This is a genomic window from Streptomyces sp. NPDC127084 (assembly GCF_042724175.1).
In the GTDB taxonomy this organism is placed as follows: Bacteria; Actinomycetota; Actinomycetes; order Streptomycetales; family Streptomycetaceae; genus Streptomyces.
Genome location: NZ_JBHXFA010000016.1, coordinates 26,762 through 68,926, shown reverse-complemented (window position 1 = coordinate 68,926; position 42,165 = coordinate 26,762). Strand labels below are relative to the sequence as shown.

Below are 42,165 nucleotides of genomic sequence, written 5' to 3'. Positions count from 1 at the left end.
GACCTCGTAGTGGGCCTACTCGGTTGATTCGGCAACGCCGCGAGTCGCCGTGCCGGGCGTCGCGACGGGGCGAACGTTGCCTGACGCGGCACTAGCTCCGGTCCACGGCCTGCTCCGCCAGCGGAGTGAGCGGAGGCGCCTGGGCGGGGACCCCGGGCGCCTCCTGGCGTTCCAGGCCGAAACTGGTGAACGCGGTGCGGCGCGGCAGCGGGTAGTGCTCCTTCCCGGTCAGGGAGTTGAGGATGGTCGCACTGCGCCAGGCGGCCAGGCCCAGGTCGGGCGCGCCGACACCGTGGGTGTGGCGCTCCGCGTTCTGTACGTACACCGAGCCGGACACACCGGGGTCCAGCACCAACCTGAACTGCGCGTCCACCAGAGGTCGTTCGGATCGGTCCCGGCGCATATGGGCGTCGAGTCCGACGAGCAGCCGGTCGAGCGGGCGCTCGCGGTAGCCGGTGGCCAGGATCACGGCGTCGGTGGTGAGCCGGGAGCGGGTGCCCTGCTGGAGGTGTTCGAGGTGCAGCTCGACCTTGGTGGTGGCGACCCGCCCCGCCGTGCGCACCCGCACCCCGGGGGTGAGGACCGCGTCGGGCCAGCCGCCGTGCAGGGTGCGGCGGTAGAGCTCGTCGTGGATGGCGGCGATGGTCTCGGCGTCGATGCCCTTGTGGAGCTGCCACTGCCCTGGGACGAGCCGGTCGCGTACGGCTTCGGGCAGGGCGTGGAAGTAGCGGGTGTAGTCCGGTGTGAAGTGTTCGAGGCCGAGCTTCGAGTACTCCATCGGTGCGAACGCCTCGGTGCGGGACAGCCAGTGGAGCTTCTCGGCCCCGGTGGGGCGGGCGCGCAGCAGATCGAGGAAGATCTCCGCGCCCGACTGGCCGGAGCCGATCACGGTGACATGCCCGGCGGCCAGCAGCTGTGCGCGGTGCGCGAGATAGTCGGCGGAGTGCACCACCCGGACACCGGGGGCGTCGGCGAGCGGCCTCAGCGGCACCGGGATGTGCGGCTCGGTACCGATACCGATGGCGATGTTCCTGGCGTACGCCCGCCCGAGGGCGTCGTCAGTGTCGGCGGCACCGCCGGTCCTGGTGAAGTCCACCTCGAACAGGGCACGTTCTGCGTTCCAGCTGACGGAGTCCACCCGGTGGCCGAAGTGCAGTCCGGGCAGCAGCTCGCTCACCCAGCGGCAGTAGGAGTCGTACTCGGCGCGGTGGATGTGGAACTTCTCGGCGAAGTAGAACGGGTAGAGCCGCTCGCGGGCCTTGAGATAGCTGAGGAAGGACCAGGGGCTTGCCGGGTCGGCGAGGGTCACCAGATCAGCGAGGAAGGGGACCTGGAGGGTTGCGCCGTCGATGAGCAGCCCGGGGTGCCAGTGGAAGGCGGGACGCTGCTCGTAGAACGCGAACCCGAAGCCGCCCGGCCCTTCTCCCTCCCGCTGCCGCAGCCCGTGGGCGAGTGCGGCGAGGGAGAGGCCGAACGGCCCGATGCCGATGCCCACCAGGTCCCGGGGCTGGTGGGGGTCGTGGGCGACGGGGGCCGACGTGCCGGTCATCAGGTGGTGCTGCCTTCCACGAGTGCGATCAGGGCGGCGAGGTCGCCGGGCGTGGTGTGCGGGTTGAGCAGGGTGGCCTTGAGCCAGAGGCTGCCGCCGGCACGGGCTCTGCCCAGCACGGCGCGGCCCTCGTGGAGCAGGGTGCGGCGCAGGGCGGCCACGGTGTCGTCGCTCGCGCCGCGCGGGCGGAAGAGCACCGTGGACAGCACGGGTCCGGAGTGGAGTTCCAGCGCCGGGTGCTTGTCCACGAGGCCGGCGAACTCCTGGGCGGCGGCCATGGTGCGGTCGATGAGCTCGGCGACCCCGGTGCGGCCGAGTGCGCGCAAGGTGACGGCGATCTTGAGGATGTCAGGGCGCCGGGTGGTGCGCAGGGAGCGGCCGAGCAGGTCGGGGATGCCTGCTTCGGTGTCGTCGTCGGGGTTCAGATAGTCGGCGGTGTGCGCGAGCGGTGCGAGCAGGGCGCCGTCCGGGACGGCGAGCAGTCCGGCCGCGACCGGCTGCCAACCGAGTTTGTGCAGGTCCACCGTGACGGAGCGGGCGCGTTCAAGGCCCTGCAGCAGCTCGCGGTGGCGGGCGCTGAAGAGCAGCGCCCGCCGTACGCGGCGTCGACGTGGAGCTCGGCGCCGTACCGTGCGCAGAGGTCGGCGATGGCGGGCAGCGGGTCGATCTGTCCGGTGTCGGTGGTGCCAGCGGTGGCGACGACGAGCGTGGGGCCGCGCCGGGCGCCGAGTACGCCGTCGAGTGCGGTGAGGTCGGTGGTGCCTCCGGCGGTGGCTACGGCGACCGGCTCGGGGAGGCCGAGCAGCCAGGCGGCGCGGCGGACCGAATGGTGGGTGTGGCTGCCGCAGACGACCTGTACGGTGCCGTGCCGTTCGCGGGCCAGCAGCAGGGCCAGCTGGTTGGCTTCGGTGCCGCCGGTGGTCACGAGCGCGTCGGGAGCCGTGGCTCCGGGGTACACCTCGGCGGCAAGGGCCCGGGTGACCTCGGCCTCCAGCTCGGACGCGGCGGGCGCCTGGTCCCAGGAGTCCAGCGAGGGGTTGAGCGCGGAGGCGGCGAGGTCGGCGGCGACGGCGAGCGCGAGCGGCGCGGTGTGCAGATGGGCGGCGCACCGGGGGTCCGCGGGGTCGGCCGCGCCCCGCGCGAGGGCGCCGACGAGGGTACGGAGTGCCTCCTCGGCGCCGCTGCCTTGTTCGGGTACGACGGGCCTGACCGTGTCCCGTACCCCCCTGCCCACCGCGTCCGGCCCTCCGCGCGGAAACGGCCCGCCCCGCCGGTCCGCTCCCTCCTTCAGCGCGTCGAGTACGACGGCAAGGAGGGGTCGCAGGGCGTCACGCCCGGCGACCCCTCCGGCGAGGGGCGGTGTGCTCATCAGAGGGTCCTCCGGTGCGCGGTGGGACGGCTGCACCAGGGTGGACTGATCGCCCCCGCGCGGTTCCGGGTTCCGGGGTATCTAACCCGAACGGGTTACGGCTCGTGTCCGCACGCGGACCGTGGCCCACGGGGCACCGGCAAGCCCGGATGACCCGGCCCGGCATGGGGCTCCCCCCGGACGAGTCCGCGGGGAGCTTGAGGACGGACACTCCGGACGCCGCCACGGGGTGCGGCGCACCGGAAACTCACGCACCCTGCGGACGCGACGCGCGGTACACCGGACCATCGCCATCCGGCAAGGGACAGCACGGGCCGGCGGTACACGCGAGCCCCGTCACCCCTGCTGCGAGCGGACCCGGTGCGCGCGGCGCGAGTCGTCGAGCTGGTCCACCAGCTTGCGGCGCAGGGCCGGGGGGATCTCCGCGTCGCGCAGGCACTCCTCCCCGACCCGCAGGTGCTCCGCGTCGACCGCGTGCACCGGGAACGCGTGGTGGCCCGCGGACTGGGCCATGGCCGGGCCGCGGCGGGTGGCGAGGGCGACGGCCGCGGGGTAGTAGCGCGGCACGTAGTCCCGTACCAGCTCCGCTTGTTCGGGCTGCCAGAAGCCCTGGGCGGTCGCGTTGAACAGGTAGTTGGAGAGGCCGTCGGTCTCGAAGAGCCGGGACCAGGCGGCTTCCTTTGCCTCCGGCGTGGGCAGCGCGGCGCGGCAGCGCGCGGCGCCTTCCTGTCCGGTGGCGCTGGGGTCTCGGTCGAGCTCCGCCGCGATCTCCGGCTCGCCGATCGCACCGAGTACGGCGAGCCTGGCGAGGATACGCCAGCGCAGTTCCGGGTCGAGTTCGGGTCCGCCGGGCACGCTTCCCCCGTCGAGCCAGTCGTGCAGGCCGTTGGGGTGGGCGGCGGCGGCGATGAAGTGGCGTACGGCGGTGAGCCGCAGACCGGGGTTCCTGCCGTCCTCGGTGCGGCGGATCAGGTCCCGGGTGAGGTCGGTGATGAGGGCGAGACCCGCCGGGCGCTGCTCGGGGGTGAGCAGGCGGTCGGTGATGTGGGTGGCGGCGAAGGACAGTACGCCCTGGACGACGGCGAGGTCGGCCTCCTCGGGGAGATGGGCGCGGGCGGTCTCCAGGTATGCGACGGGTTCGAGCTGACCGTCGCGGACCATGTCCCGCAGGGCGTTCCACACGACGGCGCGGGTGAGCGGGTCGGGTATGGCGGAGAGGCCGCGCAGCGCGGCTTCCTCGGACGCGCTGTCGAAACGGATCTTGGCGTAGCTGAGGTCGCCGTCGTTGAGGACGACGAGGGCGGGGCGGCGGCCCGGGTGTATCGCGGGCTCGCTGCCCGGCGGCAGCGGTATGTCGATCTCGAAGTGCTCACGCAGCACGAGTCGGCCGGATTCGACGGGGTCGCGGTCGTAGGCGCCGACAGCGATACGGTGCGGGCGGCTGCCGTCCTGGGTGACGGCGAGCTGCCAGCCGCCGTCGGTCTCCGTGATCTCGGCGGTGAGCGTGTCGACGCCGGTGGTGCGCAGCCAGGCATCGGCCCAGGCGTGCACATCGCGGTCGGTGACGGCGGCGAGCGAGTCGAGGAAGTCGGCGAGGGTGGCGTTGCCGAAGCGGTGCCGGGTGAAGTGGCGGTTGATACCGGCGAGGAAGTCCTTCTCCCCGATCCAGGTCACGAGCTGGCGCAGGGCGGACGCGCCCTTGGCGTAGGAGATGCCGTCGAAGTTGACGAGCGCCGACGCGCAGTCGGGCACGGCGTCGGGATCGGGCGCGACCGGGTGGGTGGACGGGCGCTGGTCGGCGTCGTACCCCCAGGCCTTGCGTGCGATGCCGAAGGAGTTCCAGGTGTCCGTGAAGCGGGTGGCCTCGGTCAGGATCTGGTAGCCCATGTACTCGGCGAAGGACTCGTTCAGCCAGATGTCGTCCCACCAGCGCATGGTGACCAGGTCGCCGAACCACATGTGCGCCATCTCGTGGGCGATGGTCACGGCACGGGACTGCCGCTCGGTGTCGGTGACGGCGGAGCGGAACACGTACTCGTCGCGGAAGGTGACCAGGCCCGGGTTCTCCATCGCGCCCGCGTTGAACTCGGGGACGAAGGCCTGGTCGTACGAATCGAAGGGGTAGGGCTCTTCGAACCTCTCGTGGTACCGGTCGTAGCAGGCCCGGGTGATGTCGAGGATCTCGTCCGCGTCGGCGTCGAGGTACGGGGCGAGGGACCGGCGGCAGTGGATGCCGAAGGGCAGCCCCGCGTGCTCGGTGCGTACGGAGTGCCAGGGCCCGGCGGCGACGGCGACGAGATAGCTGGAGATCAGCGGGGTGGGCGCGGCGGTCCAGCGCCCTCCGCCCTGGTGGGTGGTGATCCCGTTGGCGAGGACCTTCCAGCCCTTGGGCGCGGTGACGGCGAGCTCGAAGACCGCCTTGAGGTCGGGCTGGTCGAACGCGGCGAAGACCCGCTGTGCGTCGTCCATGAACAGCTGGGTGTACGTGTAGGTCTCGCCGTCGGTCGGGTCGGTGAAGCGGTGCATGCCCTCACCGGTGCGCGAGTAGGTCATCGCGGCGTCCAGGCACAGTTCGTGCTCACCGGCCGTGAGCCCCTTCAGCGGGAACCGGTTCCCGTCCAGGGCTTCCGGGTCGAGGGGCAGGCCGTCGAGGGTGACGGAGCGCAGGGTGGCGGGCTTGAGCTCGATGAAGCTGTCCCCGTCGGCCCGGGCCGTGAACCGGATCGCGGTTCGCGAGTCGAAGTTCTGGTCACCGGCGGTGAGGTCGAGTTCGATCGAGTACCGGTGGACATCGATGAGCTCGGCTCGGGTCTGCGCTTCGTCGCGCGTCAGTACGGACATGGGGGACATGCTGCCTGATGGGGTCGACCGAGGGCACGGGGGATTCGCTCTCAGCGTGGGCGGGTTTCACTGCGGCCATGACCGTTCGCGCCTGATCGCCGCCTCATGGACCGCGTCTGGCCCGGGGCGGGCGCCCCGAGCCGTGTCCCGCGTCACGCCGGGGCGGGCGCCCCGCCGGCGATCCGGGCGAAGGTCTCGGTGACACGTTCGCGGTCCGCCCCGTCGGCCAGCAGCGCGTGCAGCAGCAGTCGTGCCTTGGGGGCGTCGAGATGGCCTGCCGAGAGCAGCCCGCGGGACAGCACGTCGATCTCCGAGCCCGGACCCGTGTAGGTCCTGCTGAGGAGTGCGCCCGAGCCGGTACGGGAGGCCAGCACGACCGGCATCCGGACGGCCAGCCGTTCCAGCGGCTCGACCAGCCAGGCCGGGACGTGGCCCGCGCCGAAGGCGGCCACCACCAGCCCGTCGAAGCGCTCGTCCACGCTGTCGAGCAGCTCACCGCCGTCACCGAGCGCCAGCGTGAGCAGGCAGACCCTGACCTGGCGCCGCAGCGCCAGCGGCGCGTCCGCCACCAGCGGGTACGACGCGGGCCGCAGCAGGATCCGGGGGCTTCCCTCCACGAGGATGCCCAGCGGGCCCGCGCCCGGGGAGGCGAAGGTGGCGATGGACGTGGTGTGGGCCTTGCGTACATGGCGTGCGGAGTGGATCTCGTCGGCGCACACCACGAGCACCCCGAGGGCGCGGCAGCCGGGGTCGGCGGCGACCGCGATCGCACCGGCGAGGTTCGCCGGGCCGTCGGCGCCCGGCAGGTCGGGGCGGCGCATCGCGCCGGTGACGACGACGGGCGCCGATGTGGTGGTGCACAGCAGATCGAGGAGGAACGCGGTCTCCTCGATGGTGTCGGTGCCCTGGACCACGACGGCCCCGGACCCGGCTTCGGTGACGGTCCCGATCTCCTCGGCAAGCGCCGCGATGTCGCCGAACGAGAGCGAGGAGCCCGGCAGTCGGCGGAAGTCCCTCAGCTCGACCGCGTCGGTCGCGGGAACGCCGGCCGCCGCGAGCACCTCGGCACCGGTCATCCGGGGTGCGCCGCCGGCGCGGGCGGAGATGGTGCCGCCGAGGGTGAAGACGACTACGGAGCCCGTCATGGCCGTACCTGTTCCTTGTCGGCGATGGTCTCGTGGTGCCGGATGACCTCGGCGATGATGAAGTTCAGCAGCTTCTCGGCGAACCCCGGGTCGAGCTTGGCGCTTTGGGCGAGTTCGCGGAGCCGGGCGATCTGGCGGGCCTCGCGGGCCGGGTCGGCGGGCGGGAGGTGGTGGCGCGCCTTGAGATGGCCGACCTGCTGGGTGCACTTGAAGCGCTCCGCGAGCATATGGACGACCGCCGCGTCGATGTTGTCGATGCTCTCCCGCAACCGGATCAGCTCGGCTTGGACGGACTCGTCGATGCCGCTGGGCTCGCTTGTGCTCATGGGGAAGGAGCTTACGTCGGCCGGTGGGTCGTGCGGGGCGGGGAAGGCGACCGCCTGGTACACCTCCCCCGCCCCCGTCCCGTACCCCGACGGGGAGTCAACGGGTCACGCTGTCAGGAGTCGCGGAGTCACAGCGTCGCCGCCGCGTTCTTGATGGCGGTGGCGAAGGTGGACACCTCGGTGTAGACGCCGGGGTAGCCGGCTCGGGCGCAGCCGTATCCCCAGCTCACGATGCCGACCTGGATCCAGGCGTTGTTGTTGTCCCGGCGGAACATCGGGCCGCCCGAGTCACCCTGGCAGGTGTCCACTCCGCCCTCGTTGTAGCCCGCGCAGATCTCCTCGCCCGCAACGAGCTCGGAGTACGCCGACTTGCACTCGGCGTCGGAGACGAACGGGACCGTGGCCTTGCGCAGGTAGCGCTGCTGTGCGCCGCCTTCACGGGTCGCGCCCCAGCCGGCGACGGTGAACGTGCCGCTGTTGTACGCGGTCGTGTCGGCGATCTTGAGTGTCGCGAGGTTGATCGGCGAGGCGAGCTTGATCAGCGCCCAGTCCTTGCCGGTGCCGTTGTAGCCGGGGGCCTGGAGGACCTTGGTGGACTTGACCTTGATGGCGCTGGAGCTGCGGAGGTCCACGACACCGGCGGTGACGGTGATGCTGGTGTTGTTGCCGGAGCCGCTCACGCAGTGGGCGGCGGTCAGCACGATCTGCTGGGTGTACAGGGAGCCGCCGCAGCCCATGGAGAGGCGGACCATGAAGGGGAACTCGCCCTGGGCGGCGCGGGTACCGCCGACGACGGGCTGGGGGGCGGCGGAGGCGGAGGCCGGCTGGAGGCTGACAGCGGCGAGCAGGACCGCGCCTGCCGCCACGCATCTCTTGAGGGCACGTACGAGGGTGTTGTTCACCGAATGCCTTCTTCCGTGGGGGGTCTTGCCGGTTGAGCGTTGACGTACGGCCCACTGGGTGACATGAGCCCGTCAACACTGGTCCGGATTATGAGGACGGTGTGGCGTAGCCCACAAGGCGCACTTTTCGGCCAGGACGGGGAGGGTGGGGCGGGATGGGAGGGGGCAGTCGGGCCGGGCGGTGGGGCGGCCAGAGGCGCGAGGACGACGAAGGCGACGAGGACGCCGAGGACGGCCCGGCGAAACGCGGCACCGCCGCACCGGGTCGTAGAGTTGGCGCGTCTCACGTCTCACGTCGCAAGTCGCACGGCACCGACAGGGGGTTTGACGTGACGGAGGGCAGCGAGGTGGTGCACGGCTACCCGCACCTCGACACCGCGCGGGCGGCCATCACCGCGCTGCACAGGCGCCTGTCATACGACGGAGTGCTGGCGTACGCGAGCAGCGTCTCGCCGGCCGACGTGGCCTTCGCCGACCAGGACGACCTCCACCTCGGGACTCAACGGGTCGCCCACGCCCTGGTACGCCAACTCCGGCTGCCGGAAGCACGGATGATCGTGAGCTTCCGTGAGATGCGGCATGCGGCGAGCGTCGAACTCACCGCCGGCCCGGAGTACTTCATCGAACTGAACGATCGCTTCCGCAGGCACCGCAGGGACATCGGCGCGGCGCTCGCCCACGAGATCACCCACGTACTGCTGCACCGCCTGGGGCTGGCCTTCCCCGGTACGCGCGACAACGAGATCCTCACGGACACCGTGACGACCTACCTCGGAGCGGGCTGGCTGCTGCTCGACGCATACCGGGAGGACGCGGTTTCCAGCCAGAAACTGGGCTACCTGACCCCCGAGGAATTCGGCTACGTACTGGCGAAGCGAGCACTGCTGTTCGGCGAGGACCCGTCGGTGTGGTTCACCAGTCCACAGGCGTACACCGCCTACACGAAGGGTCTGGCCCAGGCACTGCGCGACGGGCGGCAGCCGCCGCTGGCCGCGGCGGGCTGGAACGGGCGGCGCCGCTACGCGAAGGACCGGCGCGACGCACAGGAGCGCCTCGCGGAGTCCGGGCAGCCGGGTCCCTGGCCCCCGGGGCACGCGTACACCTTCGAGCGGGCGTCCGGAGACGGGCTGCGGGTGTCGTTCCCCTGCCCGGTCTGCCGGCAGCGGATCCGGGTGCCCGTAAGGGGCCGGGTCCGGGCACGGTGCGCCCTGTGCCGGACGGTCCTCGAATGCGACACCTGAGGAGGGTTCCGTAGGGTTTTCCTATGAGGACCGACGAGCCAGACGAGCTGAGTGGAGAGCTCTTCGACGCTCTGTACGCGGGCGACGACGACGCCGTCGTTCGGGCACTGCGGGCGGGAGCGGCGGCGGAGGCGGCCGACGAGGACGGACAGACCGCGCTCTACGCCGCGGCGTCCCTGAACCGGCCGGGCATGGTGCGCCTGCTCCTCGCCGCGGGCGCCGATCCGAACCGCCCGAGCGGCGCCGAAGGCGCGGAGCTGCCCCTGTGCGGGGCCGCGGTGTGGGGCCGCACCGAAGTGATGCGGGCTCTGCTGGCCGCGGGCGCGCGGCCCGATCTGGAAGAGGACCCGGAGGTACGCGCGCTGACCTGGGCCTGCCGCGAGGGCCGTGCGGAAGTGGTGGACCTGCTGCTCACCGCGGGCGCGGACCCGGACCTGCCGGGTCCCGGCGGTGAACCACCACTGGTCACGGCCGCCAGGCGCGGGGCGCCCGCCTGTGTACGCACCCTGCTGCGGCACGGCGCCCGGCCCACGCGGGAGGCACTCGGCGAGGCTCGGGAGTGGATCGGCGTCGATGTGGAGGCACGGCTGCGGCGTGAGCTGTCCGGGATGGACGGTGAAGGCCTGGAGACCGTGTCCCGCCGGGTCGAGGAGGACGGCACGGTGACGGTGATCGTCGAGCTGGTCCAGGACGGCGGCCTGGTGGCGGGAAACGAGCAGCAGACCGGCCACGCGGCCATCGCCACGCTGCTGGAGACCGCGCTGGACATGCGGACCCCCGCTGGCGAGCTGGCCGAGCGCGCCCTGCGCTGCGGCGATCCAGACCAGGACGACTGGACCGAGGCCGTGGAGGTGCTCCAGCGTCGCGGCGACCAGGAGACTTTCCGGGCCGCGGCCGCGTGGGCGGGCACCGGGGATCCGCTGCGGCAGGCGTTCGCGGCGGATGTACTGGCGGGTCTCGGGCTGCCGGACGAGGAGTACGGCGCCGGAGCGTCCCACGCGGACGGTGTCCCGGCCGGGCCCGGGCACGCGAACCCGGGGCACGCGGGGCTGCCCGCCCGCGTGGTGCCGCTGCTGCGGGAGCTCGCCCGGGAGGCCGGTGACCCGGAGGTGATCCGCTCCGCCGTCGCGGGGCTCGGGCAGCAGCGCGACCCGGCCGGGGTCGGGGAGATCCTGCGCCACGCCGGACACACGGACCCGGAGGTGCGCTTCGGTGTGGCGGTGGCCCTGCACGGGCTGCTGCCCGGCGAGCACACCGAAGGCATCGACACGGTCATCAGACTGACCCGGGACGAGGACGACGGAGTGAGGGACTGGGCGACGACCGTACTGGCCGACACCGAGGCCGACGGCCCCGCGATCCGCCAGGCTCTCGCGGACCGCCTCGCGGACCCGGTCCCGGACATCGAGGCGGAGGCCGCGCGCGGCCTGGCGATGCGTCAGGACACGCGTGCGGTTGCCGCGTTGGAGCGGATTCTGGCGGACGAGGATCCGGAAGGCTACGCGTACTCCACCGCGGAGCAGGCGGTGGAGTACGTCATGGACGAGCCGGCTCGTCGCCGCCTTGACGCGACGGTGCCACGCGGTCGCTGAGCGGGATACGGGTTCCCGGTGTGCCGCGCCCCGGCGCGGTGCGGTGCGCCGTTCGGGCTCGCCCGCATACGACGGGACCCGACGGCACGTCGGCGGGCGCACCGCGCCGCAGGCTCAGCGGCTGGATCCCAGCATCTCCAGGTAGTGCGCGTTGTACATGACGCCCAGGACGTTGCCGAAGGGGTCCACCACGGAGGCGGTGACGAATCCCGGGCCCCGTTCCGTCAACCGCTCGTAGACCTTCGCACCCATGGACAGCAGCCTGTCGAGGGTGGCGCTCACATCGTCGACGTGCCAGTACACGATGGCCCCGCCCGGCCCGGTGGCCGCGCCGGCGGGGGCGTGGCGGCTGTCGATCAGCCCCAGCTCGTGCAGGTGGTCGCCGAGACGGAACTCGGCGTACCCGGGGCGCTCGAAATACGGCTCCGTGCCGAGCAGTTCGGTGTACCAGGCCTTGGCCGCGGCCAGATCGGCGGTCTGGAAACTGACGGTGGTGAGTCCTCGCAACATGGTCGCCTCATCTCAGGCGCGCAGACCGCGCCCGTCGCCTTCCTCGGTGCCATGACCGTAGACGGCAAACAGGTCAGAATCCGTCCTCATTGCCGGGACGCAGGGGCGGCAGCGGGCTCCTGCCAGGTCGGTCCTCGCCCCGGCGGGGCGAACGCGGCCGTGCCGCCGGCCGGAAAGGCCGACGGCACGGTGGTGGGGGTGGGGGGAAGCGGCGGCGGTCAGCAGCCGTGGTCGACGAGGTCGAACGAGGCGTAGTGGTCAGCCGTGTAGTAGTCCTGATCCTGCGACTCACCGGTGACGATGCGGCGGGCGCCGCGCGTGGAGGACCCGGGCGTCTCGACGGTGTACTCGTGGTAGTAGCCGTTCGACTCCGACGGGAGGATGCCCTCGCGGTTGGAGAAGACAGTGCCGTCCTGGGAGTAGGGGAACGGGCCGCCGGCGTCGATCAGTCCGAGGGTGTCGTGGGCCTGCGAGGGCAGGTCGGAGTAGCAGATCTGGCCGACGTACGACGCGGTTGCGGCGCTCGCCGGGGCCGCGACCGAGCCGCCGACGAGCAGGGTGGACACAAGGGCGGCGGCGCCGCCGAACAGGGTGAATCGTGGGGGGATTCGCATGCCATCCATTGACGCGCGTAGAGATTGACGCGTCAATGACAAGCATGGGGAGTTCCTGTGCATGTCAGCTACACGAATCGGCCACCTCTGGATGTTCGTACGGATGACATCCCGCCGAAACCGGCCGCCCGTTCCCATGGTCCTGGACGGCCGCACCACCGAGCAGCACCAGCATCAGCAATCCCGCCATGACCAGCTGTCCGCGCACCAAGGCGCGTTTGTGCGCCCAGGTGCCGTACGCGCACAGCGCGAGCGCCACCATCAACAGCACGCCCACCACCCCGAGGTAAGGCCCCATCGGATCCGCGCGTCCGTCAGAGCCGTAGTTCAGCCCCGACCGCGCCCAGGCTCCGTACGTCAGCAGCAGGCCCGCCAGTTCCAGGATCACCAGCGCGTACGCGGCGAACCCGGAGGACTTCTGCTCGTCCTGCTGCGGATCCTGGTCGGTGGGGCGTTCACTCATCCTGCCAGCTTGATCATCACGGCCGGTGGTGCACATGAGTACGCGTACTCATCAGCACTGAGCACTCCGACCCACCGCGTGCCGCCGCAGAAAGCTAACCCCGTGCCCCGTACACCGGCAGCGGCGGCTCGGCGGCCTCCAGCAGCTTCCGGGCCGCCCGGCCCGCCTCCGCAGGGCTCCAGCGGGCGCCCTTGTCGGCCGTGGGACCGGGACGCCAGCCCTCCATGACCGTGATGCGCCCCGCCTCGGCCTCGAACACCCGCCCCGTCACCCCCGCGCTGTCCGCCGAGCCGAGCCAGACGACCAGCGGCGAGACGTTCTCCGGCGCCATCGCGTCGAAGGCGGCCGGGTCGTCCGGGGCCGCCATCGTCTCGGCGAAGGTCCGCTCGGTCATACGGGTCCGTGCGGCCGGGGCGATCGCGTTGACCTGGACCCCGTACGGCGCGAGTTCCTCGGCCGCGACGAGGGTGAGCCCCACGATCCCCGCCTTCGCCGCGCTGTACCCACCCTGTCCGACAGAGCCCAGCAGGCCGGCGCCGCTGGAGGTGTTGATGATCCGGGCCTCGGGTCCCCGCCCTGCCTTTGCCTCTGCGCGCCAGTACGCGGCCGCGTGCTTCAGCGGCAGGAAGTGGCCCCGCAGATGCACCCGCAGTACCGCGTCCCAGGCGTCGTCGTCCAGGTTGACGAGCATCCGGTCCCGCAGGAAGCCCGCGTTGTTGACGAGCGTGTCCAGGCGGCCGAACGTGTCCAGCGCGGCGGCCACCAGGGAGCGCGCGCCCTCACCGGTGGTGATGTCAGCGGCGTGCGCGACGGCTTCACCGCCGTCAGCCCTGATCTCCGCGACGACCTCCTCGGCCGGTGAGGCGGACGCGCCCGATCCGTCGGGTCCGGTGCCGAGGTCGTTCACCACGATCCGCGCACCCTCGGCGGCGAAGGCGCGTGCGTGCGCACGGCCGAGCCCCCGTCCGGCGCCCGTCACGATGACGACCCTGCCCGCACAGATGCCGTGGTTCCCGTCCAGTGGTGCGCTGCCGCCCATCTCAGACCTCCTTGTTGACCGTTGCCGCGTCCAGGAACGCCGGGCGTTCCCCACCCCCGTGCACCAGCAGCGACGCCCCGCTCACATAGGCCGCGCGCGCCGAGGCGAGGAAGACCGCCGCCTCGCCGATCTCGTCCGGCTCGGCCAGCCGCCCCAGCGGCACGGTGCGGCCCACCGCCGCCACCCCCGCCTCGTCGCCGTAGTGCAGTGGGGCCAGTTCGGTGCGTACCATCCCGGGCACGAGCGTGTTCACCCTCACCCGCGGGGCCCACTCCACCGCCATCGAGCGTGCGAGGTTCTCCAGCCCCGCCTTCGCCGCCCCGTACGCGGCCGTGCCGGGCGACGGGCGGGTGCCGCTCACGCTGCCGATCATCACGATCGAGCCGCGCGCCCGGCACAGCGGCTCATAAGCGGCGAGCGACACCGTCAGCGGCACCACCAGATTCAGCTCCAGCACCCGTGCGTGCCGTACCGGGTCCGCGTCGTCCAGCAACCGGTACGGCGTGCCGCCCGCGTTGTTGACCAGGGTGTCCAGCCTGCCGTACCGGCGTGCCACCCGGGCGATGAAGTCCCCGGCGGCTACCGCGTCCCGTAGGTCCACGGGTTCGAAGTGGGCTCTGCGTCCGGCGACTTCGATGGTGGAGTCCGGTGGTCTGCGGGCGCAGACGACGACTTCGGCACCCGCGGCGAGGAATGAGCGCGCGATTCCCGCGCCCACGCCCCGGGTGCCACCGGTGACGACGGCGACCCTCCCGTCCAGCTCCATCGGCTGCTACCTTCCTCACTGGGCAGTCACCTAACAAACGTTTGGTGGAAAGGTAGCTGATCGGCTCATGGGTGTCTCCACCGCAAGCCCCGAGAAGGGCATATCCGTCGTCACGATCGATTTCCCGCCCGTCAACGCCCTTCCCGTAGGGGGCTGGTACGACCTCGCCGACGCCGTACGGGCGGCGGGCCGGGACCCGGAGATCCGCTGCGTGGTGCTGGCCGCCCGGGGACGCGGGTTCAACGCGGGCGTGGACATCAAGGAGTTGCAGCGCGACACCGGCCACGAGGCTCTTATCGGCGCCAACCGCGGCTGCTACGAGGCGTTCGCGGCGGTGTACGAGTGCGAGGTGCCGGTCGTGGCAGCCGTGCACGGCTTCTGCCTGGGCGGCGGGATCGGACTGGTGGGCAACGCCGACGCGATCGTCGCGTCCGATGACGCCACTTTCGGGCTGCCGGAGCTGGACCGCGGCGCGCTGGGCGCCGCGACGCACCTCTCGCGGCTGGTGCCGCAGCATCTGATGAGGGCGCTGTACTACACCTCGCGCACGGTGGGCGCCGCCGAGTTGATGGCGCATGGCTCGGTCTGGCGGGTGGTGCCGCACGGCGAGCTGACGGAGGCGGCCTTGGAGCTGGCGCGCGAGATCGCCCGCAAGGACGGCCGGTTGATCCGGCTGGCCAAGGCCGCCATCAACGGCATCGACCCCGTGGACGTACGCCGGAGCTATCGCTTCGAGCAGGGTTTCACCTTCGAGGCGGGTCTCAGTGGCACGGCCGCGCGCGTACGGGACACGTTCGGGAAGGAAGAGGAATTGAACGAAGGGGAGAAAGCGGACGAAAGGGGTGCAGGGCGTGGCTGACAAGACCATGGCCCCGGACGAGGTGGTCTCCCGGCTGAGCAGCGGAATGACCGTCGGCATCGGCGGCTGGGGTTCGCGCCGCAAGCCCATGGCACTCGTCAGAGCACTGCTCAGATCCTCGGTCACCGATCTGACGGTGGTCTCGTACGGCGGCCCTGATGTCGGTCTGCTGGCAGCCGCCGGCCGGATCCGCCGGCTCGTCGCCCCCTTCGCGACCCTGGACTCGATCCCGCTCGAACCGCATTTCCGGGCCGCCCGCGAGGGCGGCACCCTGCGGATGACGGAGCTGGACGAGGCGATGTTCATGTGGGGCCTGCACGCGGCCGTCAACCGGCTGCCGTTCCTGCCCGTGCGCGCGGGCCTCGGCTCGGACGTGCTGCGGGTCAACCCCGAGCTTCGGACGCTGACTTCGCCGTACGAGGACGGAGAGGAACTGGTCGCCGTGCCCGCGCTGCGCCTCGATGTCGCGCTGGTGCATATGAACAGGGCCGACCGGATCGGCAACGCCCAGTATCTGGGCCCCGATCCGTACTTCGACGACCTGTTCTGCGAGGCCGCCGACGAGGCCTACGTCTCCTGCGAACGACTGGTCGACACCGCCGAGTTGACCAAGGACGCCGCCCCGCAGACGCTGCTCGTCGGCCGCCACAGCGTCACCGGTGTCGTGGAGACCCCGCACGGCGCCCACTTCACCTCCTGCGCCCCCGACTACGGGCGCGACGAGGCCTTCCAGAAGCTGTACGCGAGCACTCCCTGGCAGGCCTTCGCCGAGCGCTTCCTTTCCGGGCCCGACGAGCAGGCCTACCAGTCGGCGGTATGGGCCTGGCGCGAGGAGGAGCAGCGATGACCGACCGCGCCACCGAACTCGCGGCCACCCGGGCGGACTTCTGCGTGGTCGCCTGCGCCGATGCCTGGCGCGGCAACGGCGAGGTGCTGGCCAGCCCGATGGGCCTGATCCCCGCCATCGGCGCCCGCCTCGCGCGCCACACCTTCTCCCCCGATCTGCTGCTGACCGACGGCGAGGCGATGCTCGTCGGCCTGGACGGCACGGTCGAGGGCTGGCTGCCCTACCGCCGCCATCTGACCATGGTCACCGGCGGCAGACGGCATGTGATGATGGGCGCCAGCCAGATCGACCGGTACGGCAATCAGAACATCTCCTGCATCGGCGACTGGTCACGCCCGGCCCGGCAGCTGCTGGGAGTGCGCGGCGCACCCGTCAACACGCTCAACAATCCCGTGAGTTACTGGATCCCCCGGCATTCGCGACGGGTCTTCGTCGAGAAGGTCGACATGGTCAGCGGCGTCGGTTACGACAACGCCGCCGCCGCAGGTGGATCCGCGACCCGGTTCCATCACATCCCCCGGGTCGTGTCCGATCTCGGGGTCTTCGACTTCGAGACCCCTGACCACTCGATGCGGCTGGTGTCCGTACACCCCGGGGTGACCGTCGAACAGGTCCGGGAGGCCACCGGCTTCCCGCTCGTGACCGGTGACGAGGTTGCGTACACCCGTGAACCGAGCCCGGCGGAGCTGCGGTTGATCCGCGAGGTCATCGACCCCGCCGGAACCCGTGAGCGCGAGGTGCGCGGCTGATGCCCCGGATCGAGACGGCGCTCACCCGGCTGACCGGGGTCGAGCACCCCCTTGTCCAGACCGGGATGGGCTGGGTCGCGGGCCCCCGGCTGGTGTCGGCGACGGCCCGGGCCGGGGCGCTGGGCGTCCTCGCGTCCGCGACCATGACCACGGAGCAGCTCCGGCAGGCGGTACGCGAGGTCAAGTCCCGCACGGACGCGCCGTTCGGCGTCAACCTGCGCGCGGACGCGGGGGACGCCCGGGAGCGAGTGCGGATCATCGTGGACGAGGGCGTACGCGTCGCCTCGTTCGCCCTCGCCCCCTCCCGGGAACTCATCGCCGAACTGAAGGACGCCGGCGTGGTGGTGATCCCGTCCATCGGCGCCCGCCGCCACGCCGAGAAGGTCGCCGCCTGGGGCGCGGACGCGGTGATCGTCCAGGGCGGCGAGGGCGGCGGCCATACCGGCGAGGTGGCCACGACCGTACTGCTACCCCAGGTGGTGGACGCTGTGGACATCCCGGTGATCGCGGCAGGCGGCTTCCACGACGGACGCGGCCTGGTGGCGGCACTCGCGTACGGGGCGGCGGGCATCGCCATGGGCACCCGCTTCCTGCTCACCTCCGACTCGACGGTCCCCGACGCCGTCAAAGCCCGCTATCTGGCGGCCGGCGTCAGGGACATCACCGTCACCACCGCCATCGACGGCCTCCCGCACCGAATGCTCCGCACCGACCTCGTCACGGCCCTGGAGCGGCACGGCCGCGCCCGCACCCTGCTGCACGCACTCCGCCGGGCCGCCGGATTCCGCCGCCTGTCCGGGCTGTCCTGGCCCGCGATGCTGCGCGACGGCCGCGCGATGCGGCACGGCAAGGACCTGACCTGGGGTCAGGTCCTTCTCGCCGCGAACACCCCGATGCTGCTGCGGGCGGCCATGGTGGAGGGCCGTACGGACCTCGGAGTAATGGCGTCGGGCCAGGTGGCGGGGGTGATCGAGGACCTGCCGAGCTGCGCGGAGCTGGTGGACCGGGTGATGGACGAGGCGGAGCGGGTGCTCCGCAGGATTCCCGGGTCCCTCAGGCCCCTGCCCGGGGGATGACGCCGAAGCCGTAAACGGACCAGCCCGACGGAGCACGCGTATGCCCGGTCTGTTGGACCGGGTGCGAAGTCGTGTCGCCGGCAGATCACACGGACGACGGCGATCCGGTGAACCGACCGCCTTGCCCTGTCGGCCGGTCCACCGTGAGTGGGGTCATCGGGAGGCGGAGCGCCTGCCGCCGCCTCCGCCACCGCTGCCGCGGGTGGCACCGGAGGTGCGGCTCCGGCCCTGGGCGTGGCCGCCATCGGCGCGCACGGCCGGGCCGCGTACGGCCTGACCGCTGCCCGTCTGGGCGCGGGTGCCGCCACTGCTCTGGCCACGGCCCGCCTGACCACCGCTCCCCTGGCCTCGGGTGGAGCCGCTCCCCTGAGCGCCCCCCGTTGACTGGCCACGGGCAGCACCGCTCCGGGCGCGCCTGCGCTGCGGCCGCGTCGACGTCGCCGACGCCGGTTGCGGCGGCTGCGGTACGTCGATGGTGACCGCGACACCGGACGGCTCGCGGGCTCCGGTCAGCCGGGCGAGTTCCTCGTCGCTGGACTTCACCCTGGCTGTCCGCGGGCTGATTCCGGCGTCCGCCATCAGCCGGGTCATCTCGCGCTTCTGCTCCGGCAGCACCAGCGTCACGACGCTGCCGGACTCACCGGCGCGCGCGGTGCGCCCGCCCCGGTGCAGGTAGTCCTTGTGGTCGGTCGGCGGGTCGACGTTCACGACCAGGTCGAGGTCGTCCACGTGGATACCGCGGGCCGCCACGTTGGTCGCGACCAGTGCCGTGACATGCCCGCTCTTGAACTGGTCGAGGGTGCGGTTGCGCTGCGGCTGCGAGCGGCCCCCGTGCAGGCCCGCCGCCCGTACGCCGCTGGCGAGCAGCCGCTTGACCAGCCGGTCCACGGACCGCTTGGTGTCCAGGAAGAGGATGACCCGGCCGTCGCGGGCCGCTATGCGCGTGGTGACCGCCTTCTTGTCCGTCTCGTCGGCGATGTACAGGACATGGTGGTCCATGGTGGTGACCGCGCCCGCGGACGGGTCCACCGAGTGCACCACGGGATCGCTGAGGAACTGCTTGACCAGCCGGTCGATGTTGCGGTCCAGGGTGGCCGAGAACAGCAGCCGCTGACCGCCCGGTTCGACCTGCTTCAGGAGCGCGGTGACCTGCGGCAGGAAGCCCATGTCGGCCATCTGGTCGGCCTCGTCCAGCACGGTGATCGCGACCTGGTCCAGTCGGCAGTCGCCGCGTTCGATGAGGTCCTTCAGCCGCCCGGGGGTGGCCACCAGCACCTCGGCGCCCCTGCGCAGCGAGCCCGCCTGCCTGGTGATCGACATCCCGCCGACCACCGTCGTCAACCGGAGATTGACCGCGGTCGCGTACGGAGTGAGGGCGTCGGTGACCTGCTGGGCAAGTTCACGGGTGGGCACGAGCACCAGGGCGAGCGGCGCGCCGGGCTCGGCGCGCCGGCCGGCGGTGCGGGCGAGCAGCGCCAGGCCGAAGGAGAGGGTCTTGCCGGACCCGGTCCGCCCACGGCCGAGTAGGTCTCGGCCGGCCAGGGAGTTCGGCAGGGTCGCCGCCTGGATGGGGAACGGGTCTGTCACGCCCTGGGCGGCGAGCGTCTTCAGCAGGGCCGCCGGCATGTCGAGCTCGGCGAACGCCTGGACCGGGGGCAGCGCCGGGGTGACCGTCTCGGGGAGGGTGAACTCCCCGGCGGATCCGGCGACGCCGCGTGCGGACGATTTCGGGGAGGTCCGCGCGGACGGCTTCCCGGAAGTCCTCGCGGTTGCCCTGCCACGGGATTGCGACGGGCCCCTGCGTGCCTGGCCGGCTCCGGGGCGTTCGGTACGGGTCATCGGGATTGCCTTCCTGGACCTCATGGACAGCACAAACCGGGACCCGCGCCATGGCGGCGCGGGTCCCGGCTGCGAGCTAGACCCTGTCGGGCAGGGTCTGGGCGCGCTGGTGTCAGGCGGGGAGGATGTTCTCCGCCTGCGGGCCCTTCTGGCCCTGGGTGAGGTCGAAGGAGACCTTCTGGCCCTCCTGGAGCTCACGGAAGCCCGAGGTGGCGATGTTCGAGTAGTGGGCGAAGACGTCGGGGCCGCCGCCGTCCTGCGCGATGAAACCGAAGCCCTTTTCCGAGTTGAACCACTTCACGGTGCCGGTGGCCATAACTTTTTCTCCTGATCAGGTCGAGCAGCCCCATCCGGAAAAACTCCGGAAAACAAAAATGCGCCCGACGAACATTTCCCGTCAGGCGCACATAACGTTCATGGGTACCAAAACTGCAACACTCGGAGACTAGCACACCCGACCTCTGAATCGTGTGCTGCCGCGGCCGCGACCCGCCGAAACCACGGTCGGCCGGACCATGGCATTGCCGCCTCGCCCCCGCGCACAGAGCCGCCACAAGGCCGTACGGGCGCGCGTCACAAGCGCTCGATGATCGTCACATTCGCCTGACCACCACCCGCGCACATGGTCTGCAGCCCGTATCTGCCACCGGTGCGCTCCAGCTCGTGCAGCAGCGTCGTCATCAGCCTGACGCCTGTCGCGCCCAGTGGATGCCCGAGCGCGATGGCGCCTCCGTTGACGTTGACCCGGGCCGGATCTGCTCCGGTCTCCTTGAGCCAAGCGAGAACAACGGGGGCGAAAGCCTCGTTGATCTCCACGAGGTCGATGTCGTCTATGGACAGACCGGTCTTGCGGAGCGCGTGGGCGGTTGCCGGGATGGGAGCCGAGAGCATGCGGATGGGGTCTTCGCCGCGCACGGAGAGATGGTGGATACGGGCTCGCGGGGTCAGCCCGTGCGTGCGTACCGCCTGCTCGCTCGCCAGCAGCATCGCCGCCGCGCCGTCCGAGACCTGCGAGGAGCAGGCGGCGGTGATGGTGCCGCCGTCCACCACGGGCCGGAGGCCGGCCATCTTCTCCAGGGAGGTGTCGCGCCGCGGGCCCTCGTCCAGGCTCACCTCGCCGTACGGGACCGTCTCGCGCTCGAAGCGGCCCGCGTCGATCGCGCGGAGCGCGCGCTGGTGGGAGCGCAGCGCGAACTCCTCCATGTCGCCGCGCGTGATGCCCCAGTGGCGCGCGATGAGCTCGGCGCCGTGGAACTGGTTGACGGGCGCGTCGCCGTAGCGTTCCCGCCATCCCTTCGAGCCGTGGAACGGGCCTTCGGTGAGGCCCAGGGGTTCGGCGGCCTGCCGGGAGGCGAAGGCGATCGGTATCTGCGACATGTTCTGCACCCCGCCCGCGACGACCAGGTCCTGTGTCCCGGAGAGCACGCCCTGGGCGGCGAAGTGCACCGCCTGCTGGGAGGAGCCGCACTGGCGGTCGACGGTCACGCCGGGCACCTCCTCCGGCAGGCCGGCCGCCAGCCAGCAGGTACGGGCGATGTCCCCGGCCTGCGGGCCGACCGTGTCCAGGCAGCCGAAGACCACGTCCTCCACGGCGGCGGGGTCGATCCCGGAGCGGGCGACCAGGGCCGTGAGGACGTGTGCGCCCAGGTCAGCGGGGTGCACGGCCGCGAGGCCTCCCCGTCGCCGCCCCACGGGGGTGCGGACCGCTTCGACGATGTAGGCCTCGGCCATGGCTGCTGCTCCTCGGGTCGTCAGGGGCGTACGGAAATCCCGTCCAGCACCATCGACAGGTACTGGCGGGCGATCTCGTCCGGGCTGTGCCCGCCGCCCGGCCGGTACCAGGACGCGGCGACCCACACCGTGTCGCGGACGAACCGGTAGGTGAGCCGGATGTCCAGGTCGTCGCGGAACACCCCGGTCCGCACCCCGCGTTCCAGGGTCCCCAGCCAGGCCTTCTCGAACTTCCGCTGGGAGTCGCCGAGATAGTGGAAACGCGGCTGTACGGAGAGGTGCTTCGACTCCTTCTGGTAGATCGCGACGGCGGCGCGGTGCCGGTCGATCTCCCGGAAGGACTCGGTGACCAGCGCCTCGATGGTCTCCCGGGGCCCGAGACCCGCGCCGAGTACGGCGTCGTATCCGGCCCAGAGCTCATCGAGGAAGGCGGAGAGGATCTCGTCCAGCATCGACTCCTTCGAGTCGAAGTGGTAGTACAGGCTGCCCGCGAGCATCCCGGCCTCGTCCGCGATCCGGCGGACGGTGGTGGCGTTGTACCCCTGGGCGGCGAACACCTCGGCGGCGGTGTCGAGCAGTTCACGGCGCCTGGTGGGAGAGGCGGTCACCTGGGTCTTCTTCTTTGCGGTAGGCACCGGTCCATTGTTCACGGGTGCGTTCATGCGTGCGTTCATGCGTGCTGGGAGCTCACGGAGACCGTCTCGCCGGTCATATACGACGAGTAGCCGCTGGCCAGGAAGACGATGACGTTGGCGACCTCCCAGGGCTCGGCGTACCGCCCGAAGGCCTCCCTCTCGGTGAGCTCGGCGAGCAGTTCGGACGAGGTGACCTTCACCAGGTGCGGATGCATGGCGAGGCTCGGCGCGACGGCGTTGACCCGGACCCCGTACGCCGCGGCCTCGAGCGCCGCGCACCGGGTGAGGGCCATGACACCGGCCTTGGCGGCGGCATAGTGGGCCTGGCCGGCCTGGGCGCGCCAGCCGACGACGGACGCGTTGTTGACGATCGCCCCGCCCTGGCCCCGGCCTCCGCCCCCGTCGCGGAAGGCGCGCAGGGCCGCGCGCGTACAGCGGAAGGTGCCGGTCAGCGTCACGTCCAGAACCCGGGTCCACTGCTCGTCGGTCATGTCGACGAGCGGTGCCGTCCCGCCGAGACCCGCGTTGTTGACGACGAGGTCGAGACCTCCGTGCAGCCGTACCGCCTCCCCGAACAGGGCCTGCACGGCAGCCTCGTCGGTGACGTCGCAGGGCAGCGCGGCGACGGCTTCCACCCCGTACTCCCCGGCGAGCGCCTCCTCGGTCTCCTTGAGCCTGCGCGCATGGGCATCGCTGATCAGCACCCGCGCGCCTTCCTCAAGGAAGCGGCGGGCGGTGGCCCCGCCGATCCCGGCTCCGGCGGCGGCGGTGATGACGGCGCTGCGCCCGGCCAGCAGGGCGTGCCCCGGAACGTACTGAGCCTTGTTGTCCGTCACATCAGCACGTTAACCTACCAAACACTTGTTAGGGAACGCCTCCGATGTCTTCGTTCGATGCCTTCGGCACCTGGGATGGAAGCGGGCACCTCATGGACCTGACCCCCTCGGACCACGAGACCGCCTTCCGGGCACTCGCCCGCGACTGGCTGCGCTCCCATGTCCCCGCCCGCCCGCTGCCGTCCCTGGAGACGGCGGAGGGCTTCGCGGCGCACCGGGAGTGGGAGGCCACACTGCACGCCGGCCGCTGGTCGGCGGTGTCCTGGCCGGAGGTCTACGGGGGCCGTGGCGCAGACATCTTCGGCTGGCTGGCGTTCGAGGAGGAGTACTACGCGGCGGGCGCACCCGGCCGGGTCTCGCAGAACGGGATCAGCCTGCTCGCCCCCACCCTCTTCGCCCATGGCACCGCGGAGCAGCGGGCACGGGTGCTGCCGCCCATGGCGAGCGGCGAGGTGATCTGGGCGCAGGCCTGGTCGGAGCCCGAAGCCGGTTCCGACCTGGCGTCGCTGCGCTCCCGCGGCGTACGCGCGGACGGCGGCTGGCTGCTGTCGGGGCAGAAGACCTGGTCGTCGCGCGCCGCGTTCGCGGACCGTGCCTTCGGTATCTTCCGCACCGTCCCGGAGACGGACGCCGACCGGCCGCACCGGGGGCTGACCTATCTGATGTTCGACCTGCGGGCACCGGGGGTCACCGTCCGCCCGATCGGGCGCCTCGACGGCAAACCCGCCTTCGCCGAGGTGTTCCTGGACGAGGTCTTCGTACCGGACGAGGACGTGATCGGCGCGCCCGGCGACGGCTGGCGTATCGCCATGTCGGCGACGGGCAACGAACGCGGTCTCACCCTGCGCTCCCCCGGGCGCTTCCTCGCCGCCGCGGACAGGCTGGTGGAGCTGTGGCGTTCGGTTCGCGACCCCGCCGACACGGCGATGCGCGACCGCGTCGCGGACGCGGTGATCGGCGCCCGCGCCTACCAGCTCTTCACCCACGGGCACGCGTCCCGGTTCGCCGCGGGTGCCGCGATCGGCGCCGAGGCCAGTGTGAACAAGGTCTTCTGGTCCGAGTACGACATCGCGCTGCACGAGACCGCGCTCGATCTGCTGGGCGGGGAAGGCGCGTTGGCGGACGAGACGGGCAGCGGCTGGGCGGAGGGCCATGTCTTCTCGCTCGCCGGGCCGATCTACGCCGGGACGAACGAGATCCAGCGGGACATCATCGCGGAGCGGCTGCTCGGCCTGCCCAGGGGGCGCCGCTGACCGACCCGGCCCACCCCAGCCCACCCCAGCCCAGCCCAGCCACCCAGCCCACCGAGCTGACCGACCCGGCCCACCGACCAGCCGCCACACGCGCAGGAGGCGCCCCGTGAAGTTCCTGCCCACCGGTGAACAGCAGGCGTTCACCCGCTCGCTGGACGCCCTGCTGACGGCGGCGGAAACACCGTCGGTGGCACGGGCCTGGGCCGCCGGTGACCCGGCCCCGGGACGCTCCCTGTGGACCCGTCTCGCGGAAGCCGGGGTCTTCGCGCTGGCCGTGCCCGAGGCCTACGACGGGCTGGGGCAGCGCCCCGTCGAACTGGCCCTCGCCTTCGTGGAACTGGGCCGCCACGTGGTACCCGGCCCCCTCGTGGAGACGGCCGCCGCCGCCGTACTGCTCGCCGGACTCGGTGACCCCGGCCCCGCGAAACGGCTGCTGCCGGGGATCGCGTCGGGAGAGGTGGCGGCGACCCTGCGGATACCGGGCTCGGGCCCGTTCATCCTGGACGGGGACCTCGCCGACTGCGTGCTCGTGGCCGTTCCGGACGAGCACGAGCCCTCCGCGCGGCTGCGCCTCGCGTCCGGACACCACGGGCCGGTACGCGCCTCCGCCGATCCGGCACGCCGACTGACCCAGACCGCCGTGGGCGGCGAGATCCTCGCCACCGGAGCAGACGTGGCACGCGCCGCACAGGCGGCGGAGAGCTGGGCGCGGCTGGCCGCGGCCGCGCAGAGTCTGGGCGTCGGGCTGGCGCTGCTGGACCGTACGGTCGCGTATGCGAGGCAGCGCACCCAGTTCGGCACCGCTATCGGTTCCTTCCAGGCCGTCAAACACCGGCTGGCGGACACACTGATCGCGCTGGAGTTCGCCCGCCCCCTGGTGTTCGGCGCGGCGCTGACCTTGTCCCCCGCCGATATCGCGGCGGCGAAGGTCGCGGCCGGCGAGGCCGCCTACACCGCCGCCCGCACCGCCCTCCAGGTACACGGTGCGATCGGCTACACCGAGGAGCTCGACCTGGCGTGGTGGCTCCGCAAGGCGCGCCCGCTGCGGGACGCCTGGGGGACGCCCTCACAGTGCAGGGCGGCGGTGCTGTCCGGCTGACCGGCTCACTGACCGGCGGGGTCGTGACCGACCGGCTGACCGGGGTCAGCTTGGGACGGTACGGGCCGGACTGGCGTCGTTCCCGCGCCGGATCGTCCGCAGCGCTCGCCCCGGCCTCCAGGTCTGGAGCACCAGCTCATCGCCGTCGACTGTGGTCCGCACGGCCTCGGCGAGCTCCACCCGGAAGAGGTGGAACGGCAGCGGCTCACCGTCCTCGGACTGGAACCGGTCCTTCGTCTCCGGGTCGGTCACCTCCACCGCCCGCCCGGCGATCCGCACGTCCCCGTCCTCCATGGACGCGTCGGCCCCGGGGTTGGCGTGGATCGCGAGCCGGGGATCACGCAGCAGGTCCGACGCTTTGCGGGAGTTCGGCATCATCCCGAGCCACAGCTCACCGAACCGGAAGTTCACCTCGAGACCGGTCACCCGGGGCGAACCGTCCTTGCGCACGGTGGCGAGGATGTGGTGGGTGTGCTTCTCGAAGCGCTGCTGCACGGCGGCGGCGAAGTCGGGCTCCGCCGCCTGGAAGTCTGTCCAGCTGTAGGTCATGGATCCATCGAAGCGCGGATACCCGACATCCGCTGTCGTGATTGGGCCGATACGGGGTATCGCGGGACGGGACGGCTGACCGGCGGTGAGGTGCCCCGGGAGACGAGGGGCGGAATCCGCCTCGCTGTGTCCGCCGTGGTTGGACCAGCACCGGCGGCGGAGTCACCCCTGACGGCGCCGGGCCCCGATGAGGCGGGCGACGCCCCAGCCGACCACGGCGGCCAGGACCAGGCCGAGCGGGGAGAACCAGTCGATGTCGCCGGCCGTCCCTCCGTACCACCAGGCCTTGGCGGGGAAGAAGGGCTCCTCCTCCAGCACCTCTGTGACGAACGAGGGCGATCGGCTCTCGGCGAGGATCAGCAGGACGGCGTTGCAGTAGCCGAAGAAGGTACCGAGCACGGCGACCACGGCCGCACCGACGTGGGCTCCGTTGCGTCGGCGGCCCAGGAGACCGGCCAGGATGCCGACGATCGCGGCGTTCACCAACGCATGGGTCAAGTAGAGGGTGTTGGCCGCGGTGACCGACTGGTCCTTGTACGTGAACACCATGATGCCGCTGTAGAGCAGCGAGATCAGGACCGAGACGAAGAAGGCGAGGATGACCGCGGCGACCGGGCTGCCGCCGCCGTCCGGCCGCTGACCGGCGGGGACCGCGACGAAGGGCTGCGCGGGATGCATCTGGGGCTGGCCGGGGAACGGCGCGGAGGCGAAGCCCGGCGGCGGCTGCTGCGGGGCGGGCTGGGTGTACGGGTTGTAGAAGCCAGGCGACGGCGGCTGCTGCGCCGGGGCCTGGGGCGGCATCTGTGGGGGCTGATGCGGTGGGTGTGAAGGCGGTGGCGGCTGATACGGCGGTTGGCTCATGGGTCCCCCCGGGGTCAACTGGCAGGAGCAGCAAGCTACCAGTGGGTCACCCGGTTCTCGATAGCCGGTGTTACCGGACGTACCCGGAACGGGTTCAACCGGCCTGGACGGCGGTCCCCGCACTCCGCTCACCGGCGCCGCGCTCCACGCAGAACTCGTTCCCCTCGGGATCCGCGAGCGTCACCCAACCGGTGCCGTCCGCGTTGCGCCGGTCGGCGACCAGCGAGGCGCCGAGCTTCAGCAGCCGCTCGACCTCCTGGTCCCGGGTGCGTTCCTGCGGCTGGAGGTCCAGGTGGACTCGGTTCTTCTGGGTCTTCTTCTCGGGCACGGTCACGAAGAGGATGCCGACCCCGGGTGCCTCCACGAGCGCTTCCTCGTCACCGGGATGGTCGTCGGCGCCCAGGGAGCACTCAAGTACCCCTGCCCAGAAGCACGCCAGCTCGTAGGCGTCGGAACTGTCGATCGTCACATGTCGCACCAAGGTGGTCATGAGCGCCACCCTTCCACGCCGCGCGGTGCCAGTGCACCTGAATTCCGGCCTCGTTCCGCGCTGGTCAGGACCGTACGATGCCCATCCGCCGGGCGTTGGCCAGCCACGCCGGGAACTCCGCCACCAGCCGGTCGTACAACTCTGTGTCCGGCACCTGGCGTGGGTCCAGCCCCGCGTGGAAGAACCCGGCGTTGTCGATGGGCCGCTTGCCGGGTACGGCCAACTCATCCAGCCTGCGCAGGAAGTCGAACTGCTTGCTGCCGGGGTCACCGAATCCGATGAACTGCCAGAACATCGGCAGCTTGGCCGCCTTGCACAGATAGCGTTCGGCGGCCGGCTTGTTGATGGGCCCGCCGTCGGTCTGGAACACGACCAGGGCGGGAGCGGTCGCAGCGCTGTCGAGGTAGTGATCGATGACCGCGTCCATCGCCAGGTGGTAGCTCGTCTTCCCCATATGCCCGAGCCCGGCGACGATCCGGTCGATACGCCCTCGGTGGTCGGCGAGCGCGATCTCGGTCTCCGCGTCGATGTCGGTGGAGAAGAACACGACGGGCACCCGCCCGTCGTCATCCAGGTTCGCGGACAACCCGAGCACCCGGTCGGCGAGCGCCTGGACGCTGCCGTCCTTGTAGTAGGGCTTCATCGACCCCGAGTAGTCGACCACCAGATAGACCGCGACCTGCTGCCCACTGAGCCCGTGCTTCCGCAACGAGACGCCGGCACTCTTGTAGAGGCTGACGAGGGCAGGGGCGGTCTCCTCTATCTTGCGAAGACTGACAGCCGCCATGATGCGCTCCGTTCGCGGTACTTGTGGGCTGGGCGGGGAGTCAACGCTTTCACAGGCGCGCCAGCGTGACTGAAGCAGCCTCGCGATCACATCCGCAGGCGCCGTCTGCGACAACGCTTCGGCCTGTAGCTGATGGTAGGTCGTCAAGACGAGTACCAGGGAGCTTGATTCACGATCAGAATGCCCCTGGCCTGCGCCTCGGTGCAGCACATCACGGGCCCGATCGGGCAGCGTCAGCACGTTGACCGGCAGTGCCGGAATGACCACCGTGTGGACACGCTGCGCTACTTGATGCGGTGGTGGTTGAAGCCGCGCAGGGAGCACTCTATGTCCATCCGGCCCCACGTCCCCGAGGCATCAGAGGCGCGGGCCGGTCTCCGACCTGCGGAGTGTCCGTCCAGCAGACGGCCAAGTCCCTGGTACGGCGAGCCGTTGTCGGCTCGCCGTACCGGACCGTGGCATCCCCGGTGAGCGGCCATCCCCCGTTTGTGCCGCTTCACACCCCCGTCGAGAAGCGGCAAGGGGATCGCCACACCCCCGCCACGGTCTTTGCGACCTCTGGCGGCGGCTGGTTGCGTTCGGGGTGTTCCCCATCATGGCCGGTTCGCGACGATCCGCCAGCGGAGGGAAGTCAGCCTTCCCTTTTTGCCGTTCGGTTCCGGCAGACTGGGTCCTTTGACCGGCCTCAGCCCGCGACCTGCGCATATCGCTCGGTAAGGTGTTCGAGACACTGTGTGAAGAGGTTGCGATTCCGCCGACGCGACGTCGGCACAGCGGGGAGGTCCCGGGCTATGCCCCAAACCCATACGGCAGGACTGGACGCAAAGCCAGCGGTGCCGGCGGGGCCTGAGGCGCGCAACGCCATGGTGGCGCAACTGGTCGGCAGGCTGGCGAAGGCCAAAGGCCTGACCCTGCGTCGGCTCGCCAGCGAGATAGGCATCGCGCCGAACTCGCTCCGGTACTGGTTGCGGCACGCGTACCGGCTTCCGGAGGCGCAGGCCGAGCGGCTCGCCGACGCGCTGGAGATGGGCGCCGATGACCGCCGTTCCCTCGCCCTCCTGACGGGCAACGGCGGCCGGACCGCGCCGCTCCCCGGGCAGGAAGCCCCGGTGGCCGGGGAACCGCCCGCGCAGAACGCTCTTATCGTCGCGCTGCTGAGGCGGCTGCTCAAGGCCGAGGGCATCACCTGGAAGGAGCTGGCGGACAGGCTGGGCATCTCCGCGAAGTCGCTGCGGAACTGGATGGCCCGCGCCTACCGGCTGGAGACACACGAGGTGGAGCGTCTCACCGAGGCACTGCACATGAGCGGGGAGAACCGCAACGACCTGTACGTACTCACGGGGAAGATCCCACCCCCACCGCCGGCGAGCGAGCTTCGCCGCAGGCCGGACCTGGCGCTCTACCAGGAGCTGATCGACGGTCTGGAGCACCTCTCGGTCGCCTACACGGAGTGCTGGGACATCGTGATCGGCAATCAGGCCTTCCGGGACATCTTCGGACCCGTGCGACCGCACGTCAGCGCCCACCCGTTCCACAACACCACGCGGTACGTCCTGTTCCACCCCGACTCGTATCTGATCCTCGGCGCCGGCGACCGGGACGCCTGGTTCGAGGACTGGCTCATGCCGACCCTCGCCTACTTCTCCGCGACCATCCAGCAGTTTCCGGATCACCCGCGGTTGAGGGACATGGAACGGGACATCCTGGAACGCCCTGACCTGCGCCGGGCGTACCGTCAGGCGCCCGCGTGGATCGCGGACCACGGCGACATCGCGATCAACCAGTCAGCACGCCGGTTCTGGGATCCCCGGGTGGACAAGGTCATGGACGCGCACGTGATCACGGAGGCGCATCAGAGCTACGGCCTCACCCTCCAGCGGGCCACCTTCGTACTCCGCGAACGCACGGCGAAGGCCGAATCCGCCGAATCCGCCGCTGAGCCGAGCCAGCTCGGCGCCGATGGTCCCGATCTGCCTGTCCGCTGAGCGCGCGTCCCATGGCGTCCCACTCCGCATACACCCCGCACACACCACGGCGCCTGCCCAGGGTCCGGTCGGGGACGGGGCAGGCGCCGTGTCAGTTCCGTACGCCGTTGTACGCAACGTCTATGGGGGATGTCAGACCATCAGCGCGCGATCCGTCGGGCGGATCGGGGCCGGGAGGTCGCTCGCACCCGTGAGGTAGCGGTCCACACCACGGGCGGCTGAGCGGCCCTCGGCGATGGCCCAGACGATCAGGGACTGGCCGCGGCCCGCGTCTCCGGCGACGAAGACGCCGTCGACGTTGGTCGCGAAGTCCGCGTCCCGGGACACGTTACCCCGCTCGTCCAGCTCCAGGCCAAACTGGGAGACCAGGCCGTTCTGGACGTCCGTGCCGGTGAAGCCCATGGCGAGGGTGACGAGCTGGGCGGGGATGCTGCGCTCGGTGCCGGGCTTCTGGGTCAGCTTGCCGTCCACGAACTCGACCTCGATGAGGTGCAGGGACTGCACGTTGCCGTCCTCGTCGCCCTCGAAATGGGTGGTGGAGACGGAGTAGACCCGCTCGCCGCCCTCCTCGTGCGCGGAGGTCACCTTGTAGAGCATCGGGAACGTCGGCCAGGGCTGGCCCGCGTTCCGCTCATCGCCCGGGCGGGGCATGATCTCCAGCTGGGTGACCGAGGCGGCGCCCTGGCGGTGGGCGGTGCCGACGCAGTCGGCGCCGGTGTCGCCGCCGCCGATGACCACGACGTGCTTGCCCTCCGCGGTGATCGGCGGGGCAACGAAGTCGCCCTCGACCACCTTGTTGGCGAGCGGCAGGTACTCCATCGCCTGGTGGATGCCGTTCAGCTCGCGGCCCGGTACGGGCAGGTCGCGGGCGGTGGTGGCACCGGCGGCGATCACGACGGCGTCGAACCGCTTGCGCAGGTCCGTCGCGGTCAGGTCGCGGCCGATCTCGATACCGGTGCGGAACTTCGTACCCTCCGCGCGCATCTGCTCGATACGGCGGTTGATGTGCCGCTTCTCCATCTTGAACTCGGGGATGCCGTAGCGCAGCAGGCCGCCGATGCGGTCGGCGCGCTCGTACACCACCACGGTGTGTCCGGCGCGGGTGAGCTGCTGGGCGGCGGCGAGACCGGCCGGGCCCGAGCCGATGACGGCGGCCGTCTTGCCGGACAGGCGCTCGGGCGGCTGCGGCTTGACGTCGTTGGCGTCCCACGCCTTGTCGATGATGGAGACTTCGACGTTCTTGATGGTGACCGCGGGCTGGTTGATGCCGAGCACACACGCCGCCTCGCACGGGGCGGGGCACAGCCTTCCGGTGAACTCGGGGAAGTTGTTGGTGGCGTGCAGACGCTCACTGGCCGCCTGCCAGTCCTCGCGGTAGGCGTAGTCGTTCCACTCGGGGATCAGGTTCCCGAGCGGGCAGCCGTTGTGGCAGAACGGGATACCGCAGTCCATACAGCGCCCGGCCTGCTTGCTGATGATCGGCAGCAGGGAGCCGGGGACGTAGACCTCGTTCCAGTCCTTGACGCGCTCGGCGACGGGGCGGGTCTCGGCGACCTCGCGCCCGGTGGTCAGGAAGCCCTTGGGGTCAGCCATTGGTCGCCGCCTCCATCATCTTCTCGGTGGTCTCCCGCTCGGAGAGACCGGCGAGCTCAGCGGCATCCTTGGCGGCGAGCACTGCCTTGTACGTGGTCGGGATGATCTTGCTGAAGCGCTCCACGGCGACGGGCCACTCGGCGAGCAGCCGCTCGGCGACGGTGGAACCCGTCTCCTCCTGGTGGCGGCGCACGACGTCGTGCAGCCACTGCTTGTCGGTGTCGTCCAGCGCTTCGACGGCGCCCGCGTTGCCGGCGTTGACGTTGTCGCGGTCGAGGTCGATGACGTACGCGATGCCGCCGGACATACCGGCCGCGAAGTTGCGTCCCGTCTCGCCGAGTACGACGGCGTGCCCACCGGTCATGTACTCGCAGCCGTGGTCGCCGACACCCTCGGAGACCACCAGCGCGCCGGAGTTGCGGACGCAGAAGCGCTCGCCGGTACGGCCGCGCAGGAACAGCTCGCCGCCGGTGGCGCCGTAGGCGATGGTGTTGCCCGCGATGGTGGAGTACTCGGCCAGGTGGTCGGCGCCGCGGTCGGGGCGGACCACGACCCGGCCGCCGGACAGGCCCTTGCCCACGTAGTCGTTGGCGTCGCCCTCCAGCCGCAGGGTGACACCGCGGGGCAGGAACGCGCCGAAGGACTGGCCGGCGGAACCGGTGAAGGTGATGTCGATGGCGTCATCGGGCAGACCCGCACCGCCGAACTTCTTGGTCACCTCGTGGCCCAGCATGGTGCCGACGGTCCGGTTGATGTTCCGGATCGCGACCTGGGCGCGGACCGGCTGGGCCTCCTCGGCGGAGGCGGCGGACAGCGCGTCGGCGGACAGCCGGATCAACTCGTTGTCCAGGGCCTTCGCCAGACCGTGGTCCTGCTCGACGAGCTGGTGGCGTACGGCGCCCTCGGGCAGCTCGGGCACGTGGAACAGCGGGGCCAGGTCGAGGCCCTGGGCCTTCCAGTGGTTCACGGCCTGGGAGGTGTCGAGCAGTTCGGCGTGGCCGACGGCCTCCTCCAGGGTGCGGAAGCCCAGCTCGGCGAGCAGCTCGCGGACCTCCTCGGCGATGAACTCGAAGAAGTTCACCACGAATTCGGCCTTGCCGCTGAAGCGCTCGCGCAGCACCGGGTTCTGGGTGGCGATGCCGACCGGGCAGGTGTCCAGGTGGCAGACGCGCATCATGATGCAGCCGGAGACGACGAGCGGCGCGGTGGCGAAGCCGAACTCCTCGGCGCCGAGCAGCGCGGCGATGACGACATCGCGTCCGGTCTTCAGCTGCCCGTCGGTCTGCACGACGATGCGGTCCCGCAGCCCGTTGAGCAGCAGGGTCTGCTGGGTCTCGGCGAGGCCGAGCTCCCACGGTCCGCCCGCGTGCTTCAGCGAGGTGAGCGGGGAGGCGCCGGTGCCGCCGTCGTGACCTGAGATCAGGACCACGTCCGCGTGCGCCTTGGAGACACCTGCGGCGACCGTGCCGACACCGACCTCGGACACCAGCTTCACATGGACGCGGGCGGCCGGGTTGGCGTTCTTCAGGTCGTGGATCAGCTGGGCCAGGTCCTCGATGGAGTAGATGTCGTGGTGCGGTGGCGGGGAGATCAGCCCGACACCCGGGGTGGAGTGCCGGGTCTTGGCCACCCACGGGTAGACCTTGTGACCGGGCAGCTGGCCGCCCTCACCGGGCTTGGCGCCCTGGGCCATCTTGATCTGGATGTCGTCGGCGTTGACCAGGTACTCGGAGGTGACGCCGAAGCGGCCGGACGCCACCTGCTTGATGGCGGACCTGCGCTCGGGATCGTACAGGCGGTCCGGGTCCTCGCCGCCCTCACCGGTGTTGGACTTGCCGCCCAGCTGGTTCATGGCGATGGCGAGGGTCTCGTGCGCCTCCTTGGAGATGGAGCCGTACGACATGGCGCCGGTGGAGAAGCGCTTGACGATCTCGCTGACCGGCTCGACCTCGTCGATGGAGATCGGCTCGCGGTCGGACTTGAAGCCGAACAGGCCGCGGAGCGTCATCAGCCGCTCGGACTGCTCGTTCACCCGGTCCGTGTACTTCTTGAAGATGTCGTAGCGCTTGCCGCGGGTGGCGTGCTGGAGCCGGAAGACGGTCTCCGGGTCGAACAGGTGCGGCTCGCCCTCGCGGCGCCACTGGTACTCGCCGCCGATGTCCAGCGCGCGGTGCGCCGGGGCGATTCCGCTGGCCGGGTACGCCTTGGCGTGCCGGGCGGCGACCTCCTTGGCGACCACGTCGAGCCCGGCGCCGCCGATCTTGGTGGCGGTGCCGGCGAAGTAGCGGGCGACGAAGGCCTCGTCCAGACCGACGGCCTCGAAGACCTGCGCGCCACGGTAGGACGCCACGGTCGAGATGCCCATCTTGGACATGACCTTGAGCACGCCCTTGCCGAGGGCCTTGATCAGGTTGCGGATGGCCTGCTCGGGCTCGACGCCCTCGATGAACGTACCGGCGAGCAGCAGGTCCTCGACCGACTCCATGGCGAGGTACGGGTTGACGGCCGCGGCGCCGTAGCCGATGAGCAGGGCGACATGGTGCACCTCGCGCACGTCCCCGGCCTCGACCAGCAGGCCCACCTGGGTTCGCTGCTTGGTGCGGATCAGGTGGTGGTGCACGGCGGCGGTGAGCAGCAGCGAGGGGATGGGGGCGTGCTCGGCGTCGGAGTGCCGGTCGGAGAGCACGATCAGCCGGACGCCGGATTCGATGGCGGCGTCCGCCTCGGCGCAGATCGCGTCGATACGGGCGGCCAGCGCGTCGCCGCCGCCGGAGACCCGGTAGAGGCCGGAGAGGGTCGCGGCCTTCATCCCGGGCATGTTGCCGTCGGCGTTGATGTGGATGAGCTTGGCCAGCTCGTCGTTGTCGATCACCGGGAACGGCAGGGTGACCGAGCGGCAGGAGGCCGCGTTCGGGTCCAGCAGGTTGCCCTCGGGGCCGAGGGACGAGTACAGCGAGGTGACGAGCTCCTCGCGGATGGCGTCCAGCGGCGGGTTGGTCACCTGGGCGAACAGCTGGGTGAAGTAGTCGAACAGCAGCCGGGGGCGCTCGGAGAGCGCCGCGATCGGGGAGTCCGTACCCATGGAGCCGATCGGCTCGGCGCCGGTACGGGCCATCGGGGCGAGCAGGACGCGCAGCTCTTCCTCGGTGTAGCCGAAGGTCTGCTGGCGGCGGGTGACGGAGGCGTGGGTGTGCACGATGTGCTCGCGCTCGGGGAGGTCCTCGAGCTCGATCTCACCGGCCTCGAGCCACTCCTGGTACGGCTGCTCGGCGGCGAGGGCGGACTTGATCTCGTCGTCCTCGATGATCCGGTGCTCGGCGGTGTCCACCAGGAACATGCGACCGGGCTGGAGGCGGCCCTTGCGGACGACCTTGGCCGGGTCGATGTCGAGCACGCCGACCTCGGAGGAGAGCACCACGAGGCCCTCGTCGGTGACCCAGTAGCGGCCGGGGCGCAGACCGTTGCGGTCGAGCACGGCGCCGACCTGGACGCCGTCGGTGAAGGTGACGCAGGCGGGGCCGTCCCAGGGCTCCATCATCGTGGAGTGGTACTGGTAGAAGGCGCGCCGGGCCGGGTCCATCGAGTCGTGGTTCTCCCACGCCTCGGGGACCATCATCAGCACACTGTGCGGCAGCGAGCGGCCACCGAGGTGCAGCAGCTCCAGGACCTCGTCGAAGGAGGCGGAGTCGGAGGCGTCGGGTGTGCAGACCGGGAAGATCCGCTCCAGGGAGCCGTCGTGGCCGTTCCCGAAGAGGTCGCTGACCAGCTGGGACTCGCGGGCGCGCATCCAGTTGCGGTTGCCCTTGACCGTGTTGATCTCGCCGTTGTGGGCGACGAAGCGGTACGGGTGGGCGAGCGGCCAGCTCGGGAACGTGTTGGTGGAGAACCGGGAGTGGACCAGGGCCACGGCGGTGGCGAGGCGGCGGTCCGACAGGTCCGGGAAGAAGGGTTCGAGCTGGCCGGTGGTCAGCATGCCCTTGTAGACGATGGTGCGCGCGGAGAGCGACGGGAAGTACACCCCGGCCTCGCGCTCGGCGCGCTTGCGCAGCACGAACGCCTTGCGGTCGAGCGCGATGCCGACGCTCTCGCCCCCGCTCACGAAGAGCTGGCGGAAGACCGGCATGGTCGAGCGGGCGGTGGCACCGAGCAGGTCGGGGGCGACGGGGACGTCGCGCCAGCCGAGGACGGTCAGCCCTTCCTCGGCGGCGATCGCCTCGATACGCGAGACGGCCTCGTCCTGACCGCCTTCGGGGATGAAGGCGGTGCCGACGGCGTAGGCGCCGGCCTCGGGCAGCTCGAATCCGGCGACCTCGCGGAAGAACGCGTCCGGGACCTGGAGCAGGATTCCGGCGCCGTCACCCGAGTCGGGCTCGGAGCCGGTGGCGCCGCGGTGCTCCAGGTTGCGCAGAACGGTCAGCGCCTGCTCGACCAGCTCATGGCTGGCTACACCGGTGAGGGTGGCCACGAACCCGACACCGCAGGCGTCGTGCTCGTTACGGGGGTCGTACATCCCCTGCGGGGCGGGGCGACCGTCCATGGGCGACCAGGCGTCGGAACGCATCGGCTCTCCCGTCGTCGTCATTGGCATGTGCAAGTGCCGAGGGACGACGTTGGCCCTCGCGAAAATTTTCGTGCAGGTTACATGATGGAGTGAATCCCGAGCGGTGGATAGCTCATTCCAACATGCGGACATATGCTGCGACGACGCTGCGAAGGGGTGGGACAGCGGCGCAGGTGGGAGTGGGTACAGACCGATTTTGTGTCCGTGGTCCCGACCGAGCGGAGCGAGCTTCGTTGCCCGCGGCGCTTACGCGCTCATGCCCAGCGGTTACGTCCTCGAAACCGTCGGGTTACAGCAGCCCTGTGGCGCCAAGCACAGTGTCGCATCGCGCACGCCCCCGCGACACCGGACGTACGTCACAGAGCGGCCTCGCAAAAGGTGATGAGGGGGTCATATCGCGGCGCCGACCAGGGAGCCTACCCCGTAAGTGAGCGCCGCGGCCGCGCCACCGAGCGCGAGCTGCCGCAGCCCGCTGAACCACCAACCGCGGGCCGTCACCCGGGCGACCAGCGCACCGCAGGCGAACAGCCCGATCAGCGCGCACAGCACGGCGGGCCACAGGGCGGTGGCGCCGAGCAGGTACGGCAGCACCGGCACCAGCGCGCCGAGGGCGAACGAGCCGAAGGACGAGACGGCGGCGACGGCGGGCGACGGCAGGTCGTCCGGGTCGATACCGAGCTCCTCGCGGGCGTGGATCTCCAGCGCCTGCTCGGGGTCGCGGGAGAGCTGCATGGCAACCTCGCGGGCGAGACGCGGCTCCACACCCCGCGCTACGTACAGGGCTGCGAGCTCCTCCATCTCGTCCACCGGGTGCTTGCGCAGCTCCCGGCGCTCGACATCCAGCTCCGCCTGGACGAGCTCGCGCTGCGATGCCACCGAGGTGTACTCACCGGCCGCCATCGAGAAGGCGCCGGCCGCGAGGCCCGCGAGGCCGGTGATGACGATGGCCTGCTGGGAGACCGCGCCACCGGCGACACCGGTCATCAGGGCGAGGTTGGAGACAAGCCCGTCCATCGCGCCGAACACCGCGGGGCGCAGCCAGCCGCCGTTCACATCGCGGTGCGTGTGATTGTCGCGGTGCGCCTCGTGAAGTGCGGCCTCGGTTTCGATGATGGACACAGCTCTCCCCTGGTTCCGTGCTCATGTCGTGCTCTGCTCAACACCTCGAAAATACGCGCGATGTAAGGGGCGTGCCAGCAAGGCAGGCTTTACTTACCTGGGCTCGGCCACGGTCAGCCGGGTGACATGAGGCCATCTGGCGGCGCACCGGGCTGCGCACGTGGCAAGCATCCAGAACAGACTCGGATGCGGGGTGACGCGTTGGAGTGCATCTCATGCGACCGGGCCCGCGGCGCACTGCTCGGACTGGCCGTCGGCGACGCGCTCGGCGCGCCCGCCGAGAACCTGCGGCCGTCCGAGATCCGCCACCGCTGGGGACGGATCGAAGGGTTCGTGACGGACAACCCGGCGGGCACGGACGACACCGAGTACGCGATCTTCTCCGGGCTGCTGCTGGCCAGGCACGGCTCCGCGCTGACCGTGGCCCATGTCGAGAGCGCCTGGCACCGCTGGATCGCCGACCTCGACGAGGGACCCTTCCGGGGCGCGGGCTTCAGCGAGCGAGGCACCCTGGAGAACCTGCGGCGCGGTCTGGCGGCCCCCATCACGGCCCAGCACCGGCACGCCTGGAGCGACGGCCTCGCCATGCGCGCGGCCCCGTTCGGCGTATTCGCGGCGGGCGACCCGGCGGAGGCGGCGCGGCTGGTCGCGATCGACGGCTGCGTCAGCCATGACGGCGAGGGCATCTACGGCGGGCAGGCGGTGGCGGCGGGGGTCGCGGCGGCGATGGCCGGCGCGGGTCCCGCGGGGGTCATCGGCGCGGCGCTGTCCGTGGTCCCGATGGACTCCTGGACGGCGCGCTCCATGCGCCGTGCGGTGGTGGCGGCGGAACAGGCCGCCGACCCCGACCCCGTGCTGCGCGAACGCGCCGTACGGTCCGCGGTCGTCATCGGCGGCTACCCCTGGACGGATCTCGCCCCGGAAGCGGTCGGCCTGGCCTTCGGCGCGTTCGCGGCGGCCCGCGGTGACTTCCGCACGTCGGTGCTCACCGCGGTCAACATGGGCCGCGACGCCGACACCACAGCGGCGGTCGCCGGGGCCCTCGCCGGGGCGATGTCCGGCGCCACCGCGATCCCCCGCGAGTGGGCGGAGGCGATCGGTCCCGTGCGCGGCAGCTGCCTCCCCTCCATGCGGGGCTACCACGTGCTCGACATCGCCGACCTGCTCATCCCCGAAAACGACACCGACACCGAGGCTCTGCCATGCCCCCCGGCCCACTAGACCCCGCCGCCGAGCCGGCGGCCGCTCCCCCGGCCGCGGCACCGGACATCGACCACGAGACGGTCCCGGACCACCGGGCGGTCCCGGACCACCGGGCCCGGGCCGAACCGGCCACCGACCTCCGGGACCGGATCGAAGGCCTGCTGCTCGGGCTGGCCGCAGGGGACGCGGCGGGGTGGCCCGCAGCACGGCACCGCGCGGCCCGGATGCCGGAGTGGACCCGCCGCCTCACCCGCGAACTCGACACCTTCGCGGAGCAGAACGCGACGACGACCCTGCCCGTCCCGATCGCTCTCAACCAGGCCCCCGAGCCATTGCGGCTCGGCCCTTCGGACGACGCCGAGTGGGCGGCGTTCACCGCCGAGACGATCCTCGCCGGGTCGGGTGGCGCCGGCGACCGGGACGACCTGGGGCGCCGGATGCGCGCCGCGGTGGACCTCGCCTGGAACTCCATGGCCGGGAAGGTCGCCGCTGCCGCGGCCCGCGCCCCGGAGGTCGAGTCCGCCGTGCTGCCCCTGCGCGCTCGTATCTCCGTACGCGCCGGTCTCGGCAATCTCGCCACCGGGCTGCGTCCACCCGCGACCGGCCACGACAATCCGCACTACTTCGACGACGCGGCCTGCGTCCGCGCCGCCGTACTCGGCGCGGTCCACCCCGGTGACCCGCGAGCCGCCGCCGAACTCGCGGAGTTCGACGCCCGCTATACCCAGGACGGGGACGGGGTGCACGGTGCCCGTGCGATGGCGGCGGCGATCGCCGCGGCGCTGGGCGGCGCGTCCGTATGCGCGGCGGTCGACGCGGCGCTGGCGGAGCTCCCCGAGGCCACCGAGATCGGCCGCAACGCGCGGCACGCGGTGAAGCTCGCCCGGGACGCGGACGACGCGTTCTCCCTGGTCCCGCTGCTGGAGCACCAGATCGTCGACCACGTCTACAGCTACGGCATCGCCGCGGCGGAGACCGTCCCGGTGGCCCTCGCCCTCGCGACGGCGGCGCGCGGGCAGGTCGCCCTGGCGATCCCGGCGGCGGCCTGCCTGTCCCGGGTGGCCGACTCCGCGCCGGCCCTCGCGGGCGCGCTGACCGGGGCGTGGGGTGGCGGGGCGGCGGTGCCCGTCGCGTGGCGCGAGGCCTGCCGCAGCCTCGCGGGCTGCGCCCTCCCCCACCTCGCGGGCACCGACCTCGTGCCCCTCGCGGACCACCTCGCCACGGCGGTGCGCCCGCCCGCGCAGTGACCGCGGCGCGCCGCGGCCTCCCGCACCCTGTGGTGCCCCGTTGCACGGGGCCCGGGCGCGTTCGGTGTTCCGCACCCCGCACGGTGGGCCGGTGTGTCCGGCCTCAAACGCCGGCCAGGCTGGGGGCTCGGAGTCGCCGCACCCGGTGGCGCCCCGTCGCACGGGTGTCGCGGTGCACCCCTACCTCGTTCGATGGGCCCGTGTGTCCGGCCTCAAACGCCGGCCAGGCTGGGGGCTCGGAGTCGCCGCACCCCGGTGAGCCCCGTCGCACGAGGCGGCCGGGTGTCGCGGTGCACCCCACCCCGTAGCGGTGCCCGGAGTGTCCGGCCTCAAGCGCCGGCCGGGCTGGGTGGTCGGGGGTGCCCGTCGCCGAGAGCGCGCCGTTGGGGCCGTTCCGGGGCTCGTATCCGGGACCGTGTGATTTACGGCGCTGCCGCCACAAATCTGGGGGTCCCCCGGACGAAGTCTGGGGGTAAGCGTCCCGGACACGACCCCTGCACGTCCCCCGTCCCGCAGACGGCCAGGCCCCAAGGGGCGGTGGAAAGCCAACCACCGGGCCCGGCCACCACCGCCGGCCACGACAGGGACGCGGAGGGGTCGTGTTCGGGACGCTCACGTGTGATTTGTGGCGCTGACGCAGGGCAACTCTGCGTGGAGACCCGTCCGCGCCGTAAATCAGCACGGTCCCGGACATGAGCCCCGCAGCGGCCCAACCTCACTCCCACGGACCCGGCCCAGCCCACGAAACCAAGCCCGGCCGGCGTTTGAGGCCGGACACACCGGCCCACCACACGGGGTGCGGAACACCGCGACACCCCCGGCACCCCGCGCAACCGGGCACCACGGGGGTACGGCAACCACGACCACCCAGCCCGGCCGGCGTTTGAGGCCGGACACACCGGCCCACCACACGGGGTGCGGAACACCGCGACACCCCCGGCACCCCGCGCAACCGGGCACTACGGGGGTACGGCAACCACGACCACCCAGCCCGGCCGGCGTTTGAGGCCGGACACACCGGCCCACCACATGAGGTGCGGAACACCGGACATGCCCGGCACCCCGCGCAACAGGGTGCGCAACGCCGCGAAACCCGGGCGCACCGTGCAGCGGGGCAGCGCGGGGTGTAGGCGCGCGGGGTGGACAATTCGGGCATGACACTCCCCCTGGAAGCCCGCCTCACCGGCGCCCTCCTCGGCGCCGCGGTCGGTGACGCCCTCGGTGGTCCGGTCGAGGGCTACGCCCCGGAACAGATCATGGAACGCCACGGCGGCCGGGTCCGAGGCATCGTCGGGCCCTGGCACGGTGACGGCTGGTCGACCGCCCGGCCGATCGCCCCGTACCACAAAGGCGATGGGCACGTCACGGACGACACCCTGATGACCCACGCCCTCGTACGCGTCTACGCGACGGTGCGCGACCACCTCGACGCGTACGCCATCGCCGAGCACCTCGTACCCGATCTGATCGGCACACCGCGCTGGATTCCCGAGCTGGAAGCCGAGGCGCTGCCGCTCCAGCGGATCTTCCTCGCCGAGAAGTGGCTGGTGGCCCGGCTGCACTACGGGCACGTCGACCCGCGTGAGGCGGGCAGCGGCAACATCGTCAACTGCGGTGCGGCGATGTACATGGCACCGGTCGGCCTGGTCAACGCCGGCAACCCCGCCGCCGCGTACGCCGAGGCGCTGGATATCGCGGGTGCCCACCAGTCCTCGTACGGCCGTGAGGCGGCGGGGGTCTTCGCGGCGGCGGTCGCCGCGGCCTGTGTGCCCGGGGCGGGGCCGGGCAGCGTCGTCGACACCTGCCTCGCTCTCGCCAAGGACGGCACCCGCTCCGCGATCGAGGCCGTCGCCGAAGCCGCCACCGCTTACCGCGACTTCGAGCCCGCACTGCGTCCGCTGCGGGATGCCGTCGCGCCCTTCGACACGGTCGGCCCCGACTACCGCTCGCCGTCACTCGTCGCCCGCAGACCATCGCGGCTGCACGCGATCGAGGAGTTGCCGATCGCGCTGGGGATGCTGCTGATCGGGGATGGCGACTACCGCCGTACGGTGCTCGGCTCCGTCAACTACGGCCGCGACTGCGACTCCATCGCCACCATGTCCGGCGCGATCGCGGGTGCGCTGCACGGCGAGGAGCCGATCCCGGCCGAATGGGCGAAGACCGTCGCCGAGGCCAGCCGGTTGGATCTGCACGCTCCCGCACGGGAGCTGGCGGAGGTCGCCCGGGAGGTGTTCGCCCGTGACACGGAGCGCCGCCGTGCCCATGAGGCGGCCTTCAGCGAGCTGATGGGCGCCGCCCGGTGAACCTGCGGCTCACCTGGGTCCAGCCCGAGGATCTGGTCGGCCATGAGCTGCGCCAGGCCGCCGAGGACGGACGCGACGTCTCGGAGATCGCCGGACGCTGGCGCGGGGGCCGCGGGGCCCGCGCCGCGCCCCGCGCGGGGGGGGGCGCGGGGCCGCCCGGGCCCCCGTAGGCCGGGGGTGGGC

Annotated in this window: 34 protein-coding genes and 2 pseudogenes; 13 read left to right on the top strand and 23 right to left on the bottom strand. The window is 71.6% G+C overall.

All coding sequences use genetic code 11. The features are described 5' to 3' along the window. Positions 1-91 precede the first annotated feature (91 nt). The 6 genes and pseudogenes from ACFWI9_RS06490 to ACFWI9_RS06465 all read right to left on the bottom strand — a co-directional run bounded on the left by ACFWI9_RS06490 (position 92) and on the right by ACFWI9_RS06465 (position 8,132). Positions 92-1,549 carry a lysine N(6)-hydroxylase/L-ornithine N(5)-oxygenase family protein gene (locus tag ACFWI9_RS06490; RefSeq protein ID WP_387159386.1) on the bottom strand — a complete coding sequence of 486 codons (1,458 nt, stop codon included), beginning with the start codon at positions 1,547-1,549 and terminating at the stop codon, positions 92-94. Next, positions 1,549-2,918, bottom strand: a pseudogene (locus ACFWI9_RS06485) (pyridoxal phosphate-dependent decarboxylase family protein). Before ACFWI9_RS06485 ends, ACFWI9_RS06490 begins: the two are co-directional and overlap by 1 nt. A gap of 336 nt (positions 2,919-3,254) precedes the next feature. Further along, positions 3,255-5,768 (bottom strand): aminopeptidase N, encoded by a 2,514-nt coding sequence (gene pepN / locus ACFWI9_RS06480; protein ID WP_387159385.1) that lies wholly within the window; start codon positions 5,766-5,768, stop codon positions 3,255-3,257. 143 nt (positions 5,769-5,911) lie between these two features. Then, positions 5,912-6,904 (bottom strand): asparaginase, encoded by a 993-nt coding sequence (locus ACFWI9_RS06475; RefSeq protein WP_387159384.1) that lies wholly within the window; start codon positions 6,902-6,904, stop codon positions 5,912-5,914. Continuing rightward, a complete protein-coding gene (locus ACFWI9_RS06470; RefSeq protein WP_387159383.1) occupies positions 6,901-7,230 on the bottom strand; it encodes a chorismate mutase in 330 nt (109 codons plus the stop codon). Before ACFWI9_RS06470 ends, ACFWI9_RS06475 begins: the two co-directional genes overlap by 4 nt. 128 nt (positions 7,231-7,358) lie before the next feature. Further along, positions 7,359-8,132: a S1 family peptidase gene (locus tag ACFWI9_RS06465; protein ID WP_387159382.1), complete on the bottom strand. Its 774-nt coding sequence runs from the start codon at positions 8,130-8,132 to the stop codon at positions 7,359-7,361. Between the two features lie 329 nt (positions 8,133-8,461). On the opposite strand from ACFWI9_RS06465, the gene ACFWI9_RS06460 reads away from it, so the two are divergent. After that, positions 8,462-9,373, top strand: coding sequence for a hypothetical protein (locus ACFWI9_RS06460; RefSeq protein ID WP_387159381.1), 912 nt, complete (start codon positions 8,462-8,464; stop codon positions 9,371-9,373). Between the two features lie 23 nt (positions 9,374-9,396). Continuing rightward, a complete protein-coding gene (locus tag ACFWI9_RS06455) occupies positions 9,397-10,965 on the top strand; it encodes an ankyrin repeat domain-containing protein (protein WP_387159380.1) in 1,569 nt (522 codons plus the stop codon). A 114-nt stretch (positions 10,966-11,079) separates the two neighbouring features. On the opposite strand, the gene ACFWI9_RS06450 is transcribed toward ACFWI9_RS06455, so the two are convergent. From ACFWI9_RS06450 to ACFWI9_RS06430, 5 genes are all read right to left on the bottom strand, one after another. Continuing rightward, positions 11,080-11,475 (bottom strand): VOC family protein, encoded by a 396-nt coding sequence (locus tag ACFWI9_RS06450; RefSeq protein ID WP_387159379.1) that lies wholly within the window; start codon positions 11,473-11,475, stop codon positions 11,080-11,082. Between the two features lie 218 nt (positions 11,476-11,693). After that, positions 11,694-12,089 (bottom strand): ribonuclease domain-containing protein, encoded by a 396-nt coding sequence (locus tag ACFWI9_RS06445; RefSeq protein WP_387159378.1) that lies wholly within the window; start codon positions 12,087-12,089, stop codon positions 11,694-11,696. 64 nt (positions 12,090-12,153) lie between these two features. Then, a complete protein-coding gene (locus ACFWI9_RS06440) occupies positions 12,154-12,552 on the bottom strand; it encodes a DUF6234 family protein (RefSeq protein WP_387159377.1) in 399 nt (132 codons plus the stop codon). 94 nt (positions 12,553-12,646) lie between these two features. After that, entirely contained in the window at positions 12,647-13,591 is a 945-nt protein-coding gene (locus ACFWI9_RS06435) for an SDR family oxidoreductase (protein WP_387159376.1), read from the bottom strand. Position 13,592: 1 nt separating this feature from the next. After that, on the bottom strand, positions 13,593-14,357 hold the full coding sequence (locus ACFWI9_RS06430; RefSeq protein ID WP_387159375.1) for an SDR family oxidoreductase: 765 nt from the start codon (positions 14,355-14,357) through the stop codon (positions 13,593-13,595). Positions 14,358-14,424: 67 nt separating this feature from the next. On the opposite strand from ACFWI9_RS06430, the gene ACFWI9_RS06425 reads away from it, so the two are divergent. From ACFWI9_RS06425 to ACFWI9_RS06410, 4 genes are read left to right on the top strand one after another with little or no spacing between them, the layout of a single operon-like run. Further along, entirely contained in the window at positions 14,425-15,216 is a 792-nt protein-coding gene (locus ACFWI9_RS06425; protein WP_387159374.1) for an enoyl-CoA hydratase family protein, read from the top strand. Next, complete coding sequence (locus tag ACFWI9_RS06420; RefSeq protein WP_387159373.1) at positions 15,209-16,063, top strand: CoA transferase subunit A; 855 nt, start codon at positions 15,209-15,211, stop codon at positions 16,061-16,063. The genes ACFWI9_RS06425 and ACFWI9_RS06420 overlap by 8 nt, the downstream gene beginning before the upstream one ends. After that, on the top strand, positions 16,060-16,812 hold the full coding sequence (locus ACFWI9_RS06415) for a CoA-transferase subunit beta (RefSeq protein WP_387159372.1): 753 nt from the start codon (positions 16,060-16,062) through the stop codon (positions 16,810-16,812). The genes ACFWI9_RS06420 and ACFWI9_RS06415 overlap by 4 nt, the downstream gene beginning before the upstream one ends. A gap of 8 nt (positions 16,813-16,820) precedes the next feature. Beyond that, entirely contained in the window at positions 16,821-17,888 is a 1,068-nt protein-coding gene (locus ACFWI9_RS06410) for an NAD(P)H-dependent flavin oxidoreductase (RefSeq protein WP_387159390.1), read from the top strand. 153 nt (positions 17,889-18,041) lie between these two features. Here the strand turns inward: ACFWI9_RS06410 and ACFWI9_RS06405 are convergent, their stop codons facing one another. The 5 genes from ACFWI9_RS06405 to ACFWI9_RS06385 form a co-directional block, all read right to left on the bottom strand. Continuing rightward, positions 18,042-19,727 carry a DEAD/DEAH box helicase gene (locus tag ACFWI9_RS06405; protein ID WP_387159371.1) on the bottom strand — a complete coding sequence of 562 codons (1,686 nt, stop codon included), beginning with the start codon at positions 19,725-19,727 and terminating at the stop codon, positions 18,042-18,044. Positions 19,728-19,839: 112 nt separating this feature from the next. Continuing rightward, entirely contained in the window at positions 19,840-20,043 is a 204-nt protein-coding gene (locus tag ACFWI9_RS06400) for a cold-shock protein (protein WP_361278210.1), read from the bottom strand. 257 nt (positions 20,044-20,300) lie between these two features. Beyond that, positions 20,301-21,458 (bottom strand): acetyl-CoA C-acetyltransferase, encoded by a 1,158-nt coding sequence (locus tag ACFWI9_RS06395; RefSeq protein ID WP_387159370.1) that lies wholly within the window; start codon positions 21,456-21,458, stop codon positions 20,301-20,303. Between the two features lie 20 nt (positions 21,459-21,478). Then, complete coding sequence (locus tag ACFWI9_RS06390) at positions 21,479-22,093, bottom strand: TetR/AcrR family transcriptional regulator (RefSeq protein WP_387159369.1); 615 nt, start codon at positions 22,091-22,093, stop codon at positions 21,479-21,481. Between the two features lie 35 nt (positions 22,094-22,128). After that, positions 22,129-22,929 carry an SDR family oxidoreductase gene (locus tag ACFWI9_RS06385; RefSeq protein WP_387159368.1) on the bottom strand — a complete coding sequence of 267 codons (801 nt, stop codon included), beginning with the start codon at positions 22,927-22,929 and terminating at the stop codon, positions 22,129-22,131. 92 nt (positions 22,930-23,021) lie between these two features. Between ACFWI9_RS06385 and ACFWI9_RS06380 the strand changes: the two genes are divergently transcribed. Both ACFWI9_RS06380 and ACFWI9_RS06375 read left to right on the top strand, forming a co-directional pair. Next, positions 23,022-24,182: an acyl-CoA dehydrogenase family protein gene (locus ACFWI9_RS06380; protein WP_387159389.1), complete on the top strand. Its 1,161-nt coding sequence runs from the start codon at positions 23,022-23,024 to the stop codon at positions 24,180-24,182. A gap of 106 nt (positions 24,183-24,288) precedes the next feature. After that, positions 24,289-25,281, top strand: coding sequence for an acyl-CoA dehydrogenase family protein (locus tag ACFWI9_RS06375; RefSeq protein ID WP_387159367.1), 993 nt, complete (start codon positions 24,289-24,291; stop codon positions 25,279-25,281). A gap of 45 nt (positions 25,282-25,326) precedes the next feature. On the opposite strand, the gene ACFWI9_RS06370 is transcribed toward ACFWI9_RS06375, so the two are convergent. The 4 genes from ACFWI9_RS06370 to ACFWI9_RS06355 all read right to left on the bottom strand — a co-directional run bounded on the left by ACFWI9_RS06370 (position 25,327) and on the right by ACFWI9_RS06355 (position 27,968). Beyond that, complete coding sequence (locus ACFWI9_RS06370; protein WP_387159366.1) at positions 25,327-25,830, bottom strand: pyridoxamine 5'-phosphate oxidase family protein; 504 nt, start codon at positions 25,828-25,830, stop codon at positions 25,327-25,329. Between the two features lie 162 nt (positions 25,831-25,992). Then, complete coding sequence (locus ACFWI9_RS06365; RefSeq protein ID WP_387159365.1) at positions 25,993-26,631, bottom strand: hypothetical protein; 639 nt, start codon at positions 26,629-26,631, stop codon at positions 25,993-25,995. Between the two features lie 154 nt (positions 26,632-26,785). Further along, positions 26,786-27,181, bottom strand: coding sequence for a VOC family protein (locus tag ACFWI9_RS06360; RefSeq protein ID WP_387159364.1), 396 nt, complete (start codon positions 27,179-27,181; stop codon positions 26,786-26,788). A gap of 64 nt (positions 27,182-27,245) precedes the next feature. Continuing rightward, complete coding sequence (locus ACFWI9_RS06355) at positions 27,246-27,968, bottom strand: VWA domain-containing protein (RefSeq protein ID WP_387159363.1); 723 nt, start codon at positions 27,966-27,968, stop codon at positions 27,246-27,248. 791 nt (positions 27,969-28,759) lie between these two features. Between ACFWI9_RS06355 and ACFWI9_RS06350 the strand changes: the two genes are divergently transcribed. Continuing rightward, positions 28,760-29,953, top strand: a complete 1,194-nt coding sequence (locus ACFWI9_RS06350; protein ID WP_387159362.1) for a helix-turn-helix domain-containing protein — start codon at positions 28,760-28,762, stop codon at positions 29,951-29,953. A gap of 132 nt (positions 29,954-30,085) precedes the next feature. On the opposite strand, the gene ACFWI9_RS06345 is transcribed toward ACFWI9_RS06350, so the two are convergent. The 3 genes from ACFWI9_RS06345 to ACFWI9_RS06335 all read right to left on the bottom strand — a co-directional run bounded on the left by ACFWI9_RS06345 (position 30,086) and on the right by ACFWI9_RS06335 (position 37,226). Continuing rightward, positions 30,086-31,546 carry a glutamate synthase subunit beta gene (locus ACFWI9_RS06345; protein WP_387159361.1) on the bottom strand — a complete coding sequence of 487 codons (1,461 nt, stop codon included), beginning with the start codon at positions 31,544-31,546 and terminating at the stop codon, positions 30,086-30,088. Beyond that, complete coding sequence (gene gltB / locus ACFWI9_RS06340) at positions 31,539-36,107, bottom strand: glutamate synthase large subunit (protein ID WP_387159360.1); 4,569 nt, start codon at positions 36,105-36,107, stop codon at positions 31,539-31,541. The genes ACFWI9_RS06345 and gltB overlap by 8 nt, the downstream gene beginning before the upstream one ends. Positions 36,108-36,497: 390 nt before the next feature. Next, positions 36,498-37,226 (bottom strand): VIT1/CCC1 transporter family protein, encoded by a 729-nt coding sequence (locus tag ACFWI9_RS06335; RefSeq protein ID WP_387159359.1) that lies wholly within the window; start codon positions 37,224-37,226, stop codon positions 36,498-36,500. Positions 37,227-37,412: 186 nt separating this feature from the next. Between ACFWI9_RS06335 and ACFWI9_RS06330 the strand changes: the two genes are divergently transcribed. From ACFWI9_RS06330 to ACFWI9_RS06315, 4 genes and pseudogenes are all read left to right on the top strand, one after another. Continuing rightward, positions 37,413-38,447, top strand: a complete 1,035-nt coding sequence (locus ACFWI9_RS06330) for an ADP-ribosylglycohydrolase family protein (RefSeq protein ID WP_387159358.1) — start codon at positions 37,413-37,415, stop codon at positions 38,445-38,447. Continuing rightward, the gene (locus ACFWI9_RS06325) at positions 38,429-39,676 is read left to right on the top strand and encodes an ADP-ribosylglycohydrolase family protein (protein WP_387159357.1); all 1,248 of its coding nucleotides are present in this window, start codon (positions 38,429-38,431) and stop codon (positions 39,674-39,676) included. The genes ACFWI9_RS06330 and ACFWI9_RS06325 overlap by 19 nt, the downstream gene beginning before the upstream one ends. 1,154 nt (positions 39,677-40,830) lie before the next feature. Continuing rightward, the gene (locus ACFWI9_RS06320) at positions 40,831-41,982 is read left to right on the top strand and encodes an ADP-ribosylglycohydrolase family protein (protein WP_387159356.1); all 1,152 of its coding nucleotides are present in this window, start codon (positions 40,831-40,833) and stop codon (positions 41,980-41,982) included. After that, positions 41,979-42,165: pseudogene (locus ACFWI9_RS06315) on the top strand (ADP-ribosylglycohydrolase family protein); the annotation flags it as partial. The gene ACFWI9_RS06320 and the pseudogene ACFWI9_RS06315, both read left to right, overlap by 4 nt.

What these genes read in the sequence shown, in the direction of transcription:
- ACFWI9_RS06430 (WP_387159375.1), bottom strand. Translation starts at nt 14,357, where the DNA reads ATGGAGCTGGACGGGAGGGTCGCCGTCGTCACCGGTGGCACCCGGGGC.
- ACFWI9_RS06435 (WP_387159376.1), bottom strand. Translation starts at nt 13,591, where the DNA reads ATGGGCGGCAGCGCACCACTGGACGGGAACCACGGCATCTGTGCGGGC.
- gltB (WP_387159360.1), bottom strand. Translation starts at nt 36,107, where the DNA reads ATGCGTTCCGACGCCTGGTCGCCCATGGACGGTCGCCCCGCCCCGCAG.
- ACFWI9_RS06440 (WP_387159377.1), bottom strand. Translation starts at nt 12,552, where the DNA reads ATGAGTGAACGCCCCACCGACCAGGATCCGCAGCAGGACGAGCAGAAG.
- ACFWI9_RS06490 (WP_387159386.1), bottom strand. Translation starts at nt 1,549, where the DNA reads ATGACCGGCACGTCGGCCCCCGTCGCCCACGACCCCCACCAGCCCCGG.
- pepN (WP_387159385.1), bottom strand. Translation starts at nt 5,768, where the DNA reads ATGTCCCCCATGTCCGTACTGACGCGCGACGAAGCGCAGACCCGAGCC.
- ACFWI9_RS06355 (WP_387159363.1), bottom strand. Translation starts at nt 27,968, where the DNA reads ATGGCGGCTGTCAGTCTTCGCAAGATAGAGGAGACCGCCCCTGCCCTC.
- ACFWI9_RS06405 (WP_387159371.1), bottom strand. Translation starts at nt 19,727, where the DNA reads ATGACCCGTACCGAACGCCCCGGAGCCGGCCAGGCACGCAGGGGCCCG.
- ACFWI9_RS06345 (WP_387159361.1), bottom strand. Translation starts at nt 31,546, where the DNA reads ATGGCTGACCCCAAGGGCTTCCTGACCACCGGGCGCGAGGTCGCCGAG.
- ACFWI9_RS06455 (WP_387159380.1), top strand. Translation starts at nt 9,397, where the DNA reads ATGAGGACCGACGAGCCAGACGAGCTGAGTGGAGAGCTCTTCGACGCT.
- ACFWI9_RS06365 (WP_387159365.1), bottom strand. Translation starts at nt 26,631, where the DNA reads ATGCCGCCCCAGGCCCCGGCGCAGCAGCCGCCGTCGCCTGGCTTCTAC.
- ACFWI9_RS06395 (WP_387159370.1), bottom strand. Translation starts at nt 21,458, where the DNA reads ATGGCCGAGGCCTACATCGTCGAAGCGGTCCGCACCCCCGTGGGGCGG.
- ACFWI9_RS06325 (WP_387159357.1), top strand. Translation starts at nt 38,429, where the DNA reads ATGCCCCCCGGCCCACTAGACCCCGCCGCCGAGCCGGCGGCCGCTCCC.
- ACFWI9_RS06330 (WP_387159358.1), top strand. Translation starts at nt 37,413, where the DNA reads ATGCGGGGTGACGCGTTGGAGTGCATCTCATGCGACCGGGCCCGCGGC.
- ACFWI9_RS06380 (WP_387159389.1), top strand. Translation starts at nt 23,022, where the DNA reads ATGGACCTGACCCCCTCGGACCACGAGACCGCCTTCCGGGCACTCGCC.
- ACFWI9_RS06360 (WP_387159364.1), bottom strand. Translation starts at nt 27,181, where the DNA reads ATGACCACCTTGGTGCGACATGTGACGATCGACAGTTCCGACGCCTAC.
- ACFWI9_RS06450 (WP_387159379.1), bottom strand. Translation starts at nt 11,475, where the DNA reads ATGTTGCGAGGACTCACCACCGTCAGTTTCCAGACCGCCGATCTGGCC.
- ACFWI9_RS06470 (WP_387159383.1), bottom strand. Translation starts at nt 7,230, where the DNA reads ATGAGCACAAGCGAGCCCAGCGGCATCGACGAGTCCGTCCAAGCCGAG.
- ACFWI9_RS06425 (WP_387159374.1), top strand. Translation starts at nt 14,425, where the DNA reads ATGGGTGTCTCCACCGCAAGCCCCGAGAAGGGCATATCCGTCGTCACG.
- ACFWI9_RS06415 (WP_387159372.1), top strand. Translation starts at nt 16,060, where the DNA reads ATGACCGACCGCGCCACCGAACTCGCGGCCACCCGGGCGGACTTCTGC.
- ACFWI9_RS06475 (WP_387159384.1), bottom strand. Translation starts at nt 6,904, where the DNA reads ATGACGGGCTCCGTAGTCGTCTTCACCCTCGGCGGCACCATCTCCGCC.
- ACFWI9_RS06370 (WP_387159366.1), bottom strand. Translation starts at nt 25,830, where the DNA reads ATGACCTACAGCTGGACAGACTTCCAGGCGGCGGAGCCCGACTTCGCC.
- ACFWI9_RS06350 (WP_387159362.1), top strand. Translation starts at nt 28,760, where the DNA reads ATGCCCCAAACCCATACGGCAGGACTGGACGCAAAGCCAGCGGTGCCG.
- ACFWI9_RS06320 (WP_387159356.1), top strand. Translation starts at nt 40,831, where the DNA reads ATGACACTCCCCCTGGAAGCCCGCCTCACCGGCGCCCTCCTCGGCGCC.
- ACFWI9_RS06445 (WP_387159378.1), bottom strand. Translation starts at nt 12,089, where the DNA reads ATGCGAATCCCCCCACGATTCACCCTGTTCGGCGGCGCCGCCGCCCTT.
- ACFWI9_RS06400 (WP_361278210.1), bottom strand. Translation starts at nt 20,043, where the DNA reads ATGGCCACCGGCACCGTGAAGTGGTTCAACTCGGAAAAGGGCTTCGGT.